At 71.4% G+C, this 57,462-nt stretch carries 50 protein-coding genes and 1 pseudogene (1 of these 51 only partly in view); 23 read left to right on the top strand and 28 right to left on the bottom strand.

The window, feature by feature from the left end; translation table 11 throughout:
- On the top strand, positions 1–499 hold the 3' portion of the coding sequence (locus FVS66_RS10265) for a hypothetical protein (protein WP_149180185.1). It extends 38 nt beyond the left edge of the window; 499 of the gene's 537 nt are visible here — the last part of the coding sequence; the start codon falls outside the window, past its left edge; the stop codon is at positions 497–499.
- Between the two features lie 124 nt (positions 500–623).
- On the opposite strand, the gene FVS66_RS10260 is transcribed toward FVS66_RS10265, so the two are convergent.
- Positions 624–1,694 carry a ParA family protein gene (locus FVS66_RS10260; protein WP_222946907.1) on the bottom strand — a complete coding sequence of 357 codons (1,071 nt, stop codon included), beginning with the start codon at positions 1,692–1,694 and terminating at the stop codon, positions 624–626.
- A 272-nt stretch (positions 1,695–1,966) separates the two neighbouring features.
- Here FVS66_RS10260 and FVS66_RS10255 point away from each other — a divergent pair, with 272 nt between their 5' ends.
- On the top strand, positions 1,967–2,488 hold the full coding sequence (locus FVS66_RS10255) for a hypothetical protein (RefSeq protein ID WP_149180186.1): 522 nt from the start codon (positions 1,967–1,969) through the stop codon (positions 2,486–2,488).
- A 171-nt stretch (positions 2,489–2,659) separates the two neighbouring features.
- On the top strand, positions 2,660–3,715 hold the full coding sequence (locus tag FVS66_RS10250; RefSeq protein ID WP_149180187.1) for a hypothetical protein: 1,056 nt from the start codon (positions 2,660–2,662) through the stop codon (positions 3,713–3,715).
- Between the two features lie 171 nt (positions 3,716–3,886).
- Here the strand turns inward: FVS66_RS10250 and FVS66_RS10245 are convergent, their stop codons facing one another.
- The 3 genes from FVS66_RS10245 to FVS66_RS10235 all read right to left on the bottom strand — a co-directional run bounded on the left by FVS66_RS10245 (position 3,887) and on the right by FVS66_RS10235 (position 6,821).
- Complete coding sequence (locus tag FVS66_RS10245; RefSeq protein WP_149180188.1) at positions 3,887–4,951, bottom strand: hypothetical protein; 1,065 nt, start codon at positions 4,949–4,951, stop codon at positions 3,887–3,889.
- A 536-nt stretch (positions 4,952–5,487) separates the two neighbouring features.
- Positions 5,488–5,688: a hypothetical protein gene (locus FVS66_RS10240; RefSeq protein ID WP_149180189.1), complete on the bottom strand. Its 201-nt coding sequence runs from the start codon at positions 5,686–5,688 to the stop codon at positions 5,488–5,490.
- A 74-nt stretch (positions 5,689–5,762) separates the two neighbouring features.
- Complete coding sequence (locus tag FVS66_RS10235) at positions 5,763–6,821, bottom strand: FAD-dependent monooxygenase (protein WP_149180712.1); 1,059 nt, start codon at positions 6,819–6,821, stop codon at positions 5,763–5,765.
- Positions 6,822–6,916: 95 nt separating this feature from the next.
- Here FVS66_RS10235 and FVS66_RS10230 point away from each other — a divergent pair, with 95 nt between their 5' ends.
- The 3 genes from FVS66_RS10230 to FVS66_RS10220 all read left to right on the top strand — a co-directional run bounded on the left by FVS66_RS10230 (position 6,917) and on the right by FVS66_RS10220 (position 9,918).
- The gene (locus FVS66_RS10230; RefSeq protein WP_149180711.1) at positions 6,917–7,501 is read left to right on the top strand and encodes a TetR family transcriptional regulator; all 585 of its coding nucleotides are present in this window, start codon (positions 6,917–6,919) and stop codon (positions 7,499–7,501) included.
- A 124-nt stretch (positions 7,502–7,625) separates the two neighbouring features.
- Complete coding sequence (locus FVS66_RS10225) at positions 7,626–9,155, top strand: UDP-N-acetylglucosamine 1-carboxyvinyltransferase (protein WP_149180710.1); 1,530 nt, start codon at positions 7,626–7,628, stop codon at positions 9,153–9,155.
- A 463-nt stretch (positions 9,156–9,618) separates the two neighbouring features.
- A complete protein-coding gene (locus FVS66_RS10220) occupies positions 9,619–9,918 on the top strand; it encodes a hypothetical protein (RefSeq protein WP_149180709.1) in 300 nt (99 codons plus the stop codon).
- A 366-nt stretch (positions 9,919–10,284) separates the two neighbouring features.
- Here FVS66_RS10220 and FVS66_RS10215 read toward each other — a convergent pair whose 3' ends face one another.
- Positions 10,285–10,857, bottom strand: coding sequence for an HD domain-containing protein (locus FVS66_RS10215; protein WP_149180708.1), 573 nt, complete (start codon positions 10,855–10,857; stop codon positions 10,285–10,287).
- 16 nt (positions 10,858–10,873) lie between these two features.
- Entirely contained in the window at positions 10,874–11,872 is a 999-nt protein-coding gene (locus FVS66_RS10210; protein WP_262386910.1) for an XRE family transcriptional regulator, read from the bottom strand.
- Between the two features lie 328 nt (positions 11,873–12,200).
- Between FVS66_RS10210 and FVS66_RS34910 the strand changes: the two genes are divergently transcribed.
- The 11 genes from FVS66_RS34910 (at position 12,201) to FVS66_RS10160 (ending at position 20,205) form a co-directional block, all read left to right on the top strand.
- A complete protein-coding gene (locus FVS66_RS34910; protein WP_187645461.1) occupies positions 12,201–12,368 on the top strand; it encodes a hypothetical protein in 168 nt (55 codons plus the stop codon).
- Complete coding sequence (locus tag FVS66_RS10205; RefSeq protein ID WP_262386909.1) at positions 12,365–12,643, top strand: hypothetical protein; 279 nt, start codon at positions 12,365–12,367, stop codon at positions 12,641–12,643. The genes FVS66_RS34910 and FVS66_RS10205 overlap by 4 nt, the downstream gene beginning before the upstream one ends.
- An 85-nt stretch (positions 12,644–12,728) precedes the next feature.
- On the top strand, positions 12,729–13,547 hold the full coding sequence (locus FVS66_RS10200) for a 2-keto-4-pentenoate hydratase (protein WP_149180706.1): 819 nt from the start codon (positions 12,729–12,731) through the stop codon (positions 13,545–13,547).
- A 33-nt stretch (positions 13,548–13,580) separates the two neighbouring features.
- On the top strand, positions 13,581–14,459 hold the full coding sequence (locus FVS66_RS10195; RefSeq protein ID WP_149180705.1) for an acetylating acetaldehyde dehydrogenase: 879 nt from the start codon (positions 13,581–13,583) through the stop codon (positions 14,457–14,459).
- Positions 14,456–15,484, top strand: coding sequence for a 4-hydroxy-2-oxovalerate aldolase (dmpG, locus tag FVS66_RS10190; RefSeq protein WP_149180704.1), 1,029 nt, complete (start codon positions 14,456–14,458; stop codon positions 15,482–15,484). The genes FVS66_RS10195 and dmpG overlap by 4 nt, the downstream gene beginning before the upstream one ends.
- A gap of 5 nt (positions 15,485–15,489) precedes the next feature.
- Positions 15,490–16,338: a CoA ester lyase gene (locus FVS66_RS10185; RefSeq protein ID WP_262386911.1), complete on the top strand. Its 849-nt coding sequence runs from the start codon at positions 15,490–15,492 to the stop codon at positions 16,336–16,338.
- Positions 16,335–16,865, top strand: coding sequence for a MaoC family dehydratase (locus FVS66_RS10180; RefSeq protein ID WP_149180702.1), 531 nt, complete (start codon positions 16,335–16,337; stop codon positions 16,863–16,865). Before FVS66_RS10185 ends, FVS66_RS10180 begins: the two co-directional genes overlap by 4 nt.
- A 13-nt stretch (positions 16,866–16,878) precedes the next feature.
- Positions 16,879–18,057 carry a GNAT family N-acetyltransferase gene (gene eis, locus FVS66_RS10175; protein ID WP_149180701.1) on the top strand — a complete coding sequence of 393 codons (1,179 nt, stop codon included), beginning with the start codon at positions 16,879–16,881 and terminating at the stop codon, positions 18,055–18,057.
- Positions 18,058–18,135: 78 nt separating this feature from the next.
- The gene (locus FVS66_RS10170) at positions 18,136–19,023 is read left to right on the top strand and encodes an aminoglycoside phosphotransferase family protein (protein ID WP_149180700.1); all 888 of its coding nucleotides are present in this window, start codon (positions 18,136–18,138) and stop codon (positions 19,021–19,023) included.
- Between the two features lie 10 nt (positions 19,024–19,033).
- Positions 19,034–19,723: a PIG-L family deacetylase gene (locus FVS66_RS10165; RefSeq protein ID WP_149180699.1), complete on the top strand. Its 690-nt coding sequence runs from the start codon at positions 19,034–19,036 to the stop codon at positions 19,721–19,723.
- Positions 19,720–20,205 carry an NUDIX hydrolase gene (locus tag FVS66_RS10160; RefSeq protein ID WP_149180698.1) on the top strand — a complete coding sequence of 162 codons (486 nt, stop codon included), beginning with the start codon at positions 19,720–19,722 and terminating at the stop codon, positions 20,203–20,205. Before FVS66_RS10165 ends, FVS66_RS10160 begins: the two co-directional genes overlap by 4 nt.
- 50 nt (positions 20,206–20,255) lie before the next feature.
- On the opposite strand, the gene FVS66_RS10155 is transcribed toward FVS66_RS10160, so the two are convergent.
- The 13 genes from FVS66_RS10155 to FVS66_RS10090 all read right to left on the bottom strand — a co-directional run bounded on the left by FVS66_RS10155 (position 20,256) and on the right by FVS66_RS10090 (position 33,759).
- Positions 20,256–20,675, bottom strand: a complete 420-nt coding sequence (locus tag FVS66_RS10155; protein WP_149180697.1) for a hypothetical protein — start codon at positions 20,673–20,675, stop codon at positions 20,256–20,258.
- A gap of 457 nt (positions 20,676–21,132) precedes the next feature.
- A complete protein-coding gene (locus tag FVS66_RS10145) occupies positions 21,133–21,471 on the bottom strand; it encodes a MerR family transcriptional regulator (RefSeq protein WP_149180696.1) in 339 nt (112 codons plus the stop codon).
- 621 nt (positions 21,472–22,092) lie between these two features.
- Entirely contained in the window at positions 22,093–22,401 is a 309-nt protein-coding gene (locus tag FVS66_RS10140) for an SCO5918 family protein (protein ID WP_149180695.1), read from the bottom strand.
- A gap of 6 nt (positions 22,402–22,407) precedes the next feature.
- The gene (locus FVS66_RS10135; protein WP_262386908.1) at positions 22,408–22,767 is read right to left on the bottom strand and encodes a CBS domain-containing protein; all 360 of its coding nucleotides are present in this window, start codon (positions 22,765–22,767) and stop codon (positions 22,408–22,410) included.
- Positions 22,768–22,827: 60 nt separating this feature from the next.
- Complete coding sequence (locus FVS66_RS10130; RefSeq protein ID WP_149180694.1) at positions 22,828–24,303, bottom strand: DEAD/DEAH box helicase; 1,476 nt, start codon at positions 24,301–24,303, stop codon at positions 22,828–22,830.
- Positions 24,304–24,626: 323 nt separating this feature from the next.
- Positions 24,627–24,830: a cold-shock protein gene (locus FVS66_RS10125; protein ID WP_005310809.1), complete on the bottom strand. Its 204-nt coding sequence runs from the start codon at positions 24,828–24,830 to the stop codon at positions 24,627–24,629.
- A gap of 316 nt (positions 24,831–25,146) precedes the next feature.
- On the bottom strand, positions 25,147–25,818 hold the full coding sequence (locus tag FVS66_RS10120) for a GntR family transcriptional regulator (RefSeq protein WP_149180693.1): 672 nt from the start codon (positions 25,816–25,818) through the stop codon (positions 25,147–25,149).
- A gap of 48 nt (positions 25,819–25,866) precedes the next feature.
- Complete coding sequence (locus tag FVS66_RS10115) at positions 25,867–26,868, bottom strand: proline racemase family protein (RefSeq protein WP_149180692.1); 1,002 nt, start codon at positions 26,866–26,868, stop codon at positions 25,867–25,869.
- Between the two features lie 23 nt (positions 26,869–26,891).
- Positions 26,892–27,797 (bottom strand): dihydrodipicolinate synthase family protein, encoded by a 906-nt coding sequence (locus tag FVS66_RS10110; protein WP_149180691.1) that lies wholly within the window; start codon positions 27,795–27,797, stop codon positions 26,892–26,894.
- Entirely contained in the window at positions 27,794–29,434 is a 1,641-nt protein-coding gene (locus FVS66_RS10105; protein ID WP_149180690.1) for an NAD(P)/FAD-dependent oxidoreductase, read from the bottom strand. The genes FVS66_RS10110 and FVS66_RS10105 overlap by 4 nt, the downstream gene beginning before the upstream one ends.
- Positions 29,418–29,741 carry a (2Fe-2S)-binding protein gene (locus FVS66_RS10100; protein WP_149180689.1) on the bottom strand — a complete coding sequence of 108 codons (324 nt, stop codon included), beginning with the start codon at positions 29,739–29,741 and terminating at the stop codon, positions 29,418–29,420. Before FVS66_RS10100 ends, FVS66_RS10105 begins: the two co-directional genes overlap by 17 nt.
- A gap of 352 nt (positions 29,742–30,093) precedes the next feature.
- Positions 30,094–31,287, bottom strand: a complete 1,194-nt coding sequence (locus tag FVS66_RS10095) for an FAD-dependent oxidoreductase (protein ID WP_262386907.1) — start codon at positions 31,285–31,287, stop codon at positions 30,094–30,096.
- A gap of 54 nt (positions 31,288–31,341) precedes the next feature.
- Positions 31,342–33,759, bottom strand: a complete 2,418-nt coding sequence (locus FVS66_RS10090) for a collagenase (protein ID WP_262386906.1) — start codon at positions 33,757–33,759, stop codon at positions 31,342–31,344.
- Between the two features lie 206 nt (positions 33,760–33,965).
- Between FVS66_RS10090 and FVS66_RS10085 the strand changes: the two genes are divergently transcribed.
- The 4 genes from FVS66_RS10085 (at position 33,966) to FVS66_RS10075 (ending at position 41,540) form a co-directional block, all read left to right on the top strand.
- A complete protein-coding gene (locus FVS66_RS10085; RefSeq protein ID WP_149180688.1) occupies positions 33,966–35,354 on the top strand; it encodes an aminopeptidase P family protein in 1,389 nt (462 codons plus the stop codon).
- 89 nt (positions 35,355–35,443) lie between these two features.
- Positions 35,444–39,352 (top strand): caspase family protein, encoded by a 3,909-nt coding sequence (locus tag FVS66_RS10080; protein WP_262386905.1) that lies wholly within the window; start codon positions 35,444–35,446, stop codon positions 39,350–39,352.
- Positions 39,277–40,698 (top strand): hypothetical protein, encoded by a 1,422-nt coding sequence (locus tag FVS66_RS35825; RefSeq protein WP_262386904.1) that lies wholly within the window; start codon positions 39,277–39,279, stop codon positions 40,696–40,698. The genes FVS66_RS10080 and FVS66_RS35825 overlap by 76 nt, the downstream gene beginning before the upstream one ends.
- Positions 40,695–41,540, top strand: coding sequence for a hypothetical protein (locus tag FVS66_RS10075; protein WP_149180687.1), 846 nt, complete (start codon positions 40,695–40,697; stop codon positions 41,538–41,540). The genes FVS66_RS35825 and FVS66_RS10075 overlap by 4 nt, the downstream gene beginning before the upstream one ends.
- Here the strand turns inward: FVS66_RS10075 and FVS66_RS10070 are convergent.
- The gene (locus FVS66_RS10070; protein ID WP_149180686.1) at positions 41,532–41,930 is read right to left on the bottom strand and encodes a RidA family protein; all 399 of its coding nucleotides are present in this window, start codon (positions 41,928–41,930) and stop codon (positions 41,532–41,534) included. The genes FVS66_RS10075 and FVS66_RS10070 overlap by 9 nt on opposite strands.
- Positions 41,927–43,063, bottom strand: coding sequence for an acyl-CoA dehydrogenase family protein (locus tag FVS66_RS10065; protein WP_149180685.1), 1,137 nt, complete (start codon positions 43,061–43,063; stop codon positions 41,927–41,929). Before FVS66_RS10065 ends, FVS66_RS10070 begins: the two co-directional genes overlap by 4 nt.
- Positions 43,064–43,152: 89 nt before the next feature.
- Between FVS66_RS10065 and FVS66_RS10060 the strand changes: the two genes are divergently transcribed.
- Together FVS66_RS10060 and FVS66_RS10055 are read left to right on the top strand one after the other, a co-directional pair.
- The gene (locus FVS66_RS10060) at positions 43,153–44,763 is read left to right on the top strand and encodes an AMP-binding protein (RefSeq protein ID WP_149180684.1); all 1,611 of its coding nucleotides are present in this window, start codon (positions 43,153–43,155) and stop codon (positions 44,761–44,763) included.
- A 9-nt stretch (positions 44,764–44,772) separates the two neighbouring features.
- Positions 44,773–45,615, top strand: a complete 843-nt coding sequence (locus FVS66_RS10055; protein WP_149180683.1) for a PaaX family transcriptional regulator C-terminal domain-containing protein — start codon at positions 44,773–44,775, stop codon at positions 45,613–45,615.
- Positions 45,616–45,657: 42 nt separating this feature from the next.
- Here the strand turns inward: FVS66_RS10055 and FVS66_RS10050 are convergent, their stop codons facing one another.
- The 7 genes and pseudogenes from FVS66_RS10050 to FVS66_RS34905 form a co-directional block, all read right to left on the bottom strand.
- The gene (locus FVS66_RS10050) at positions 45,658–47,970 is read right to left on the bottom strand and encodes a bifunctional salicylyl-CoA 5-hydroxylase/oxidoreductase (protein WP_149180682.1); all 2,313 of its coding nucleotides are present in this window, start codon (positions 47,968–47,970) and stop codon (positions 45,658–45,660) included.
- 2 nt (positions 47,971–47,972) lie between these two features.
- Complete coding sequence (locus FVS66_RS10045) at positions 47,973–48,800, bottom strand: enoyl-CoA hydratase family protein (RefSeq protein WP_149180681.1); 828 nt, start codon at positions 48,798–48,800, stop codon at positions 47,973–47,975.
- A 99-nt stretch (positions 48,801–48,899) separates the two neighbouring features.
- Positions 48,900–49,919 carry an ornithine carbamoyltransferase gene (gene argF, locus FVS66_RS10040; RefSeq protein ID WP_149180680.1) on the bottom strand — a complete coding sequence of 340 codons (1,020 nt, stop codon included), beginning with the start codon at positions 49,917–49,919 and terminating at the stop codon, positions 48,900–48,902.
- Between the two features lie 136 nt (positions 49,920–50,055).
- Positions 50,056–51,288, bottom strand: a complete 1,233-nt coding sequence (locus FVS66_RS10035; RefSeq protein WP_149180679.1) for an arginine deiminase — start codon at positions 51,286–51,288, stop codon at positions 50,056–50,058.
- A 50-nt stretch (positions 51,289–51,338) separates the two neighbouring features.
- On the bottom strand, positions 51,339–54,044 hold the full coding sequence (locus FVS66_RS10030) for a hypothetical protein (protein ID WP_149180678.1): 2,706 nt from the start codon (positions 54,042–54,044) through the stop codon (positions 51,339–51,341).
- Positions 54,044–56,152, bottom strand: coding sequence for a hypothetical protein (locus FVS66_RS10025; RefSeq protein WP_262386903.1), 2,109 nt, complete (start codon positions 56,150–56,152; stop codon positions 54,044–54,046). Before FVS66_RS10025 ends, FVS66_RS10030 begins: the two co-directional genes overlap by 1 nt.
- Positions 56,149–57,462, bottom strand: a pseudogene (locus FVS66_RS34905) (hypothetical protein); the annotation flags it as partial. The pseudogene FVS66_RS34905 and the gene FVS66_RS10025, both read right to left, overlap by 4 nt.

The following is a 57,462-nucleotide window of genomic DNA, read 5'->3' as shown; positions in this document are numbered from 1 at the left end:
CGAATACCTCTGCGGACCGCCCTACTGGTTCGGGAAGCCGATTCTCGATCGTCTCGCTGCGGTTTCTGGCCGGAGCCCCGATTCCCTGGACCGCGCTCTTGCCGATGCCAGCTCACGTCGGGGACGCTTCAAACCAACAGCACGCTATGCGAGGAGGTTCCCTTTCCATGGCCGCCGCGACCTCCGATACCGCATAGCCCGTGACGCCTACAGGGGTGTGCCGATGCGGCTGCTCACACAGCGCCATGGCGTGCAGAGATGGGTCGTCCACCGGGCGCTGGACACGGCTCAGCCGCTCCTGCCAGGGACGCGTCGAGGCGCCGACCCGATCAGCAGCGAAATCTCCGACCTCCTCGAAGGCATGATCGCCGCCGGCCTCAACACGAGACAGATGTGGGCCGAACTCCTGGACAACCACGAATACTCGATCTCCTACGGCGCACTCGCCTATCACCTCCGGCGTACCCGGTCATGGCAGCAGCGCCTCAGACAGGCTTGAGGCATGCCCACATGTTGAGGTGTCGCATATTCGCGGGACGAAAGCGGTTTGCACCCGAGAATCCGTCCAGGCTGCAAAGGGGGCCCTGGCAGATAGCACCAGGGCCCCGCATCACTCACCAGGCTTAGAGTGCGGCCACAAGCTTTCTGGCGTCGACAACGCAGTTCTCCAGGTAGTCTGCTTTCACCTGAACACGATGCCCCATGATGTCCAGTTTGCCGGGCCTCTGCGCGTAGAGCGGGCATCCACGCGCCTGAGCGACCACGCCTGCGGTCTGGAAGTCGCGGATCTCCACGACGCCGTCCTCGATATTGTCGAAGGTGAACATCTCGGGGGTAGACGCCATGAGCGCGACGACGTCCCGGTCAATGGAGTGCAGCACCGCAGCGTACGCGGAAGCGGCCCCCATGTACTGAGTGAGCCGGTTCTTAGCAATCACATGCACTTGCGGAAGATCCCGCCCCGCCTCGCGAAGCCGAGTCGCGAAGGCGTACTGAGTATAGATGTCCGACGGGAGCTTGAGACCGTACACCAGAGAGAAGGCATTCTGAATTGCACGACGCGATGAGTCATCCGCCATCACCGGCAAGATAAGTCTGTCGGAAGATGAAAGCGCCACCTGCGTGTACATCGAGAACGAGGGGTTCGTGTCGATGAACACGGTGTCGTAGTCATCTGAGACCGTTTCGAGGAGGTCACGAATCCAGTCGATGATTCGCAGCCACGAGTTCGTGGTCGGGATCGACGTGTTTGCCAGCGCTGACATCGCAGTTGCCTGCATCTCCAGCAACGGGTCACCGGCAATGAGGTCAATATTCTCTGGAATCGCCTGGTTGTACTGACTGGGCTTCGAGATATAGTCAGCCGCCACGATGGTCGGTGGGGCAAAGGGGGAAGACAGGCGCAACTCGAAGTAGCCGCCGATCGTGCGACGCACCGGCTCCCCCTGTCGCGCAAGCAGCACTTCGCTACCTCGAAAGGCGAGCCCCCCATACAGCAGCTCGGAGAGGTTCGCCTGCGGGCAAACATCCAGCACGAGGATACGTTTATCGGGATTCTTGTGAGCGTAATGCGACAAGGTCTGGAAACATAGACTCGTCTTGCCAGTGCCGCCCTTATTGTTCCAGAAGGCGTAAGTGATCATCGACACCCCATCCGCGCCTGAGTTGGACAATGAAGCCATCGTAGCGTCCATTTTGGACATTGTCAAGGTTGGGCTGGACGTGGACTTGCTCGCCGCACTGCACGCAGCCGACGGCTACGACCATGACCACCCACCGATGACTGTGCGTGTACGGCGGGGGGCAACGGAGCAACCACCGCGGATCCCTGCGCCAGCGCGCCGGCCACAGCCGCCAGTGCGCGAAGACGACCGCCCTGACCCCAGAGGGCTGGCCCGGAAGATCCGCGTGGGGCGTTGCGAAAATGGGAGTGACCGAGGGTGGCCGAGCGTCCACTATGAGAGGCATGGCGACGGACTACGAGAACCCCATACGTCATCTCCCCAACGAGGATCCGACTGTCTACGCGGCCTACGGTCTGGCCATGTTCACCGCCGCCACTGTGGAACGCGGGCTGATCAACGCGCTCGCGCACCACCGAATCGGCCTCGCTCGGCAGGAGAAGCGCGTGCTGGGTACTGACCCGTGGAACAAGGCGGCCAGCTCCAGCTTTCAGAATCTCGTCGCCAAGGTGACTCCGCTGTGCGGCAGCGACCCCGAGCTGCCCGCCGACCTCACCAACGCGGTCAAGCGCCGCAACTACCTCGCCCACAGCTTCTGGTATGACAAGGCCCCCGAGATGATGGCCGACGGACCTCGGGGGCGCCTGATCGCAGAACTCGCCGACGACATCGACACCTTCTACATTCTCAACGACCGCGTCGCCGTCGCAGTCGTCACCCCCGGCATGGAAGCCCTCGGTGCCAGCATCGAAGCCTCCGAGGCCCTGTACGAGAAGCTGCTGAGGGACGCCCAGCAGGCCGATTGAACCCAGACCCCCGGGCGCTATGGGAGCGTCCTGAGCCCTGCGCTGCGACGGCGGCCTTGGTACTGGTGGGCTCGCGTATTCAACTGTCGCCAGTTCCCCGAGGAGTCCAGCCTGCTGGTGACCGTGCGTGATCCCCGGAGGCGTGGTGTTCTCGCGCCGTACGATGGATGGGTGACAATCGAGGTGTACGCCGACCGGTTCCTGCAGAGCGCTTTCGACGCCATGGGCGACGACCCGGAACAGATCCTCCATGCAGGAAGGATCGTGGGAGCCGCCAGGTTGGACGCGGCCGACGAGCAGGCCGTGGTCTCCCATCTCGTAGTGCGTGGTTGGGCGAGGCGTGCGGTCAACCAGGCCAACGGCCGTTCTCCCCTCATCCGCTTGACCTGGGCCGGCGTGGCCAAGGCCCGTGAGTTGCGGGCCCACTCGGAGCCACGAGCCGAACGCGAGGCACATCTGAACAACGTGCTGCCTCACTGGGCGTATAACAACTCCCCGTCGGGGGGCTCGGCGGACCTGCAGAAGTTCGCCGCGGCCAAGGAGTGGTGGTTCTGCGGCACCGAGGTCACATGGCACGAAGTAGACGCCGCCGTCGCCTATCTGGAAGCCAAGGGCCTTCTTATGGCCGACCGCGCCCCCCGGCCCCAACGCATTACGCTGACCGCCGACGGCATCGACTTCGTGCACTCCAAGCAGACTCTGTGGTTTTTCCTGACTACCCGTCAGCAGCGGCCCGTCTCAAACGGCACCATCATCGTCGACAGTAATGTCGTGTATGGGCCGGTGCACGACAGCAGCCTGGCCGCCAGAGGAAGCAACGCCCAGACGGTGCGAGGGAACGTGACCGACCACAGTCAGCACCACCCGCAGGCCCCCCAGGCCAACATCAGCGTCGGTGACATCGGGGCGGGCGCTGCCGTAAGTTTCGGCAGCGGCCCCGCCTCCGCAGCGTCCCGGGGCGGCAGAGCCATTGCTGGAAGCCACAACCGGCAGAACACCGGCCTGGAAGACGCCGACCTGATCTCGATTCTCAACCGGCTCCGGCAGGATCTGGGCGAGTATCCCGGAGGGAACGCGCTCATAGACGAACTCCAGGCCCAGGCAGCGTCCGAAGAGGACACACCGGAACTGCGCAGCTCCATGTGGAGGCTCCGCATCGAACCGTTCGCCACCCGGTTCGGAATCGTGGGTTCGCTCGCCTCGATCGTGTCTCTGCTCCTCGGATAGCTCCAGTCGGCTACTGGTGAGCTCTCGTATTCAGCTATCGCCAGTTCCTCGTGGAGTCCAGCCTGCTGGTGATCGTGCGTGATCCCCAGGGGCGCATCGGCTCCATGTCCCGCCGGTCTCGTTGCGGAGCCGGGTGGTGGTCTTGTCGGTGGTTCCTGGCCCGGGCCCGGGTCACCACCTCTGGGGCTGCAGAAATCCGCCGAAGGACCGACGCCACTCGTTGGTGGCGTCGCGCCTCTTGAGTACTTCCTCGACGACCGGGCCCGCCTCTCTGTCGAATGCGCCGTCCCGGAGCACCACGCGGTGACAGACCATGCCGCTGCTGTCCTCCTCGAAGTCCTTCCACTTCCCGCTGTCGTACCGCTTGGAGGGCCGGTGTACGTCGAGGAGCTGGAAGGCTTCGAGTGGCTTGTGCGTCTCGTAGGTGTCGCGGCCGAGGCCGTAGAAGCCGTGGCGCACGTTGCTCAGCACGTACCCGACGGTCATTGGGGCTCTGCCCTCGGGAGTCACGTGCATGGCGTCAAACTTCATGACGTCGAACCACATCAGCAGGGCCGCGATCTCGCTATTGGTGAGCACGTGGACCCAGCCGTTGGTAAAGAACCCGATGGGGATCTCAAGGAAGCTCTCGTCATCGGCCGGCACGGTGTACGGGATGCTCGCGGCGCCGGTGTCCTTGCTCTTTCCGTTCTCGCACAGGAGCAGAACGCCACGGCGGACCTGCCCCTTAATCCCGGTTGCCGACTTGAGCAGCCCCATCTCCTCAAGTGCCTTCATCGCTTGGGCGATCTGCCTGACCTTGTTCGTGCGGACCGAGGACGCCTGTACGCCGGGCCCGGCGTACTTGGCGACGGTCGCCACCAAGCCTTCCCAGGAATCGGTCTTCTGGGCGTCCGGCTCGATCGGGTACGGCTGAGGCCACTCCTTGCCGACCGCCGCCTCGCACTGCGCCGCGAACAGCATCAGGAGGTACAGCTTCAGGGTGAGCCCTTTCGGCGTGATCATCTGTGCGGAGAGCGGGCGCTCGGCCCGAGGCAGCGGCTTCCTCTCGGTCTCGACCGTCCCGCCGAACTTCTCCAGCCTCACGAAGGACCGCCGCACGCGCACAACCTGCGGCTTCTTGCCTCGCGCGTGGATCTCGCGGGCCTTCTTGATCGCATCGGGGAGCTCGCCCCCCATCAAAGCCTGTAGCTGGTCCTTGCGGATCTCGACCTTGCCATCCCGCTCCTGCGCCACAGCTGTCCTCAAAAAGTCTGACGGTTTCACCGCTACCGTTTGATCCGTATGGCTTCGCTATCCAGTTTCAATGTCATCTTCGACTTTAACTGTCGACTCGACGCCATGCGGATCAATCCGTCGACCAGTGTACCTCAGGCCCTGTCAAGTCCGCCGCACCATGGATCTCACGAGCTGGAACCCCAGCCGTTGAGGTCCCACAGGACCAGGGCAGAGAGCCGGCAAGCAGAACTGCCCTGGTACCTGTACGCACAGGAAAGAGGTATTCCTCCTGACTACCACCGACGGTACCCCAGTAGATCCGACAGAGCGCCAGCCCCTCGTCTCCGTGAGCAGGAGGCGCCCCGAGGGAGCACTCGCCTGGTGCCAGTTCGGGTTCTCCGTTCTCTGCGTTGGTTCCGGGGTCGCCCTTTGCTTCACTGGCTTCCCCTTCGTCGGCGGCCCGCTCATCACCGCCGGTACGTGCCTTCACGTCAAGGTCGAGATCAACCCTCGCTGACACCAGCAGTTGATCTTGAAGTAAGAGGACCCCGGCATCACCGGGGTCCTCTGCCGTTGTAGCGGGCGGCGGCGCCGCTGGTCAGGTTCGCTCGCGGCAGGAAGAGTTCGAGGAGGCGTTCCTTCTGGCGGGCACCGAGGCCCTGGACGCGGCGGAGCGCCTGGGAGTAGCCAGGGACGTCGCTGAAGGGGATGTGGTTCGCCTTCAGACGCTCGGGGGCTGCTGGCAGCCGTCTCACCCAATCCAGCCCTCGCAGGTCAACGCGACACCGCCGGCTAACTTCGCTGAGACGGGACACCTCAGGCGCGCCGCCTACGACGACGGCAACAGGCCGACCAAGGTGTTCCGCATCCGCGTGTGACGGGTGCTCATCACGCGGTGCAGGGTGCGGGAGCCGAGTGCGATGCGCTGCGCGGGACGGCGACGTTCGGCGTCGTACGCCCGGAGGGCCGCGGGCAGGGCGGACGGGCCGCGTGCGGCGACGGCCCGGGCGAGGGCCTCCGCGTCCTGGAGGGCGGTGCAGGCGCCCTGGCCGAGGTTCGGGGTCATGGCGTGGGCCGCGTCGCCGACGAGGGCGATACGGCCGTCATGGACGAAGGACGGCAGGGCCGGGGCGAGGTGGCGCATGTCGTAGCGGATCCACGTCGCCGGATCGGTCTCCGCCAGGAGGCGAGGGATCGGGTCGTGCCAGCCGGTGAAGCAGGCACGGAGGGCGTCGGGCGTCTCGGCGACCCGGCGCCCGGGGACCGTTGCGTACCAGTTGGTGCGTCCGGGCTCGATGGGCGTCAGCCCGAAGAAGCGGCCGTCGCCCCAGGTCTCGCCGTACACGCCGTCCACCTCGAAGCCGGCCACGCCGATCCAGGCGACGGTACCGATGGACCGGGGGCCGCTGCCGGCACCGAACCGGGCCGTGCGTACGGCGCTGCCGATGCCGTCGGCGCCCACGACCAGGTCGTACGACCGCTCCAGCTCGGCCACGTCGGTGACGGGGCGGCCGAGGCGCAGCGGCACGTCCCCCAGGCGTCCCACCTCGGCGAGCAGTGCGTCCAGCAGGTGGGGGCGGGAGATGAGGCGCACGGGGCGGCCGGTCCGTCGTTCGACGCGCTCCAGCGGGAGGCTCGCCAGGACGCGCCCGTCCGGCGTACGGACGCGGGCGCCCCGGTACGACAGGGCCTTACGGCGGAACGCCTCCCCGACACCCAGATGGTCGAGCGCGGACTGCGCGGCCGGATGGATGCCGAAGGCGGTGCCGTACCGCTCCAGCTCCGTCCGGCGTTCGAGCACCGAGACCTGCCAGCCCGCGCGCCGCAGGCCGATCGCCGTCGCCAGTCCGCCGACGCCCGCGCCGACCACCACTGCCGTGCCTGTCATGTGGAGCCCCTCTTCCTCTCTACCACACCTGTGGTACCACAGGTGGGGTAGCCTCGCCAAGGTCATCATGGGGACCTCCGGAGAGGGGAGAGTGCGTGAATCCCGATCGGCGCGACCGGCTGCGCGACGCCGCCATGGAGGTCCTGGCGGAGGCGGGCGGGCGCGGGCTGACGCATCGCGCGGTGGACGCCGCCGCCGGAATGCCGTCGGACACCACCAAGAACTACTTCCCGAGCCGGGACGCCCTGCTGCGCGGAGTGGCCGAGCGCTGCGTGGAGCGGTACCGCGAGGTCGCGGTACGGCTCGCGGCCGCGGGGCCCGGCCCGACGGACCGCGAGGGGCTGATCGCCCTGCTGCGGGGGCTGCTGGAGGACATCGCCGACGGACCGGGACACACCCGGCTGCTGGCGTACCTGGAACTCCAAGCGGAGGCCGCGCGCAGATCGTGGCTGGCGGAGATCCTGGACCCCGTCGCCGCCTCGGACTTCGCCGCGTTCGAGTCGTTGCAGCGGGGCGCCGGACTGCCGGTGACCCGTCAGCACGCGGCCGTGGTGACCCTGGTACTGCACGGCGCCATCCCGCACCTTCTGACAAGGGGACGCAGAACTCGGAGCGCTTCCGGTTTGGGGGATCTCGACCGTTTCGTAAGAAATGTGCTAGATGTGGTGTACCCAGGGTAAAATAAGGCAAGCTGACTGCCTGTCGGCCGGAAACGGCCAGAACTGCCGTACGGCCGACGGGACATCACCCGAACAGCCCACCCCAGCGCGAATTGCATCTCATATCTGAGATAGCCTGCGGCACATGGCAGACGACTACCTCGTACGCATCGGCAGGCTCATCCGTGACGCCCGCCAGCACCGCGGCTGGACACAGACGCAGCTCGCCGAGGCGCTGGCCACCAGCCAGAGCGCCGTCAACCGCATCGAACGCGGGAACCAGAACATCAGCCTTGAGATGATCGCCCGCATCGGTGAGGCGCTCGACAGCGAGATCGTGTCGCTCGGTTACGCCGGGCCCATGCATCTCCGCGTGGTCGGCGGTCGCCGGCTCTCCGGCTCCATCGACGTCAAGACGAGCAAGAACGCGTGCGTGGCCCTGCTGTGCGGCTCGCTGCTGAACAAGGGCCGCACCGTCCTGCGCCGCGTCGCCCGCATCGAAGAGGTCTACCGGCTGCTCGAGGTCCTCAGCTCCATCGGCGTACGCACCCGCTGGATCAACGACGGCACCGATCTGGAGATCGCGCCGCCCGCCGAGCTCGACATGGAGGCCATCGACGCGGACGCGGCTCGCCGTACCCGCTCGATCATCATGTTCCTCGGGCCGCTGCTGCACCGCATGCGGTCCTTCAAGCTGCCGTACGCCGGCGGCTGCGACCTCGGTACGCGCACCATCGAACCGCACATGATCGCCCTGCGCCGGTTCGGCCTGGACATCACCGCGACCGAGGGCCTCTACCACGCCGAGGTCGACCCGGACGTCTCGCCCAGCCGCCCGATCGTGCTGACCGAGCGCGGCGACACCGTCACCGAGAACGCCCTGCTGGCCGCCGCCCGCCACAACGGCGTCACCGTCATCCGCAACGCGTCCTCCAACTACATGGTCCAGGACCTCTGCTTCTTCCTGGAGGCCCTCGGCGTACGCGTGGAGGGCATCGGCACGACGACGCTCACCGTCCACGGTGTCCCGCACATCGACGTGGACGTCGACTACTCACCCTCCGAGGACCCGGTCGAGGCGATGAGCCTGCTGGCCGCCGCCGTGGTCACCGAGTCGGAACTGACGATCCGTCGCGTACCGATCGAGTTCCTGGAGATCGAGCTCGCGGTGCTGGAGGAGATGGGCCTCGACCACGACCGCACCACCGAGTACTACGCCGACAACGGCCGCACCCGGCTGGTGGACCTGACCGTGCGCCCCTCCAAACTGGAGGCGCCCATCGACAAGATCCACCCCATGCCGTTCCCCGGCCTGAACATCGACAACGTCCCGTTCTTCGCCGCCATCGCCGCGTCCGCCCAGGGCCAGAGCCTCATTCACGACTGGGTCTACGACAACCGCGCCATCTACCTCACAGACCTCAACCGCCTCGGCGGCCGCCTCCAGCTCCTCGACCCGCACCGCGTCCTCGTCGAGGGCCCGACCCGCTGGCGCGCCGCCGAAATGATGTGCCCCCCGGCCCTCCGCCCCGCCGTGGTGGTCCTCCTGGCCATGATGGCCGCCGAGGGCACCTCGGTCCTGCGCAATGTCTACGTCATCAACCGCGGCTACGAGGACCTCGCGGAGCGCCTCAACTCCGTGGGCGCGCAGATCGAGATCTTCCGGGACATCTAGGGAGGCGGACAAAGTGGGGTCAAACAGGACAAGTCTCCGGGGGCCCAAAATCGAGCTGTGACCTACGGAAACACCTTCCAATATCTGTCGACACCTTCCGGCATCTCCCAGCGCCCTGTGCAGGGACCGTGCAAGGTCAGCCGAATTCACTGACGAAGTGTCAGACATGAAGGCGCTGGAACGAGGCCCCGAAACCCTCACTCAGGGTGACGGGGCCTCAGTCTTTTCTTCCCGGTTTGACTGTGAAAGCCCAAGCCATAGGTATCGCGAAAGTCCTGACGGAGTGTTTGACGTAGCTGAGATGCAGGCATACGGTCCCGTTCCGTAGCCACGCGCGGTTGCCACCGGTACGGCTGTCGCTCTGGCGACCGAGGCCACTTTGGGTCGGTGGGAGTGGGCAAAGGCGAAGGTGCGCGAGCTTATGCACCGGGGAACAGTCGCCGAGCAGAACCATGCCGTAGCCGTGTTCGACGACCAGGGCGCTACGGCGGAGGAGCTCGCGGCCCGCGTGACCCCGTTCCTGCGGGCACACCTCGACGCCTACCCGATGGCTGTCAACGAGTTCAAGACCCTCGCTGTCGGGGGAACCACCATCTTCAACCAGAGCAACACTGGGACCGGGGTGTTCATCGGCGGCGACAACCACGGCGGTCTGACCATCAACCACGGGACTTCTCTTCGTCCTGCTCTTCGTCGGGTGCGTCGCGGCGTTCCTCGCACGGGCCGCGCAGGGCTTCGAACTGTGGGCCGGTCGCTGTGCTGACCTCGCGGTCGACACCCGTGTGCGCCTCCTCGCGTATCTGTCCGCAGGCTTGACTCAGGCCATGGCATCGGCAGCCTTGGTGACAGCGACGATGGCCGCCTTCTTCGCCTTGCTCTTCGGGTGGGGAGAGTTCGGCAGAAGCGTTCAAGAAAGGGCACACATCGCCCGTGACAACGCGGCCATGCACGCCACTCGGGCACGGGCGGCACTGCAGGGACGGTGAAAGGCACCAGCCCCTGCGCTGCCTGGGGTGTTCGCGCTGTGCACCTCGTCAAGGCCCCCAAGCCAGCGCCGCATGATCTGAACTCGACGAAGCCCCCACCGAGCCGGATCGCTCCGAAGCGGAGGCTTCGTCGTTTCTCGCGGTCAGCCGAGGAAAGTCTGACGCCACTCCAGCGGCGACATCGTGAGCGCCGCCTCGGCCAGTTCTCGGGCGGACGCCGTCTTGAGGCTGCTCAACGACGTGTCGATCCAGTCCTGCACCAGCATGTTTCCCTGCGCCCGGTACTCCATCGCCTGCACCAAGCACTCCAGCTTGTCCGCGTCCTTGGCCACGATCGCTTCAGGGCTGTCGTTGGCCTCGTATTCCTCGACCACGCGCTGAACTCCAGCCTTCACCGCCGGGTGCGCGCGGGCGACCTGGTCGGCGGTGACGGTCTCGTTGGACGCGGCCTTGATGTAGCGGCGGCCGATATGAGGGATGTCCCCGATCCGGGTCTCCTGGGTGTCGTGGAAGAGGCACATCAGCGCGACCTTCGCCGGGTCCACGCCTTCCATCATCGCGAGGACGGCGCCGATGATCCCGACGCGGAACGAGTGGTCGGCGATCGACTCGGGGTTGTTGTTGCCGGTGAACCACCAGCCGGTCCTCTTGGCCTGCTTCATCACGCCCATCTCGAAGATGAAGCCGGCCGTGCCCTTCGCCGTTTCGTCCGCCATGTGCTGACCTCCGCTCTCAGGTGCGATCACGCAAAACGTAGTGCACGACGTTGAGTTCGCGGCGGGACCTTTCCGAGATCCCACCGCCGTCCAGCACCCGCTCAGAACGTTCCTCAAGCTCCGCCGCCAACCCCTTCGCCGCTGCCGGGAGCCATGGGTGCGCGGTCAGCAGAGCCCAGAGGGTGTGGGCGTACAGGTCGACATACCCGGGGGCGTAGTGGAACCCACCCACCAGGCCCCGCAGCAGCGTGACCGGGTCCCAGGCGGTCAGTTCACGGTCCCGCATGAACCGGTCGTCGGACTGTGGCAGTCGTACGCCGCCGAGCCAGTAGGCCCAGTAGTTCAGGTTCGCGGCCTCGGCGGTGTCGTCGTCGGCCAGGGAACGCTCGATGAAGTCCAGAAGCGGTTGGGGATCCCCCAGCCGGGCCAACGCGGTCGCCGTCGAACGCGCCTCCGCCCAGTGCTCCGACCACCCCCGTCGGGCCAGCACCCCGCGCCGTGCGTGCAGGGCTTGCGCCGTCCAGGACGCCGCCGCGGGTCCCCGGTCGTATGAGGCTAGATAGAGCGCCTGGCGGTGCAGCAGAGCCCCGCCTGCCGGGCGTCGCGCGGCTTCGGCGGTCTCCCGCAGGTGCTCGAAGAACTGCGCCCGCTCTCCCGTGCCGAGCTGGGGAGCAAGAGCCGAAGGCCCCCGCCTGGGTGCCGGAACCCGGCCTGCGAGAGCTGGGGGTGCCAGCCCCGTCAAGGCCCACGCCAGCATGTGCGCGGTGTCCCTCGTGTGCACCCACGACGCCAGCGGGTGCAGGTCCAGCTCCTCCGGTGCGTCGAGCGCGGCCCCGATGATCTGGTCCGCGTCCATTGCCGGGTCGAGTAAGCCCACCACTCGCGGATCCGCGCCGAGCAGCCCCAGCCGGCGCCGCAGACTGAGCAGCGCGCCCGCCTTCATGTTGGCCAGTGGGCGGCGCCCCGACTCCCAGCCCTGCAAGGTGCCCAGGTCCACGTCCAGGGCCTCCGCCATCGCCGCCTGCGTGCGGGGGATGCTTTCCCGCGCCAACCGCAGCACGAACCCCGCAACCGATCCTCTTGCCGCACGTCCCCGTGCGGGCGGTCTCGCCGCCATGTCCTGCTCCCCGAGTGCGCGTTGCCCCCAACCCGTACTGCCAGTCAGTCCTACCGCGCTCACAGCGACCGTACGTTCAAGACGCGGAAACCGACAGCACCCGGAAGGGTTCAGCCTGTTGACGCAGCCGCTCGGAGATTGAGGACTCCGGGCGGCCCCCGAGGCAGCGGGCCGCGTTGCGTCCCGAACCGCGGCCCGCTGCTGCCCACACGAGAGGAGCGACCGCGTGACCGCCTCCGAACTGCCCCGTAGGGCCCCCGGCGCGAGCGGCCGGACGTACACGCCGATGGAACCCCAGCCGGGTGCGCCGATCCGGGACCTGCGTCTGCGGGCGGCCGACAGCTGGGAGAAGTTCATGCGCCGCGCCGAGAGCCGGCCGGAGGCGGGGACGTGAACCCCGTCGATCCGGACGGGTACGAGCAGCACCCGCTCCTGAACCGAATCGTCCGAGACATCGCCTCGCGTGGTGAGGGCGTCCTCGTCGCCGTGACGCACGAGCTCCACAGCAACGGCACCGTACGGATCGCTCACATCCGTCCCAAGGGCGGAATCGAGTGGACGACGGCCGCGGACAACATCCAGCTCCTGTTACCCGGTTACGCCCCCGGCCCGGCTGGCGCCAGCACCTCGCCGTCCTCGCGTTCGTCGTCGTCGCCACGTTCGCCGTAGTCGCGCTGGCCATCGCCGGCACGCCCAGTTTCTGAAACGCCCCCAGCCGCAGTCTTCCGCCACAGTCAGCGAAGGAGAAGCACGGATGGCCAAGCTGCTGCTGAACTCCCACGTGTCCCACGGCGAGAAGCGACCGCCCCTCGCCGCCCTGGCCGGGGAGCTGGCGGATGCGACCCGCAGCCGTACTCCCGTACTGCCGCTGGCCGGCCGCTTCCCGGGTCTGACTCTCGAAGACGCGTACCGCATTCAGCAGCTCAACGTGGGGCACCGGGTCCTGGCGGGCGGCCGAGTAGTCGGCCACAAGATCGGGCTGACCTCACTCGCCATGCAGCAGCAGATGAGCATCCACGAGCCCGACTCCGGATTCGTCCTCGACGACATGATCTCGCCCAGCGGAAGCCGATTGAGCGTGGCGGACTTCATGGCACCCCGGATCGAGACGGAGATCGCCTTCCGTATCGGCCGCGACCTGGACGCCCCCGCGGACCTGAGCACTGTCCGCGCCGCCGTGGCGAACGTGTTCCTCGCGTTCGAAGTCCTCGACACCTGCTTTACCGACTGGAACATCACGCTGGTGGACAGCATCGCCGACAACGCCGCGTGCGCCCGTGTGATCACCGGCACCCCGGTCCCCATCAACGACGTCGGGGATGTCTCCGCAGAGCGGATCACGGTGAGCGTCAACGGCAAGACCGTGGCGACCGGTGAAGGACGCGACATCCTCGGTGACCCGTTCAAGGCGCTGATGTGGCTGACATACCGCCTCCCTGCCCTCAAGACCACGCTGCGCGCGGGCGACATCGTCCTGGCCGGTTCCGTGCACGCCAGCATCCCGCTCACCGCCGACATGGACATCCGGGCCACGTCGACCCGGCTCCCCGCCATCCGTATGCACGCCGTCTGAGTCCTGCCCGCTTCCATGAAGAGTGGAGTACACGTGCTGAACACGGCCGTCCTCGGTACCGGTCTTCTCGCCCTCGACCTGGTCGAGCGCATCCAGAACTCCCCGCACCTGCACTGCGGTCTCGTCGTCGGCCGCACCTCCGACAGCACCGGCCTGAGCAAGGCCGCCGACATGGGCTGCGCCACCGCGGCGGGCAGCATCGCCACCCTTACCGACTCGGAGGAGACGTTCGACATCGTCTTCGACGTCACCAACGCCTTCGCACACCCCGAGCACTCGGCCCGGCTCGCCGGCACCGGAGCGACGGTCATCAACCTGACCCCCGCCAACACCGGGGCGCTGATCGTTCCGGCCGTCAACGGCGACCAGGCCGCCGCGCACCAGCACATCAGCCTCGCCTCGTGCGGCGGCCAGACCTCGATCCCCATCCTCCACGCCATCGCCCAGCGCTACGCGACCCTCCACGTGGAGATGGTGGCCACGGCCGCCACCAAGAGCGTCGGCCGGGCCAGCCGCCTCAACCTCGACGAGTACGTCGAGACGACCCAGTCCGCGATCCAGCAGTTCACCCAGGCGGACACCGCCAAGACCATGCTGAACATCAGCCCCGTCTCGCCGCCGCCACGGTTTCGCAGCGCGATGACGCTCCTGGCCCCGGGCGCCGAGGCGGAGCCGGTCCGCAAGATCGTGGATTCCGCGGCCGAGACCATGCGGTCCTTCGTCCCCGGCTTCCACGTGGCCTCGTGCACCGTCGCCGACGACACGATCCGCGTGGCCGTGGAGGTCACCGCCACCCGCACCAACATGCCGGTGCACGCGGGGAATCTCGAAGTGATCAGCGCCGCCGCCATCCACGCCGCCGAACAGCACGCCCTGACCCGGACCTCGGCAGTGAAGGAGAACGCACGATGACCTCCACCCCTCAGGGCCACCTGATCGTCCACGATCCGACCCTGCGCGACGGCCAGCACGCCGTGCGCCACCAGCTCGGCCGCGACCAGATCCGTGCCTACGCCACCGCCGCCAACGCGGCCCGCGTCCCCGTCGTCGAGATCGGCCACGGCAACGGACTCGGCGCGTCCTCGTTCCAGGTGGGGCACAGCAAGATCAGCGACGACGAAATGCTGTCCACCGCCCGCGAGGCCCTCACGCACAGCAAGATGGCCGTCCTGATGGCGCCCGCCTGGGGAACCTCCGCCGACGTCCGCAACGCCGTCGTACGCCACGGCGCGGACGTGGCCCGTATCGCGGTGCACTGCACCGAGGCCACCGCCGCCGAACGCCATCTCGGAGTGATCCGAGAAATCGGCGCCGAAGCACAGGCCGTGCTCATGATGAGCCACATGGCCGACCCCGGGCAGCTCGCCGAGCAGTGCGCGCTCCTGGTCGGTTCCGGGGCTCAGGCTGTCGGCATCATGGACAGCGCCGGTTTCTACCTGCCCGAGGACGTCACCGCCCGCATCGGCTCCATCGCCTCCGCCGTGGAGGTGCCCGTGATCTTCCACGGGCACAACAACCTCGGCATGGCCGTGGCCAACTCCGTCGCCGCCGCCAAGGCCGGTGCCCGCGTCATCGACGCGTGCGCCCGGGGGTTCGGCGCGGGCGCGGGCAACACCCAACTGGAAGTCCTCGTGCCCGTGCTGGAACGCTACGGCCACGCCACCGGGATCGACGTCCGACGCCTGGCCGACGCCGCCGACCTCGCCGGACAGACCCTCATGCCCGCGCCGCCGTCGATCGACTCCACCAGCCTTGCGTCCGGGCTCGCCGGCGTCTTCTCCGGGTTCAAGAAGCCCGTCCTGGAGGCCGCAGCACGCGAAGGCGTCCACCCCTGGGACCTGTTCCAGGAACTCGGCCGCCGTCAGGTGATCGCCGGGCAGGAAGACGTGATCCCGGAGGCCGCCCGCAGCCTCGCGTCGCGGGGAGCGGACCGGTGACCGCCATGACGGCCCCGGCCGGGGTCTGGTTCATCACCCCCGGCCACGCGCCCGAGCGCTTCCCGACCGCGTACCAGTGCGGCGCGGACGTCGCACTCGTGGATCTGGAGGACTCCGTTCCCTCTGTGGTCAAGCCGTCCGCCCGTGCCGCCGCCCGCAGCTTCTTCGCCGCCTCCGCCGTGACCGACTGCACGCTCGGTGTCAGGATCAGCTCTCCCGCCGCCCTCGACGGCGTTCACGACCTCGCCGCCATCGCGACCTTCCCTGTGAAGCCGCAGATCGTCTCGATCCCCAAGGTGGAATCGCCGCGCGACTTCGAGATCGTCGCCGGTGTCCTCGACACCCCCGACTACACCCCCTTGCTGTACGCACTGATCGAGACCCCGCGCGCCGTGGAGGCGCTGCCGTCGATCGTGCGGGCCGATCGCATCGCCGGGGTCCTGTTCGGGACGGCCGACTACGCGACGGCCACCGGAAGCGCCATGGAGTGGGAGCCGATGCTGCACGCTCGGTCCGCGCTCGTCACCAGCGCCGCCGCCGCAGGCATCCCGGCCATCGACTCCCCGTTCTTCGGCCTGGACGACCTTGACGGGCTGCGTCGTGAAGCCGAACAGGTCAAGTCCCTCGGCTTCGCAGGGAAGAGCTGCGTGCACCCCCGGCAGCTCTCCACGGTGACTGAGGTATTCCGTCCGACGGACGAGGAGATCGCCGCCGCCCGCGCCATCGTCGAGGCCGCCGAGACCGCCGGCGGACGTATCGTCCGTGTCGGCCACCAGATGATCGGTCCCCCCATGGTCGCCGCCGCCCGCTCACTCCTCACCCGTGCCGACACGCCACACCAGGTGCACGCATGAGCCGCGGCGGCCCCCAGGGGTACCGGCGGATCGCCGAAGGCCGCTACCGCGAAGTCGTCGGCCTCGGGTTCGACGAGCTGACCGTGGGGCTGGTCATCGAGCACCGCCCCGGACGCACCCTCACCGAGGCCGACAACGTTCTGATGACGACGCTCGGCGGGAACGACGCTCCCCTCCACACCGACACCCACTACAGCAGCCTCACCGAGTGGGGCCGCCCCCTGGTGTGCAGCAGCATCACCCTCCACATCGTCGGCGGAATGACCGTACGCAGCACCAGCGGCCTCACCCTGGCGAACCTCGGCTTCGAGGAGATCCGCTTCACCCACCCGGTCTTCGTCGGCGACACCCTCTATGCGGAGACCGAGGTCACCGGCCGCCGGATATCCAGGAGCCGGCCCGAGACAGGGATCGTCACCTGCCGCACGACCGGCCGCAACCAGGACGACGAAGTCGTCATGACGTTCAGCAGGAGCTTCCTCGTCCCACTCGACAGCGCCACGGTCCGAGACCGCACCAACTACTAGAAGCGGACGTCACATGCTCAATCCGACCCTGTTCACCAAGGTCGCCGACGACGACCACTGGCAGCAGTACGACCGCCTCGCGACCCGGAGCTACGGCCACCCCGTGGACGACATCACCCTCCTGCGCCCCCACGCGGACATCCGCGTCGCGGTCCGGGACGGTCACGTCGTAGCCGGCGGTCTCGGCCTCCTCCTGCCGCAGTTCTTCGGCGGGGCCCCAGTGCCGTCCGCGCTCCTCGGCGCCGGATGCGTCGCCCCGGAGGAACGCGGAGCTCACCTCTCCATCCGCATGATCTCCGAACGCCTGCGCCCGCTGCGCGACCAGGGAGCCGTGATCTCCACGCTCTGGACCGCATCCAGCGGCTACGCCCGTCGCCTCGGCTGGGAGGCCCCCACCCAGGTGTACTCGTGGACCGTCCCCACCGACGAACTGAAACAACGCTTCACCGAGACCGGATTCGAGATCACCCATGGCACAAACGCGAAGGTCCGCCTGCTCCAGAACGACCTGGCCGCCTGGTGGAACGGGACGTGGCGGCGACCGGAGTGGTGGGTGGACTGGCAGCAGGGCAAGCACCCCGGCCTCGCCACCTATCAGTTCAACCGGCCGGGGCAGGAGCCCACCGGCGTCCTTTCCGTGGCCAACGAGCCTCACCCCATCGAGGGACGTCAGGTCGTCGTGCACGACTTCTGGGCGGTGGACCAGGACACGGCCGCCGCCATGTTCGCCTTCCTCGGCCGGCACAACAGCCGCATTCCCACCGTCGCCTTCCAGCGGACCGGCCTGCCGCCCGCACCACTGCTGCTGCACCGCCTGAACCACCCCGGCTCCCTGACCGCGCGGTCCTGGCACCCGTGGATGCTCCGCATCCTGGATCTGCGTCAAGCGGTGCGACTGCGCGGTTGGCCCGAGGAAGTCAACCTCACCCTCCCGATCGAAATCGTCACCGAGGGTGGCGAGGCCACCGAGGGCTACACGCTCCGGGTCACCGACGGGAAGGGCGATCTGGAACCCACTACCTGCGCGGGACAGATCACACTGACCAGAGGCCAGTTCGCCGTCTGGTACGCCGGCGGCTACCGCAGCACGGCCGCCGCCACCCTGGCCGGAGTAGCCGCGCCTCCGCGCACCGTCGGCCAGCTCCTGGCCGCAACCACCGACCGTGAACCGTGGCTCGCTGACCACTTCTGACCCGTATGCCCCGAGGCGCCAGTACCCTTCACGCCTACGGGCTCCCGCTGCTTGCACGCAATTCGGAGAAACCATCATATGACGCAGCACACCCCCATCCCGCCCGACTTGCGCCAATGGATCGCCGAGAACCTGCCGGACTGGGACACGGACACGGCCGAGGACGTCTCCTGGGACCGCGGAGACTCCCGAGTCTGGCGGGTGCCCACGGCCGAGGCCGAGGTCTTCGTGAAGCTCAGCCCGAGCCCGAAGGACTACGAGCGCGAGGTCGCCGGCTACGCGTACGCGGCGCGTGCCCTCGCCCCGCACGAGGCGCCCCGCCTCCTCGCCGCAGATCCCGGCATGCAGGCGATCATGACCTCGCTCCAGCCGGGCCGCGTCGTACGCGGGCTGTCCCTCGGCAGGGAGGAGGAGCTGCGGGTGCACGAACGGGCGGGAATCCTGCTCAGGCGCTGGCACGACTCCTCCACTCCCGCCTCGAAGCAGGACCGCGACATCATCCGCGCCTCCATGGCCGACCAGGCGAGCGAAGCCGCCGCCTGCCTGGAGACCACCGCCGGACACCTCGATGACAAGCAGCGCGCTCTGATTCAGTGCGTTGCCCACGAGCTGCCGCAGCTCGCCGAGAACCTGCCCGTCGTGTACCGGCACGGCGATTACGCCACCCGCAACTGGCTGTGGGACCCCCACCACGGCTACGGCGTGATCGACTTCGAGATGTCCGCCCACGGCGTCGCCGTCGAAGAGTTCGTATGGCTGTGCGGAGCGGTATGGGCGCCCCGCCCGGACCTCAAGGCCGCATACTTCACCGGCTACGGCCGCGCGTTGTCGGACAGCGAGGAGAGGGCGCTTCGCCTCCTCACCGCGAGGCTCGGCGTCTCCTACCTCGCCACCGGCCTCTCCAAGCAGAACCCGGTGCTCGTCGAACGCGGTCACCTCGTCCTCAGCCGCCTGACGCACGAATAGCAGGGGCCCGATGACGACTGTCCTCATCGTTGTGGCACATCCCGACGACGCCGAGATAGCCATGGGGATGCGCATCTACGAGTACGCGAGGCAAGGAGCACGAGTCTGGGTGCACTGCCTCACCACCGGTGCCCCCGGACCGGACGGCACTGCGGAGCGCAGGGACGAGTGCCTGGCCGCCGGCGCGATCCTGGGTGTGAAGCACTACAGCTTCTCGAACATCCCCGACACCCGGTTCGTCGAGAATCGTGGCGAGATCAACAGCGACCTCTTCAAGCTCTTCGACGAGACCCGCCCGGACGTCGTCTACACGCACTTCCCCGACGACCAGCACCTCGATCACCGCGTCACCGCGCAGGAGGTCACGACGGTCGCCCTGCGCGCGGCCAACAATCTGATCTACTTCCGCTCCCCCTACAGCATCGGGTTCGAGCCCACCAAGATCTTCGTGGGCACCCGGGAACTCCTCAACATCAAAGCAAGGGCTCTGAGGTGCTTCGCCTCGCAGCAACAACTCGACATGGACGTCTTCCGCAAGCTCGCCGAAGTCGTGTACCGGCAGCACGTACACCACCGCGTGGTCGATCGCTTCCCGCCGGGGATGGACTCCGCCGAGCTCTTCCGCACAGCGAGAGATATCGAGTTCGCAGGCCGGACAGAACCGTTTCAACGACGCCTCGCAGTGAAAGGTCCCGCATGAGCTCAACCTGGCTCCCGCCAGAGCAGTACGTCAAGACGATCGCCAACGCGACCTCGTACGCGGGCTTCTACTTCACCGACACCGCGGGCCGCCCCATCCAGCTCCGCTCTGCCCTCAGCGCGGAGACCTGGCAGTGGCCCGGCGGGAACATGGACCCGGGCGAGACCCCGTGGGAGTGCGCGGTACGCGAGTGCAGCGAGGAGACCGGCATCGCCTTCGACGGCGAGAAGAAGCTCCTCACGTTCCACTTCATCAGCCAGGGAGCGAACTGGCCACTCAACAAGTTCGGCGTCATCTTCGACGGCGGCCGGCTCACCGACGAGCAGATCAACGCCATCGTCCTCGACCCGAACGAGCACACCGAGCTGAGGGTGCACACTCTGGAGGAGTGGAAGGGGATCATGTCGCCGTACAGCTTCGCCCGGCTCAAGGCGACAGACGACGCCCGGCGTACCGGGACCATCGCCTACCTGGAGAGCTGACGGCCACGCCCATGCCCCCTCCCGTCAGGAGCAGGGGGCACGGTCACGGCCTACTCCAGCCACCACGGCGCCCACCCGCATTCGGCCTCAGGCAATTCCGGCTCCGTCAGCGTCAACCGCTTCGCGGGGTGGTTGATCACGCTCATGGGCGTCCGCACGCTGAAGGGCGCCGGGCCCGCCCGGTCGGGCCGCTCCTCGTCCTCAGTCGTCTCACGGCCCCGGAGCCGGTCCAGGACGCTCTCCTTCTCCAGCTCGTACGCAGCCTTGCCCCTGCGTGTCGTCCACGCTTCGAAGGGGGCCTCGTCCGCCCAATACACGGGCCTTCCCGTCGTGGGGTCCCGGACCGGCACAGGGGTAATCATCCATGCGGGCGGCTCCAGGCTGTACGGAGCCGTCGGCGACGGCGACGCAGGCTCGGCCAGGATCGCCTCCGCGTACTCCCTCCGCGCCGAGGTCCCGAGCACGGGCACGTACCGCAGCGCCCGCCGCGCCACCGCCGCCTACCCATGGCCGTCGCCCTTCCTCACGATCCGGACGAGTACGGGGTAGTTGACCCTCGCGGACCGTCTCGGACACGCCGATCCGGCGTTTACTCTCCATAAGTACGTTCACCGCGTGACAGGGGCGGGCGCCAAGGTCCGCCAGGCGGTCCGCAGCATGTACGGGAAGGCAGCCTGATGTGCAGACGTGGCCGCTCGTGCAGAATTTGTGCAACATGATCTTGAGTGACGACTGTTCTCGCAGGTCAGACGCCACTCTGCACAGTACCGCGACATCTGACAGGCGAATGCCGCCGCACTCTGTCTGGCCTGCGGGAATGCGGGCCAGGCGAGATGCGGCGGCATCGGTGGGACTTCTCTGGGACCGGGGTCTCATCCGGTGTCGCTTCCGGATGTCATGGGCAGGCGGGGAGCGGGGCCGAGCGGCTCAGTCGGAGCTCTCGTCCGGCCGGCCCTGGGTTCGGCGGAATTCGGCGTTGATGCGCCGCGCCTCCTCGAGCTGGTCCTCCAGGATGATGATGCGGCAAGCGGCCTCGACGGGGGTGCCCTGGTCGACGAGTTCACGCGCACGGGCGGCGATCCGAAGCTGGTAACGGGAGTACCGCCGGTGACCGCCCTCGGAGCGCAGCGGGGTGATCAGCCGAGCCTCTCCGATCGCGCGGAGAAAGCCCGGCGTGGTGCCCAGCATCTCGGCTGCCCGTCCCATCGTGTAGGCGGGGTAGTCCTCGTCGTCGAGCCGGCCACCGAGCGCACCATCCGCTGCCATCTGCACCTCTTCCTCAGAACAACGCGTCGAGGGGCCCTGGTGCCATACGGCACCGGGGCCCCGAAGGAAATTGAACACCATCTGTCGGCCCTAGTGCTGCGCCGACCTTCTGTGTCCGCGGCCTCGCCCCGAAGTGGGGCGGGAACGCGGGGATCGCGGATGTATGACCGGGGACCACCTTCCATTCCGGGGCCTTGCGGTACCCGGGTGGAACCTTCCCGACCCGGGCGATCCTGATGGCGTCTACTCCTCCGTTTCCTGTCACTGAAGTACTGCTCTTGGCGGCGGCCCCTGAAATCCGCGGGCCACCCGGTGCGGCCGTCAGCCCCGTCGCCGCCCTTCAGGCGAATCCCGGCTTCGAAGCTCCACCGCCGCACCGAACCACTGGTATCGCTCCCGGTAGTTCGTCTCTACCGGGCTATTCCTTGACTCCGGCTATGACAGAAACCATAACGACACCACTGGCGAGTGTCTACCTTGGCGAGCATAGATTTTTGGTTGCCCCAGGCAAAGGTAACGTGAGATCAGCAGCGGCAGAAGCCACGAAGCGATGAGGGCCCGACCGGTGCGCCGGTCGGGCCCTCATCGCTGGTCTGGTGCCGGTTCGCCCCGGCCCGTCGGTCAGCCCGACAGGGGACTGCCCAGCGACGCGGAAGCCTTCTGGAACGGAGTGAGGACCTGCGCGGGTGCGGCTTGGGCGAGAGTTCGGCAGGTGAAGCCGAGCTTGCTCATCGCCCGAATGACTTCGCCGGCGCTGAAGTCACGGCGGTCCTGTCGGGTGATGATCGCGCCCACTTGCTTGGCGGGGTACTGGCGGCGGCCGATGATCACGGAGTCACCGGTGACCTCCTCGGGCTTGACGCCCTTCATCGATTCCAGGACGCCGCTCTTGGTCAGGTCGAAGGGGAAGCGAGCGATGACGCAGCGCATGAGACCTCACAGGGGAAGAGAGAGGAGAAGGGGAGGGGAGTCCGCAGGGGTGCGGGGGTTCAGGGGGTGCGGCGTTTCAGAGGGGAGACCGCTTCCGCCGACGACATCGCGAAGCCGCACCCGGTCCGTGCACGCGGAGCTGTCGCGTACGGCGACGAGCTGCGCCAGGGTGACGAGTCCGGTGCACTGGTCGTCCGCGTCGCAGACGAGCAGGTGACCGGCGCGAGCGCCGGCCATGACGGACAGCGCCACCTCTACGGTCATATCGCCCCAGACCTTCGGTCCGGCGGACGCCGGGGCATCGACCACCGTCCCGTTCCCGCAGCCCGTGTTCTCCGGGCGGGGCTGCATCTGAACCAGTGCCAAAATGTGCCTCCTGCAACGATGGGTCGGAGTCCTGATCACGAAGGTTCCGGGCCGCCGCGTCTAGGAAAGGGCGCCACCGAGGGATCGGCGCGCTGTCCGGGAGGAGCCGCTGCGCCGGGGACGGGGGGTGGCCTTGCGCCTGGGACGTTCAGTGGCCGGTGCCGTGATGACGACCGGCGTACCGGAGGGGGCCTGCGCCCCGGTGATGCGGCTCAGTTCGGCCTCGCCTGCCCTGACCCGGGTAGTCCGCGGGTGGATCCCGGCGATCGACAGGAGGCGGACCATGTCGCGGCGCTGGTTGGGCGTGACCAGGGTGACGACACTGCCGGACTCGCCGGCGCGCGCGGTACGGCCGCCGCGGTGCAGGTAGTCCTTGGGGTCGGTCGGCGGGTCGACGTTGACGACGAGGTCGAGGTCGTCGACGTGAATGCCGCGGGCGGCGACGTTCGTGGCGACGAGCACGGTGACATGCCCGGTCTTGAACTGCGCCAGCGTGCGGGTGCGCTGCGGCTGGGATTTGCCGCCGTGCAGCGCGGCGGCCCGTACACCGCTGCTGAGCAGGTCCCTGGTCAGCCGGTCCACCGCGTGCTTGGTGTCCAGGAACATGATCACGCGACCGTCGCGGGCGGCGATGTGCGTCGTGGTGGCGTGCTTGTCAGTGCTGGCGACGTGCAGCACGTGGTGCTCCATCGTCGTGACGGCGGCTGCCGACGGGTCGACGGAGTGTACGACCGGATCGCTCAGGTAGCGGCGGACCAGCAGATCGACGTTGCGGTCGAGGGTGGCGGAGAACAGCATCCGCTGACCGTCCGGGCCGACTTGGTCGAGGAGGGCGGTGACCTGGGGCATGAAGCCCATGTCGGCCATCTGGTCGGCCTCGTCGAGGACGGTGATGGCGACCTGGTCCAGCCTGCATTCGCCGCGCTCGATGAGGTCCTTCAGCCGTCCGGGAGTGGCGACGACGACTTCGGCGCCGCCGCGCAGCGCACCGGCCTGTCGGCCGATCGACATCCCTCCGACGACGGTGGCGAGCCGGAGCTTGACCGCGCGGGCGTACGGGGTGAGGGCGTCGGTGACCTGCTGGGCCAGCTCACGGGTGGGCACGAGGACCAGGGCGAGTGGTCGGCGGGGCTCGGCACGCTGTCCTGCGGTGCCGGCCAGCAGAGCCAGGCCGAAGGCGAGGGTCTTGCCCGATCCGGTGCGCCCGCGGCCGAGTACGTCGCGGCCCGCGAGACTGTTCGGCAGTGTCGCCCCCTGGATGGGGAACGGCACGGTCACGCCCTCGGCGCCCAGTGCCGCGAGCAGTTGCTCGGGCATGTCGAGGTCGGCGAACGCCTCGACGGCCGGCAGGGCGGGGGTCTCGGTGACGGGCAGCGCGAACTCACCTTGCACCACCGGGCGTCGGCGGCCGCGGCCACCCGAGCGGCCCGCCCCACTGGAGCGGCCGGGGGCCGACGGGAGGGAACGGCTGCCCCGGCCTGAGACACCGCCGACACGGGTGCGGGAAAATCGGTCGTTGGCGCGTGTGCGGTTCATATGGAACCTTCCTCGATGCGGCGCGTATCAAGGAATTACCGCAGCAAACGAGCAGCACGGACAATCGCGAGAACGAGCCAGACGGAAACCGAAAACGAAAGCGAACCCGACGGATCAGCGGCAGGTCATCGCGATGGGCGCTCGATGCGGGCACCGAGGCCGGAGCCAGGAGCTGTGGACATCCGCCACCCGATGAGACGGCGCTTCCGGATGACATCGCCACGGTGGTAATACGACCGCGGCGTCGGGCCTGCGCCCGGAACCGATACGAGCCGGGGCCCGCACCCCAAGGTGCGGGCCCCGGCTCGTATCACGCGTCAGCGTCAGGCGGGAACGATGTTCTCGGCCGTCGGGCCCTTCTGGCCCTGCGCGATGTCGAAGTTCACCTTCTGGCCTTCCAGCAGCTCACGGAAGCCCTGGGCGGCGATGTTCGAGTAGTGGGCGAACACATCGGGGCCGCCACCGTCCTGCTCGATGAAGCCGAAACCCTTTTCCGCGTTGAACCACTTCACGACGCCAGATGCCATGTCAAATCTCCTTCGGGGCAGTACCCGGAATCCGCACCGTGCGGGCTCCGTGTCGCCGCAATGATTAGCCCGTCCGGAAAATGACCGGAAATACATAAGTGCTCACAACGACAGAACCAGCCGTCGGGGCACTTGGATTTTGGGAACCAAAACTGCAACTGAGACCAACAGTAGCACGGCGAGATCGGCCGCGTACGGCGAACAATTCCCCGCGGCCTGTTGTGCAAGATACCCTCACGCTGCTTTACAGTAATTTCTCACTTCGCGGCCGCAGATATTCGACGGCGCGCCGCCCCGGGAGCCGACGACGACCGGATCAGCCCTCGTCGGCCGCCCAGAGCGAGCGGACATGGCCCAGGTGGCGGGCCATGCACGCCTCCGCCCCCGCCACGTCGCCCGCGAGCATCAGGTCGAGCAGCTCATGGTGCTCCTGGGCGGAGGCGACCAGCATGCCGCGTTCGTCCAGGGCCGTGAGGCCGTACAGGCGGGAGCGTTTACGCAGGTCGCCGACCGTCTCGACCAGGCGGTCGTTGCCGTGCAGGGCCAGCAGCGAGAGGTGGAAGCGGCGGTCGGCGTCCAGGTAGCCGATGAGGTCGTGACCGCGGGCCGTGGTGACGATCTCCTCGGCGACCGGCCGCAGCGCCTCCAACTGCTCCCGGCTCGCCGATCCGGTGATGGCGCCGACCGTCGGCACCTCGATCAGCGCGCGCAGCTCCGTGTACTGGTCGAGGTCCCGCTCGCTGACCTCGGTCACCCTGAAGCCCTTGTTGCGTACCGGCTCGACCAGGCCCTCGCGGGCCAGGTCGAGCATCGCCTCCCGTACGGGGGTGGCGGAGATACCGAAGTCCGCGGCCAGGGCGGGGGCCGAGTAGACCCAGCCCGGCTGGAGCTCACCGGAGATCAGGGCGGCGCGCAGGGCGTGGGCGACCTGGTCGCGCAGGCGTTCCTGCGCGGTGATGAGGTTGGGCTGTTTCAAATGGCCACCCATGGGCCTACCTCCGGGGCTGCGGTACTGCGCACGGACTTCGCGGGCACCTCAGAGTAGGAAACCGGCGGGGAAGGGATCGTCCGGGTCCAGGAAGTACTGGGCCGTGCCGGTGATCCAGGCGCGTCCGGTGACGTTGGGCACGACGGCCGGGAGGCCGGCGACCGTGGTCTCGCCGACGAGCCGTCCCGTGAAGCGGGTGCCGACGAAGGACTCGTTGACGAAGTCCTGGTGGAGCGGGAGTTCACCGCGCGCGTGGAGCTGCGCCATGCGCGCGGACGTGCCGGTGCCGCACGGCGAGCGGTCGAACCAGCCCGGGTGGATGGCCATCGAGTGCCGGGAGTGCGTGGCGTCCGAGCCGGGAGCGGCCAGGTAGACGTGCTTGAGGCCGCCGATCTCCGGGTTCTCCGGGTGGACCGGCCGGTCGGTGGCGTTGACCGCCTCCATGACGGCGAGGCCGGCCGCCAGCAGGTCGTCCTTGCGGGCGCGGTCGAAGGGCAGGCCCAGCGCGTCCAGCGGTACGAAGGCGTAGAAGTTGCCGCCGTACGCGAGGTCGTAGGTGACCGTGCCGTGGCCCGGGACCTCGACCTTGCGGTCCAGGGCCACGCTGAACGCCGGGACGTTGGTGAGAGTGACCGCCTTCGCCGCGCCGTCCTCCACCCGTACGTCCACCGACACCAGGCCCGCCGGGGTGTCCAGGCGGACGGTGGTGACCGGCTCGGTGACCTCCACCATGCCCGTCTCCACCAGGACGGTGGCGACGCCGATCGTGCCGTGGCCGCACATGGGCAGCGCGCCGGACACCTCGATGTACAGCACGCCGAAGTCGGCGTCCGGGCGGGTGGGGGGCTGGAGGATGGCGCCGCTCATTGCGGAGTGGCCACGCGGTTCGTACATCAGCAGGGTGCGGATGTGGTCGAGTTCGCCGATGAGGTGGCGGCGGCGTTCGGCCATGGTGGCGCCGGGGACGACGCCGACACCGCCGGTGATCACCCGGGTGGGCATGCCCTCGGTGTGCGAGTCGACGGCGTGGTAGACGTGTCGGGTGCGCATCGGCAAGAACCTCCGGAGGTCGGTCAGTCCAGGCCCTCGGCCAGGGCCTTCTCGGTGGCGGCGCGCACGGCGGCCGCCTGGGCCTCGGTGAGGGGCGAGCGCGGTGGGCGGGTCGGGCCGCCCGGGCGGCCCGCGATGTCCATGGACAGTTTGATGGCCTGGACGAACTCCGTCTTCGAATCCCAGCGCAGCAGTGGGTGAAGCGCCCGGTACAGCGGCAGCGCCAGGTCGAGGTCCTGGGCGACGGCCGCCCGGTAGAGGGCGGCGCAGGCGCCGGGCAGGGCGTTGGGGTAGCCCGCGATCCAGCCGACCGCGCCGGCGAGGGCGAGTTCGACGAGCACGTCGTCGGCGCCGACGAGCAGGTCGAGGTCCGGGGCGAGTTCGGCCAGCTCGTAGGCGCGGCGGACGTCGCCGCTGAACTCCTTGACGGCCACGATGTGCCCGTCCGCGTGCAGCCGGGCCAGCAGCTCGGGCGTCAGGTCGACCTTGGTGTCGTACGGGTTGTTGTACGCGACGACCGGGACGCCGGCCTTGGCGACCTCGGCGTAGTGGGCGCGTACGGTCGGCTCGTCGGCGCGGTACGCGTTGGGCGGCAGCAGCAGGACGGAACCGCAGCCCGCCTCGCCGGCCTGCTCGGCCCAGCGGCGGGACTCGGCGCTGCCGTACGCCGCTACACCCGGCATGACGCGCGCACCGTCGCCCGCCGCATCGACGGCGACGCGTACGACGCGGGCGCGCTCGTCGTCGGTGAGTGTCTGGTACTCGCCCAGGGAGCCGTTGGGCACGACGCCGTCGCAGCCGTCGGCGATGAGCCGGGCGACGTGCTCGGCGTAGGCGTCGTAGTCGACGGACAGATCGTCGCGAAGGGGCAGCGCGGTGGCGACCATGATGCCGTGCCAGGGACGGGGTCGGGTGTCTGCGGCGGTCATGCGGTGTCTCCTCGGGTGGGTGCGGGGCGGACGGGTGGGTGCGGGGCGGGGGGTGCGTCGGAGGGGGGTGCGTCGGAGGCGGGCGGGGCAGGCGCGGGCGGGTCCGGCGCCGGTGGATCGGCTGCCGGTGGATCGGCTGCCGGTGGATCGGCTGCCGGTGGATCGGCTGCCGGTGGATCGGCTGCCGGTGGATCGGCTGCCGGTGGATCGGCTGCCGGTGGGTCGGGTGCCGGTGGGGGCGGGGCGGGCAGGTCGGTCAGATGGGTCAGGGGTACGGGGCAGGAGAGGGGGCGGCGGTCCGGGGCGGGGGTGGCGCCGGCGAGGCGGGCCACGGCCTGGCCGCAGACACGGCCCTGGCACCAGCCCATTCCGGCGCGGGTGAGCAGCTTGACGGTGCGGGCGTCGTGGGCGCCCAGTTCGGAGACTGCCTCCCGGATCCGGTCGGCGGTGACCTCCTCACAGCGGCACACCTCGGTGGCGTCGTCCAGCCAGTCGGCCCAGCCGGGCCCGGGCCGGTGCGCGGCTGCCATCGCGTCGGCGAACGCCCGTAGCCGGGCGCGGCGGCGGTCGAGGGCGGCGGTGCGGCGCGGGTCGCGGGGGGTGCCGTGCAGTGCGTGGGCGATGGCCTGGGCGGCGATCTCGCCCTCCGTGAGCGCGAGTTCGGCGCCGCCGACGCCACCGGCCTCCCCCGCGGCCCAGACACCGGGCACGGAGGTGGCCTGGTCGGTGTCGAGGGCGAGGGCGGGTGTGTCGTCCGGGGTGCTGCGGGTGGCGCAGCCGAGGGCGGTGGCGAGTTCCAGCTGGGGGACCAGGCCGTGGCCGACCGCGAGCGCGTCGCACGGGATACGGCGCGCGGTGCCCGGGACCGGCCGCCAGTCGCGGTCGACGCGCTGGACGGTGACCGCTTCGACGCGGGTCGTGCCGTGGGCGGCGGTGACGGCGTGCCGGGTGAGCAGGCGGGTGTGGTGGCGGAGGAGGGCGCCGCCGTGGAGCGCGCCTTCGGTGAGTTTGGCGGGGTTGCGGAGGAGGACGGGGAGTTCGCGGGCGTATGCCGTGTAGTCGGCGGCCTCCACGACGGCGGGTACGCGCGCCCCGGCGGCGGCGAGCGATCCGGCGACGGCGAGCAGCAGGGGGCCGCTGCCCGCGACGAGGACGCGCCGGCCCGGCAGGACGAGGCCCGACTTGAGCATGGCCTGCGCGCCGCCCGCCCCGACGACGCCGGGGAGTGTCCAGCCGGGGAAGGGGAGCTGGCGTTCGTACGCGCCGGTGGCGAGGAGGACGGTGCGGGCGTGGACGGTGGCGGCGGTCTCGTCGGGGCCGGCCACGGCGTGCAGCCGCCAGTGGCCGGTCTCCTGTACGACCGTCCAGACATGGTGGGCGGGCAGGTATGTGACACGGCCGGTGGCGCGGTGGGCGTCCAGGCGGCGGGCCCGGGTGGCGAAGTGGCGCCAGCCGTGGTGCAGGGCCTGCGGGCGGGCCGCGCGCAGGCCCGGTGCCGGATGGCGGTAGAACTGCCCGCCCGGGCGTTCCCCGGCGTCCAGCAGGGTGACGCTCAGCCCGAGGTCGGCGGCCGTGACGGCGGCGGCGAGCCCGGCGGGGCCCGCGCCGACGACGGCTACGTCAGCGGGTTCCGTCATGGCCGGTGCCCTCCTGGGTGGTGACGCTGTCGCCGGGGCGTACGGGGATGAGGCAGGCGCGTCGGTTCGGGCGGCCGTTGACCGTGGCGAGGCAGTCGTAGCAGGTGCCGATGCCGCAGAACGCGCCTCGTGGTGCGCCGCCGTCGCGGGTCGTGCGCCAGGACATGACCCCGGCGGCCCAGAGGGCGGCGGCGAGGGTCTGGCCGGGGTGCGCGGGGAGGGGGCGGCCGTCGAAGGTGAAGGTGTACGGGGCGGTGGGCTCGGCTCGTACGAGGCCGAGCGGAGTGTCGCGTGGCGCGCGGCTCATGCGGGGCTCCTCGTGGGGGCGGCGACGGAACGCGGGGCGGTGGCGAACTGGACGGGGAGCGCCGCGCCGGTCTCATGTGCCCATGCTGGAAGGCACGGCCACACCGAACCGGCGACGGCGCGGCCCGGAAGGCGGCGCGAGGGCCCGACTCGCAACGAGCCGGAAGGAGCACCGCCGGCGCCGCCGGCACCGCCGGCACCACCGCGCGGCGGATCGGCGAGGGCAGCGCCCACGGCGGATGGCGGGTCGGCGGTGCCGCGGGCCGCCACGGGGGCGGCGGACCGTGCCCGCCGGGCGTCGTCCTGTGGCGGGGGTACGGGGAGCGACGGGCGGCCACGGTGGCCGCGGAGGTTCATGCGGCGTCCCCCTGGGGGAAGCGGTCCGGGCGGAACGCGGTCAGGGGCAGGGAGGGACGCTCGCCGCGCAGGGCGGCGGTGACGAGGACGGCCGTCGCGGGGGCCAGGCCGATGCCCGCGCCCTCGTGGCCGCAGGCGTGGTGGAGGCCGGGGACCCGGGGGTCGGGGCCGATGGCCGGAAGGTGGTCGGGGAGGTACGGGCGGAAGCCGCAGTAGGTGCGGATGGCGTGGGCGTCCGCCAGGACGGGGAACAGGGCCGTGGCCTGGCTCGCCAGGCGGCGGAGTGCCTCCGTCGACAACGTGCGGTCGAAGCCGACCCGTTCGCGCGTCGAACCGATGAGGACCGGGCCCGCCGGGGTGCCTTCGACGACGGCCGAGGACTGGAGGTCCGCCGCGCCGCTCGCCACGTCCGCGATGTAGTCCGCGGCGTAGACCTTGTGGCGGATGAGCCCCGGCGGGAGCGGTTCCGTGACCAGGACGAAGCCTCGGCGGGGCAGTACCGGCAGGTGGGTGCCGGCCAGCGCCGCGAGGCCGGCCGCCCATGTGCCCGTGGCGTTGACGACGGCCGGGGCGTGGAGGTCGCCTTTCGGGGTGCGTACGCCGCGTACGGCGCCCGCGGAGTCGGTCAGGACGGCGGTTACCTCCTCGCCGAGCCGTACCACCGCGCCCGTGCGGCGCGCGGCGCGCAGCAGTGCGGCGGCGGCGCGGGCGGGCTGGACCTGGGCGTCCTGCGGGTAGTGGACGCCGCCCGCGAGGCCGGGGGCGAGGTGCGGCTCCAGGTCGTGGAGTCCGGTGGCGGGGATCTCGTACGCCTCGACGCCCGCCCTTCGCTGGCCCTCGGTGAAGCCGCGGAGTGCGGTGAGGGCGGTCTCGTCGGGTGCGATGACGAGACCGCCCTTGAGCTCGTACTCGATGGCGTCCTCCGGTGGGAGGGCCTCGGCGAGTTCGCGCCACAGCCCCGTGGACAGCAGTGCGAGGTCGAGCTCGGGCCCCGCCTCCTTGTCGGAGACGAGGAGATTGCCTTCGCCGGCTCCCGTGGTGCCGCCGGCGACCGGGCCGCGGTCGACGACGGCGACGGAGAGGCCGGAGCGGGCCGCGTAGTACGCGCACGCCGCTCCGACGACTCCGGCGCCGACGATCACGGCGTCGGCGGTGAGGTGTGAGGACGGTCCTGAGTGTCTCGTGGGCACGTCAGTAATATTTCACATACTACTGACGCCTCACAAGACCCCGGAATCCGCGACTCACCTGCGCAGCGGGCCCTCACATGTGTAGTCGGACGTCCCGCCGGTCCGGTCGGCCCAGATCGCCACCTCGCCGAACACGCAGTTCATGTCGGCCAGGTTGGGCGACGCGGGTGCCGCCCGGTCGAGGAGGAAGTAGTCGACGGTCTCGGACATGTCCTTGAACACCTGGTCGGCGCTGCCCGCGTCGCCGAGGCGGGCGGTGACGCGGCCGGTGCAGACGAAGCGGGGCATCCCGGGGTCGCCGTTGCCCGCACAGCTCGGGGTGGCGGACGTCGCGGCGGCGAAGGCGGCACGTACGGCGTCGGCCGTGGTCTCGCGCAGCCCGTCGTTCGGGGTGTACGAGGTGTCGGGGACGAACAGGTCGGCGACGCGCTCGATCTGCCGGTCGAGGAAGGTGTCGTAGCCGCTCTGGATCGCCGCGTCACGGCTCAGCCGGTCACGCCACGCGTCGAACGCGGCCGGGTCGTCGGCGCGCAGGTGCCGGTACATCTCCTTCAGGAGGGCGGGGCGCTCGGTCCACAGGTACTCGAAGAACGTGCCGGCGTAGCTGTAGAAGCGGAAGCCGTCACCGGCGTACGTGGCGTGCAGGATCTGGTCGACGGTCATGCGCGGGCCGCCGCCGGCCGTGTCCCGGATGACGCTCTCGACGAGGGACTTGCGGACGGCGATGCCGTCGTCGCGGGTGGCGCCGTCGAAGAACTCGGCGGTGCCCTCGTCCATGGCCGTGGTCCGGTCGTCCTGGTACCAGGGGCCCTCGCCGAAGTAGCCCGGCACGGCCCACCGGCCGTTCAGGTAGTGGACGTACTCGTGGCGGAACAGCTCTTCCAGCGTCAGCCGCGAGTCCTGCGGGACGCGCCGCTGGTACGTGTAGAAGGTCGCGCCGCGCTCGATGTAGATGCCGCCGTTGTCGGTGCCCATGCCGGTGAGGAGGGGGTGGTAGTTCTCGTAGTCGGCGCGGGAGGCGTACAGCACGATGTTGAGGGTGCTGTTGGTGTCGCCGGTGAGCGGCGTCTCGGTGCCGACGACGCGGTGGAACTGGGCCTTGACCTGCTTGCTCGCGTAGTACAGCTGGTCGACGGTGGCGCGGTCGAGGCCGGTGCGGACCTTGATGGTGCCGTTGTCGTACGTGTACGTGTGCGGGAACAGCAGCCGCTCGATGTCGTCCTTGCAGACGCCGTACGGCTTGCACGCCTCGTAGTGGTTGAGCCAGGAGGCGAGCTTCGCCCACGGGGCGCTGCCCCGGCCCCAGGCGGCCGTCACCGGGTCGAGGAGGGCGCCGATGTCGGTGACGATCCGGTTCCGGAGGGAGCCGATCTCGCCGAAGCGGGCGTACTCGGAGAGCGCGTCACGCACGGTCCACTCGTTGGGCGAGCCCTTGAGGTGGGTACGGTCCGCGAACGCGCGGAAGGCGGCACGGTACGCGTCGTTGCGGGCGACGAGGGTACGGAAGGCCCGGTCGTCGTTGCCGGAGTAGAGGCCGAGGTAGTTGACGGAGAGCGCGGCCAGGACGGCGCCGCCCCAGGAGGAGTCGCCGTACGTCTCGGGGTGGTACCGGTCCATGGTGGCCAGGACCTTGCGGATCAGGTCGAGCTGGGAGTGGCGCAGGCCCGGGGCGCTGCCGGTGTAGAGGGCCTCGCGGAGGGTCTCGGCGTTGGTCCGGGTCACGTCGAAGGTGCGGCGCGCGGTCCCGAAGTAGTAGATGGCGCGCCGCATGGTCTCGGCGGTCGGGGCGTCGGTGACGTCGATCTCGTCGCGTGAGTGGTCGTGGTACACGACGGCGTGGAGGTAGGTGAACATCTCCAGCAGGTGGCTGGAGTTGCGGCCGTCGTGCTGCCCGGCCAGGCCGGTTATCCGCCGGGAGACGGCCTGCACATGGGCGTCGGACATGACGGGCGCGAGGCGCGCGTCCCAGGTCCAGATGAGGCCGCGGAGGCAGCCGTCCGCGGTGACGGCGGGGTCGGCGAGGAAGTCGGCGAACGGCTCCGGGGCGAGGCGGGTGACGCTGTCGAGGGTGCAGGAGGTGGCCGCGGTGCCGGTGCGCGGGGCTGCCGGGACGGCGCCGCCGTCGGTCGTGGTGCGGCCGGGGGCGCTGTCGTCGGTCGGCTGCCGGCCGGGGGTGCGGCCCCCCGCCGGGTGGTCGCCGGGGGCGTCGGCCGCGGGAGTCACGGGGGCGGGGGCCTTGCCGAGGTGGAGCACCTCGTCGTGCGGGTCGCGGCCCTCGGGACCCTGCGGGCTCTGGGCCGCCGCGACGGGAGCGGGGGGAGCGGGGGAAGTCCCGCCCTCGTACGCCTGGGCGGTGGGTACGGCCGGTCCGCCGGCCGTGCCGAGCAGCGCCGCGGTGACAGCGGCGGCGAGGAGGGCGGTTCGCAGGGGTCTGCGCCCGGAGGGGGCGGACAGACGTGGTTTCGGGAACACCTTTGCGGCTCCTGTGGGTGTGTGGGAGGTGATGGGGGGTGCGTCCGCGCCCCCTCTTCAGGCGCGAACGTCCTTGCCGCAGCGGCGGGTTGCCCATGTGCTTGAGGCGTGCATGCCACTGCAATGTGAGCTGTAACATAGTAATGTGAAATTGCACTGACAACCCCTCTGCTGTCCTCTGTTCCCGCGAATCCTCGGGAGGCCCGATGTCCGACCGTCACCACCGCCCCCGGACCGGCAGTCACGACCTGTCCGTCTCCACCGAGTTGGCCCGTTTCATGAGCGAGGACTGGGCGCCGTCACCCCTGCCGCTCGACGCGCGCGTGACCGCCCGGGCCGTCACCCCGGCCCGCCGCGCGCGGCTGTCGGCCCGCTTCCCCGGCGAGCGACTCGTCATCCCGGCCGGGGAGTTGCGGGTCCGCTCCAACGACTGCGACCACCGCTTCCGCCCGTACAGCGCCTACGCGTGGCTGACCGGCCTGACCGGCGAGGACCAGCCGGGCCACCTCCTGGTGATGGAACCGTCCGGCACGCACGACCACGAGGCGGTGCTGTACGTACGGCCCCGCTCTCCCCGCACGGGAGACTCCGGTCGGTCCGGCGACGCCTTCTACCGGGACCGCCGCTACGGCGAGTTCTGGGTGGGCCGCCGCCCCGACCTCGCCGAGGCCGAGCGCCTCACGGGCATCCGCTGCGCCGACCTCGACGACCTCGGGGGCTCCCCGCCGCCCGGCCGGGAGCCGTCCACGGACCCCGAGCTGGCGGCGGCGCTCTCCGAACTGCGCCTGGTCAAGGACTCCTGGGAGGTGGAACAGCTCCAACTGGCCGTCGACCACACGACGGCCGGCTTCGAGGACGTCGTACGGGCACTCCCCCGCGCCCTCGCCCACCCGCGCGGCGAGCGCTGGATCGAGGGCGTCTTCGCGCTGCGCGCCCGCGCCGAGGGCAACGGCACCGGCTACGAGACGATCGCCGCGTCCGGCGCGCACGCGTGCGTACTGCACTGGACCCGCAACAACGGCGCCCTGGACCCCTCCCACCTGCTCCTCCTCGACGCCGGCGTGGAGACGGACACCCTCTACACCGCCGACATCACCCGTACACTCCCGCTGTCGGGCCGCTTCACCCCCGTCCAGCGCCGGGTGTACGAACTGGTCCTCGCCGCCCAGGAGGCGGGCATCGCCGCCCTGCGCCCCGGCGCCCGGTTCCGCGACTTCCACCGCGCCGCCATGCGGGTCATCGCCGAGGGCCTCGCCGAGTGGGGCGTCCTCAAGGATGCGGAGGGCGACCTGCACCGCCGCTACACCCTCTGCAACAGCGGTCACATGCTGGGCCTCGACGTCCACGACTGCGCCCAGGCCCGTGCGGACACCTATCTGGACGGCGTCCTGGAGGAGGGCCAGGTGCTCACCGTGGAACCGGGCCTGTACCTCCAGCCCGACGACCTCACCCTCCCGCCCGAACTCCGCGGCATCGGCGTCCGCATCGAGGACGACCTCGTCGTCACCGCCGCCGGCGCCCACCTGATGTCCTCGGCGCTGCCGCGCACGCCGGACGCCGTCGAGGAGTGGATGGGCAGCCTGCTGGACGCGTGACGACGGCCCGAGATCGCGGACTCGGCGGACAAGGTCCCCACCTGCCGCTACAGTCGTGGCGAGCTGTTGGGACGGCGGTGGGGCGGCAGGTGGGGCGGCGATTCTTCATAGCGCTGGGCAGCGGTCGTTACGCGCACCTGCCCGACGAAGAGCAACTCCACCATGTGCCCGGCGACGTAAGGGCGATGACGGAGCTGTTCACCGCCTTCGGCTACCAGGCGGTGCTGCCGGGCCTCGGCGAGTACGACGGCGCGGAACAGATCCGGCAGAAGCTGCGCCACTGGTCGGCGGACGCCGGGCTCACCGCCGACGACGTGGTCGTCCTGTACTTCGCCGGTCACGGCCTCGTCCAGGAACGTGACCGGCACTACCTCCTGTGCTGGGACACCCAGGAGGAGGACCCCGCCACCACGGCCCTGGCCACCGAAGACCTGGTACGCATCCTGTGCCGGGGGGAGTTACGGCACCTCCTGCTCGTCCTCGACACCTGCGCGGGCGGCGCCGGCGGCGCGGAGGCGGCCGCCGTCGCCCTGCAGTCGCTCGCGTACCGGCACGCCGGTTCCGGCCCGTCGGGCGGACTGTGGTTCCTGGCGTCCGCCCGGCGCAAGGACGTCGCCGAGGACGGGGCGTTCGTGACGGCGCTCCGCACGGCGGTGGAGGTGACCACCGGCCGTACCGGGCAGCGGCAGCAGTACCTCGACCTGACCGAGCTGGTGAAGGCGGTCAACGAACTCTTCGAGGCCGGGGCGAGGGAGCAGCGCGCCGAACTCGCCAGCGGTCTGGTCACCGGTCTGGCCCCGTTTCTGCCGAACTCCGGCTACCGCGAGGAACTCCCGCCGCTCGGCACGGACCTGGAGGTCCAGCGGCGAGTGGCCGCACGTGACCTCACTGAGCACTTCGGGCCCCGGTCGCGCGGGGTGGAGTTCGAGTCCGAACAGGGCCTGTACTTCAGCGGCCGCGTGCGGGTACTCACCGAACTCGTCGAGTGGCTGACGGCGGACGAGGGCGACGGCCGCGGCCGGGTCGTCACGGGCAGCCCCGGATGCGGCAAGTCGGCGGTCCTGGGACGGATCGTGGCCCTGTCCGACGGGATGTACCGCGAGCGCTTCGACCTGGCCGGGGTCGACCCGGCGACCGTGGTGCCCGAGGGATGCGTGACCGCGGCCGTGCACGCCCGGCACAAGCGGCTGGAAGAGATCGTCGAACGCGTCGCCACCGCCCTGGGCACGGAGGTGGACGGCACGGCGGCTCTCCTCCAGGAGCTGACGCGGCGCGGCCGCCAGGGACCGCCGGTCGTCATCGTCGTGGACGCGGTGGACGAGGCGGGCTCCGACACCGCCGCCGACGCGGGCGGCCACGGCGAACCGCGACGCATCACCCGCGAGTTGCTCCGCCCCATGTCGGAGATCCACGGCGTACGGCTCCTCATCGGCACCCGGCACGAACTGGTCGCCCCGCTCGGCCCCACCTTCACCTGCCTGGACCTGGACCAGCCCCGCTACCGCGCGGGACAGGACGACGTCACCGGGTACGTCACCCGGGTCCTGCTCGCCACCGAGGAACCGGAGGTCCCGACCCCCTACCGCGGCCGCCCCGAGCTCGCGGAGACCGTCGCCCGCGCCGTGGCCACCAGGGCGGCCGGCGTCTACCTCTACGCCCGCACCACCGCCCGTACGCTCCGCTCCGACCGGGCCCCCGTGGACATCTGCCGTCCCGGCTGGGAGGAGGAACTGCCCAGCGAGGTCGGGGAGGCGTTCGACGACTACCTCGCCCGGTTCGGGCCGGACGAGCCACGTGTACGGCGCATGCTGCTCGCCCTCGCGTTCTCCGAGGGCAAGGGCCTCCCCCGCGGGCGGATCTGGACCCGGCTCAGCTCGGTGTTGTCGGGCACCGACTGCACCGAGGAGGACGTGTCCTGGGCGCTGGACGTCGCGGAGGCGTACATCGCCGAGGTCATCGACGACGACCGCCGCTCGGTCTACCGCCTCTACCACAAGGCGCTGGCGGAGCATCTGCGCAGAACGGCGGACCGGCCGTCCGTGGAGATCCAGAAGTCCGTGGTCGACGCCCTGGTGTCCGTCGTTCCCGCGCCGGACGGCAGACGCGACTGGTTCGCGGCGCCGCCGTACGTACGCCAGCACCTCGCCACGCACGCGGGCGCGGCGGACATGCTCGCCGGGTTCGTACTGGATCCGGGCTTCCTGCTGGCCTGCGAACCGCTCGGGCTGCTGAGCGCGTTCGCGTCGGTCGACGGGGACGCGCCGCGGCGGGTGCGCACGGCGTACGAGCAGGTGGCGCACCGGCTCACACCCGACCGCCCGCTCGGGAGCAGGGCCGCCGACCTCCAGCTCTCGGCACGCCGCTGCGAGGCCGGCGGACTCGCGGACCGCATCGAGCGGCTGGGGGTGACGCTGCCGTGGACCGCCCGGTGGGCGTGGTGGTCCGCCAGCGGCGCCCACCGGCTGCTCAGCGGCCACACCAAGGCGGTCCGCTGTGTCGCCATCGGGGATCTGGACGGACGGCCCATCGCGGTGACCGGCGGAGCGGACGGCTCCGCACGCGTCTGGGACCTGACGACGCAGCGGCAGATCGGTGAACCCCTGGCCGTGGGCATCTCCGTGACCGCGGTCGCGATCGGCGAACTGGGCGACTACACCGTCGCGCTCACCGGCGGGGAGGACGGCACGGTACGGGTCTGGGACCTGTCGGCGGGCCAGCAGTACGGCCCGCCGCTGACCGGCCACACGAACAGCGTCGAGGCCATCGAGGTGGGCGCGATCGACGGCCGCCCGGTCGTCCTGACCGCCAGCCAGGACGGTACGGCACGGCTGTGGGACCTGGTCGGCAGACGTCAGCTCGGCTGCGACCTGGCCGTGCACCGGCGCACCGTGCGGGACGCGGCCCTCGGTGAGCTCGACGGGCGGCCGGTGGCCGTGACGGGCGGCGAGGACAAGGCCGTGTATGTCTGGGACCTGAGCGAGGTGCTGGACGGCGGGGACGCCCGGATCGACGGCAGCCCGCTGGTGGGCCCGTCGGGGTCCGTGTCGGCGGTGTGTCTGGGGAAGGTCGAGGACCGCACGGTCGCGCTCGTCGGCGACGAGTCGGGCATGCTCGGGCTGTGGGACCTGGCGGAGCGCCGGCAGCTCGGCGAATCCGTCAGCGCCCACCGGCACTTCCTCCGCAGCGGCGTCGCCTCGGCCGCGATCGGCGAGTTCAACGGGCGGACCGTCGCGCTGACGGCCGGCGTGTACGAGGCGCGGCTGTGGGATCTGCGTACGCTCCGGCAGCTGGGCCATCCGCTGCGCGGCCATGTGGATGACTTCACTGCCGCCGCGCTGACCGACCGGGGTGACGCGTCGCTCGCGGTGACCGTGAGCGACGACCGGACCGCCCGTATCTGGGATCTGTCGGCCGACCAGCCCGCGACCGGCCACACGGGCCGGGTGTATGCCGTGGACCGGTGCGAGGTGGAGGGCCGTCCCCTGGCCGTCACCGGAGGCGAGGACGGTACGGCACGGCTGTGGGACCTCTGCACCCGCGGCCAGTTCGGCTCGCCCCTGGAGGGGCACCGGGGCCACGTCCTGGCGGCGGCCGTCGAGGTCGTCGGCGGGCGCCCCGTCGTCGCGACCGGCGGTGACGACACCACCGTCCGGATCTGGGACGTCGCCCGCTCGGCGCCGGTCGGGGCGCCGCTGACCGGGCACACCAACGCGGTGCGCTGCCTGGCACTGGACTCGCTGGGCGGCGACCGGTCGTGGTCAGCGGGGGTGAGGACGGCACCGTCCGGATCTGGCGCGTCGCGTCGGGGGAACCGGTGGCGCCCCCGCTGTCGGGTCATGTCGGCGGTGTCCGCCACCTGGCGCTCCGCACCACGGCCCGGGGTCTGGAGATCGCCATCGCCACGTCGCTGGACCACGCGTATGTGTGGTCAGTGTCCGGGGCGGGTGCGGACCTGGCCGCGGCGACGCAGGTGGGGCACTTCGACGTCGAGGACCTGACGCCCGCCACCCGGGCGGTGGGCGTGGCGTTCCACGGGGGCAGGCCGGTCGTGCTGACCAGCCGGGAGGGCAACGGCGTGTATGTGCACGACATCGTCACGCACACGGCGGTCGGCGACGTCCTCCTCGGCCACACCGGCTTCGTGCTGAACGCCGCTCTGGTCCGTACGCGGGGAACCACCCTGGTGACGTCCATCGGCGCCGACAACTCGGCCCACGTGTGGGACCTGGAGAGCGGCGAGTCGCTGGGCGACCCGCTGACCGGCCTGGCGTACAACGGGACGCTGCCCTACTGTCCGGCGCCCGCCGTGGGGCGCGTGGACGGGCGTCTCGTGGCCGTGAGCGCGTTCTCCCGTGAGGTCAGGGTCTGGGATCTCACCACCATGAGCCCGCTCGGGGAGCCGCTCTGCGGCGGCGGCAACAGCCTCGTGTCCGCGGAGATCATCACGGCCGGGGCCGATGCGCCGGTCGTCGTCACGGGCGACCTCGACGGGACCGTGCGCTTCCACGATCTGGCAGACGGGCGCCAGATACGCCCGCACATCACCGCGTCCCGTCTCTTCGTGGACGTGGCCGCCGCGCGTGTGGGCGGCCGCATCCACCTGGTGCGGAGCGACTGGCAGGAGACCGACATCTGGAGTCTGGGGACCCGGCCCCGCCTGCTGGGCCGCGCCGGAACGTCCCGGCGGGCCTGTCTGGGCGCTGTCGACGGCCGGGCGTTCGCGGTCTCGTCCGCCAGGGACCACACCCTGCACGCCTGGGAGTTGTCCACCCAGGCACCGCTGGGTCCGCCCATGACCGGCCACACGTCGGACGTGATGGCGCTGAGGGCCGGCGACGCCGACGGTGTGCCGCTCGTCGCCAGCGCTTCGATGGACGGGACGGTCCGTCTGTGGGACGTGCGGACGGGCCACCCCGTGGGGAAGCCGCTCGACGGCCACGGCATGGGCGCGCTCTGTGTGGACTTCGCCCGGCTCGACGACATGCCCGTCGTGGTGTCCGGCGCGGGCGACGGACGGCTCCGGTTCTGGCGTCTGTACGACCGGTCGCCCATGGACGGCGTCGAGTTGGAGCGTTTTCCCTCCCCCGTACGGGCGGTACGCGTGGCCGACATCGACGGCGAACCGGTGCTGGTGGCCGCCGACAGCTTCGGCCTGATGCGCGTGTGGGACATGAGGTCCCCCGCGTGGACGGCCGAGCTCGACGTGGGCAGCGGCATCACCGGCCTCTCGATCGGCGGCGGGCAGGTCTGTGTGGCCACGCAGATGGGAGCCGTGGCGCTCGGCGTCAACGGCGTCGCGAGGCCCGTCGAACCGCGGTCGGAGAGGGAGGGTGATGTGCCGTGAGCCGTGTCGTGCTGGTGCATGGGATCGGGCAGCAGTTCAAGGGGGCGAAGACCCTGCTCGCCGACTGGCTGCCGGGCCTGTGCGACGGGGTCGGCCTGTACGGCGGCCGGCTGGAGTCCGGCGAGGTGTCCATGGCGTTCTACGGCGACCTGTTCCGCCCTCCGGGCCACCGCGGGCTCGGTGTTCCCGAGCTCGACGCCACGGATGTCGAGGAAGGCCTCGAACGGGATCTCCTGATGGGCTGGTGGGAGTCCGCCGCCGTGCAGGAGGACCACGTCGCCGGGCCCGACGCGGTGACGCGGCTGCGCACACCGCACGTCGTCCAGCGGGCCCTCAACGCCCTGAGCCACTCCGCCTTCTTCGCCGGGATGAGCGAACGGGTCATGATCTCCAGCGCCCGGCAGGTCAGGCGGTACTTCACCGAGCCCGGACTGCGGGCCCGGATCCAGGAACGCCTGGTGAAGGCCGTGACGGAGGAGACACGGGTGATCGTCGCCCACTCGCTGGGGTCCGTCGTGGCCTACGAGACGCTGTGCGCCCGCCCCTCCTGGCCGGACCTACGACTGGTCACGCTCGGCTCTCCGCTGGCCGTACCCCGGCTGATCCTCGACCGGCTCGTGCCCGAGCCGACGGGGGGATTCGGGCGGTGGCCCGCCCCGGTGACGCACTGGACCAACATCGCCGACCGGGGTGACGCCGTCGCCCTGGTCAAGGAGCTGGCCCCGGTGTTCGGCCGGCGGGTGGCCGATGTGCTGGTGCACAACGGGGCCAGGGCGCACGACGTACGGCCCTATCTCACGGCCGCGGAGACGGGGCGGGCCGTGGCGGCGGCCCTACGGTAGGACGGCGAAGCCGTCGAGTTCGACCAGGGCCTGGTCGTCCCAGAGGCGGGTGGTGCCGATCAGGGCCATCGCCGGGTAATCGCGGCCGGCCAGGCGGCGCCAGATGCGGCCCAGTTCGGGGGCGTGGGTGCGGTAGTCGGCCACGTCGGTGGCGTAGACGGTGACGCGGGCCAGGGCGGCGGGGGTGCCGCCGGCGGCTTCGAGGGCGGTGAGGAGATTGGTCAGGGCCCGTTCGAACTGGGCCGGGAGGGTGTCCCCCAGCACCTTGCCGTCGCCGTCCAGGGCCGTCTGGCCCGCGAGGAAGACGAGACGGGTGCCGGTGGCGGTGACCGCGTGGGAGAAGCCCGTGGGCGGGGACAGCTCGGGCGGGTTGACGCGGTGCAGGGTCATGGCGTGGGCTCCTCCTGCCGGGTGGCGTACAGCTCCTTTGCGATGATCGCGCGTTGGACCTCGGTCGCGCCCTCGTAGAGGCGGGGGGCGCGGACCTCCCGGTAGAGGTGTTCCAGCAGGTGGCCCCGGTGCAGGGCGCGGGCGCCGTGGAGCTGGACGGCCGCGTCGACCACGTACTGGGCGGTCTCGGTGGCCAGGAGTTTCGCCATCGCCGCGCGGGTGCGGACATCGGGGGCGCCCGCGTCGTGGGCCGCTGCCGCCGCGTACACCAGGAGGCGGGCCGCCTCCGTACGCGTGGCCATCTCCGCGACCTGGTGGGAGACCGTCTGGAGGTCTTTCAGGACGCCGCCGAAGGCCGCGCGTGCGGCCGTGTGGGCGAGGGTGGCGTCCAGGGCGGCCTGGGCCATGCCGACGGCGAACGCGCCGACACTGGGACGGAAGAGGTTCAGGGTGTGCATGGCCACCCGGAAGCCTCCGTGCACTTCGCCCAGCACGTCGTCCCTCGTGACCGGTACCCCGTCGAAGGTCAGTGCTCCGATCGGGTGCGGCGAGAGCATCTCCAGCGCCTCGCCCGTCAGTCCCGGGCGGTCGGCGGGCACCAGGAACGCGGTGACTCCGCGGGCGCCGGCGCCCTCCTTCGTACGGGCGAAGACCGTGTAGAAGTCGGCCTCCGGGGCGTTCGAGATCCAGCGCTTCTCGCCCGTCAGATGCCAGGTGCCGTCGCCGCCGGGCGCCGCGGTCAGCGACAGTGCCGCCGCGTCCGAGCCCGCGTCCGGCTCGCTCAGTGCGAAGGCCGCGACCGTACGGCCCGCCGTCACCCCGGGCAGGACACGGGCCCGTTGGTCCGGTGTGCCGAAGGCGGCTGCCGGGTGGGCGCCCAGGCCCTGGAGGGCGAGTGCGGTCTCCGCCTCCGTGCAGGTGTGGGCGAGGGACTCGCGCATCAGGCACAGGTCCAGCGCACCCGAGTCGAACATCCGGGCGGTGAGGCCCAGTTCGCCGAGCGCGGCGACCAGCGGGCGGTTCACGCGGCCCGGCTCCGCCTTCTCCGCCAGGGGGCGCAGGCGTTCGGCGGCCAGTTCGCGCAGCTCCGCACACCAGGCGGTCTGTGACGGTTCGAGGGAGAATACCGGCATTGGGCCCCCATCTATCGCGGACCGTTGACTGTCGTCACCTTCACGATACGCTCGTGGAGCGAGCCCACCACTGACAAGGGGGCGCACCCATGGATCTGACGCCTTCGGCGCACCTGGACACCTTCCCCCGCGACCATCTGCCGCCCCGTGAGCAGTGGCCGGACCTCCTCTTCGGCCCGCCCGGGCCGCGGTACCCCGAACGGGTCAACTGCGGCGTGGAGCTGCTGGACCGCACGATCGAGCGGTTCGGCGAGGGCCGGCCCGCCTTCCGGGACGGCTCGGGCGCGGTGTGGAGCTACGGCGAGCTGCGCGAGCGCGTGGACCGGATCGCCCGCACCCTCACCTCCGACCTGGGCGTCGTGCCCGGCAACCGGGTGCTGCTGCGCGGCCCCACCACGCCCTGGCTGGCGGCCTGCTGGCTCGCGGTGATGAAGGCCGGCGCCGTGGCGGTGACGGTGCTGGCGCAGCAGCGGCCGCGGGAGCTGGCCGTGATGTGCGAGATGGCGGCCGTCGGTCACGCGCTGTGCGACATCCGGTCGGTCGACGACCTGGTGAAGGCGGAGGTGCCGGGGCTGCGCGTCACGGCGTACGGGGGTGACGCGTCCGACGACCTGCTGCGGCTCGCGGCGCGACGGCCGCCGGACCCGTACGAGGGGGTGGACACGGCCGCCGACGATGTCGCGCTCATCGCCTTCACGTCCGGGACGACCGGGCGGCCCAAGGGGTGCATGCACTTCCACCGGGATGTGCTGGCCGTCGCGGACACGTTCTCGGCGCAGGTGCTGAAGCCGGAACCGGACGACCTGTTCGGGGGATCGCCGCCGCTCGGGTTCACATTCGGGCTCGGCGGGCTGGTCGTCTTCCCGCTGCGCGCGGGCGCGTCCACGCTGCTGCTTGAGCAGGCGGGCCCGAAGCACTTGCTCCCGGCTGTCGCCGAGCACCGCGTATCGGTGCTGTTCACGGCGCCGACCGCGTACCGGGCGATGCTGGACGACGTCGACGCGTACGACACCTCCTCGCTGCGGCTGTGCGTGTCGGCGGGCGAGAACCTGCCGGAGGCGACCTGGCACGCCTGGCGCGAGCGGACCGGGCTGCGGCTGATCAACGGCATCGGCGCGACCGAACTGCTGCACATCTTCATCTCGGCCGCCGGGGACGCCTTCAGGCCCGGCACGACCGGGGTGCCCGTGCCGGGGTGGCACGCCCGCGTGGTGGACGCCGCGGGGCGGCCGGTCCCGGACGGCGAGGAGGGGCTGCTGGCGGTGCGCGGCCCGGTCGGATGCCGCTATCTGGCCGACGAGCGGCAGCGGGAGTACGTCCGCGACGGCTGGAACCTCACCGGCGACACGTATGTCCGCGAGCCCGACGGCTGTCTGCGGTACGTCGCGCGCGCCGACGACATGATCATCTCCGCCGGGTACAACATCGCGGGCCCGCAGGTCGAGGAGGCGCTGCTGGCCCACCCCGACGTACTGGAGGCGGCGGTCGTGGGCCGGGCGGACGAACTGCGCGGCCAGGTGGTCGTGGCGTACACGGTCCTGCGGGACGGGCTGCCGCGCGACGAGGACACGGCCGAGGCACTGCGCGCATTCGTACGGTCGCGGCTCGTGCCGTACAAGTGCCCGCGCGATATCGTGTTCCTCGACGCCCTGCCGCGTACGGCGACGGGGAAGCTGCAGCGGTTCAAGCTGCGTGCCTAAAGTGATCGCGTGGCCGAGCAGCACACTCCGCGTTCCCTGATCGTCTCCCTGTACGGCGCGTACGGGAGGACGCCCGACAACGCCCCCATGCCGGTGGCCGAGCTGATCCGGCTCATGGGTGCGCTGGGCGTCGACGCCCCGTCCGTACGGTCGTCGGTGTCCCGCCTGAAACGGCGCGGCCTGCTGGTGCCGGAGCGCACCGCCGACGGGGCGGCCGGGTACGCCCTGTCGGCGGACGCCCGCCAGCTCCTGGACGACGGAGACCGCCGCATCTACGCGCGCGAAGAGCCCCGGCCGGGCGACGGCTGGGTGCTGGCGGTGTTCTCCGTCCCGGAGGCGGAGCGCCACAAGCGTCATCTGCTGCGCTCCCGCCTCGCCCGGCTGGGCTTCGGCTCGGCGGCCCCCGGCGTGTGGATCGCCCCGGCGGCCCTCCACGAGGAGACCCGCCACACCCTCCGGCGACTCCACCTGGACCCGTACGTCGACCTGTTCCGCGGCGAGCACCTGGGCTTCACCGCGACGGCGGAGGCGGTGGCCCGCTGGTGGGACCTGGCCGCCATCGCCAAGCAGCACGAGGAGTTCCTGGACCGCCACGAGCCGGTACTGCGCCGCTGGCACTGGCAGAAGTCCCCGGGCCCGCCGGAGGAGGCGTACCGCGACTACCTGCTCGCCCTCGACTCCTGGCGCCGCCTCCCGTACGCCGACCCGGGCCTGCCGGAGGAGCTCCTTCCGGCGGGCTGGCCGGGCCGCAGGGCGGCGGAGGTCTTCGGCGAGCTGCACACCCGGCTGCGGGACGCGGGGGCGGAGTTCGTGCGGCCGTACGGGGCAGCGGGGCGTCGCGACGGGGCGTGACAACCGTCCGGCCGGGCGCCGCGGGCCGTGTCGCCGGCTGCCTCACGGGCCCCTGAGCGTCAGCCGGGGCTTCGGGGCGTCCGTGCGGCCCGTAGGGGGTTTGCGGCTGCCCGCCCGGTACGGGGACGGCCAGGGGGCGGCCGGACCCGTGTAGGACTGGTCGGCGGCGGCGTGGAGGGTCCAGTGGGGGTCGTACAGGTGGGGGCGGGCCAGGGCGCAGAGGTCGGCGCGGCCCGCCAGGAGGAGGCTGTTGACGTCGTCCCAGGACGAGATCGCGCCTACGGCGATGACGGGGACGCCGAGGGCGTTGCGGATGCGGTCGGCGTACGGAGTCTGGTAGGAGCGGCCGTACTCGGGTTGTTCGTCGGCGACGACCTGGCCGGTGGAGATGTCGAGGGCGTCGGCGCCGTGCGCGGTGAAGGCGCGGGCGATCTCGACGGCGTCGTCGGCGGTGGTGCCGCCCGGGGCCCAGTCGGTGGCGGACACACGGACGGTCATGGGGCGGTCGTCGGGCCACACCTCGCGGACCGCGTCGAAGACCTCCAGGGGGTAGCGGAGCCGGTTCTGCAGGGGGCCGCCGTACGCGTCGGTGCGGTGGTTCGTGAGCGGGGAGAGGAAGCCGGAGAGCAGGTAGCCGTGGGCACAGTGGAGTTCCAGGAGGTCGAAGTCCGCCTCCGCGGCGTGGCGGGCCGCCCTGACGAACTGCTCGCGGACGGCACGCAGACCGGCTCGGTCCAGGGTGTGCGGGGTCTGGTTGACACCCGGGCGGTACGGCAGCGGGGACGCGGCGACCACGGGCCAGTTGCCCTCGTCCAGTGGCTGGTCCATGCCCTCCCACATGAGCTTGGTGGAGCCCTTGCGGCCGGAGTGGCCCAGTTGGACACCGATCGCCGTCGAGGGTGACCGGGTGTGGGTGAACTCCGTGATGCGGCGCCACGCCGCGGCCTGCTCCCGGGTGTAGAGGCCCGCGCAGCCCGGGGTGATGCGGCCCTCCGGGCTGACGCAGACCATCTCGGTCATGACCAGTCCGGCGCCGCCCAGCGCCCGGGCTCCCAGGTGGACGAGGTGGAAGTCGCCGGGGACGCCGTCGACGGCCGAGTACATGTCCATGGGTGAGACCACGACCCGGTTGCGCAGGGTCAGCCCGCGCAGCCGGAACGGCGTGAACATGGGCGGTGTGCCCGGCGGGCAGCCGAAGTCGCGTTCCACCGCGCCGGTGAAGCCCGGGTCGCGGAGCCGCAGGTTGTCGTGGGTGACGCGGCGGCTGCGCGTGAGGAGGTTGAACGCGAACCGGCGGGGCGGCTGGTCGACGTACCCGGCGAGCTCCTCGAACCAGCGGAGGCTCGCCGCCGCCGCCCGCTGCGTGGACTCGACGACCGGGCGGCGCTCGGTCTCGTACGCCTGGAGGGCCCGGTCGAGGCTCGGCTGCTCCTCGACGCAGGCGGCCAGGGCGAGCGCGTCCTCGACGGCGAGCTTCGTGCCGGAGCCGATGGAGAAGTGCGCGGTGTGCGCGGCGTCGCCGAGGAGGACGATGTTGCCGTGCGACCAGCGGTCGTTGACGACCGTGCGGAAGGTCGTCCAGGTGGAGTTGTTCGAGCGGAGGGGACGGCCGCGGAGCGCCTCCGAGAAGATCTTGGCGCAGCGGGCGACGGACTCGTCCGTGCTGAGCTCGTCGAAGCCCGCGGCCCGCCAGACCTCTTCCCGGGTCTCGACGATGACGGTCGACGCGCCGGAATGACTCCGCGGCCGAAGGTCGGGCGACGGGCGGGCGTAGGGGTAGCCGTGGAGCTGCAGCACGCCGTGCTCGGTCTCGGCGATGTCGAAGCGGAACGCGTCGAAGGCGAAGTCGGCGGCGAGCCAGATGTAGCGGCAGCGGTGTGCGGTGAGGCGCGGACGGAACACGTCCGCGTGGGCGTCGCGGGTGCGGCTGTGGATGCCGTCGGCGGCGATGACCAGGTCGTACGCCATGGCCAGCTCGGCGGCCGGCGGGGCCTCGGCGCGGAAGCGGAGCCGTACGCCCAGCTCGGTGCAGCGGGCGTGCAGGATCTCCAGGAGCCGGTGGCGGCCGAGCGCGGCGAAGCCGTGGCCGCCGGAGGTCAGGAGCCGGCCGCGGTGGACGATGTCGATGTCGTCCCAGCGGACGAACTCCCGCCGGAGGGCCCGGTACACGTCCGGGTCGGCGTGCTCGATACCGCCGAGGGTCTCGTCGGACAGGACGACACCGAAGCCGAACGTGTCGTCGGGGGCGTCGCGCTCCCAGACGGTGACGTCCCGCTCGGGGTCGAGGCGCTTGAGGAGGGCCGCGGCGTACAGGCCGCCGGGGCCGCCCCCGATGACCGCCACACGCAGGGCCATGGTCACCGCCCCCGCCACTTGGGGGGCCGCTTCTCGGTGAACGCGGCGTGGAACTCGGCGTAGTCGTCGCCGTTCATCAGGAGGGCCTGCGTGGCCGCGTCGAGTTCGACGGACGCCGCGAGGGGCATGTCGAGCTCGGCGGTGAGCAGCGCCTTCGTCTGCGCGTACGCGAGGGCCGGACCGTCGGCGAGACGGCGGGCCAGCTCGGCGGCGCGGGTGCCGGCCCGGCCCTCGTCGGTGAGTTCGCTGATCAGGCCGATCCGTTCGGCCTCGGGCGCGCGGACCGGTTCGCCGAGCATGAGGAGCCGGGTGGCGTGGCCGAGCCCGACGACGCGGGGGAGGAGGTAGGCGGCGCCCATGTCGCCGCCGGACAGGCCCACCTTGGTGAAGAGGAACGCGAAACGGGCGGACGGGTCGGCGATCCGGAAGTCCGCGGCGAGTGCCAGCACCGCCCCGGCGCCCGCGGCGACACCGTGCACCGCGGCGATCACGGGGAAGGGGCACTCGCGCACCGCCCGGACGACCTGGCCGGTCATCCGGTTGAAGTCGAGAAGCTGCGCGGTGTCCATGGCGAGGGTGGCGCCGATGATGTCGTCGACGTCGCCGCCCGAGCAGAAGCCCCGGCCCTCGCCGCCGAGGACGAGGGCCCGGACAGAGCGGTCGCGGGACAGCTGGGCGAGGAGGTCGCGGAGGTCGGCGTAGGCGCCGAAGGTGAGTGCGTTGAGCTTCGCGGGGCGGTCGAGGGTGACGGTGGCGACACCGTCGTCGACCGTCAGCCTCAGATGCCGCCACTCCTCGGTGCGGGGCACGGAACCGGTGAACGGGCTCATGCGGTGCGGCCTCCCTCGACGTCGTCGTCGTGCTGCTTGCCGCTTCTCTGCTTCTCTGCCTCTCTCCCTGTCGACGCTATCACTCCTGCGTGACTGTCGTCACGACTGCGCGATATCCGGCCCCGCGAGTGTCGCCACCATGACGGCCTTGATGGTGTGCAGCCGGTTCTCGGCCTGGTCGAAGACGACGGAGTGCGCGGACTCGAAGACCTCGTCGGTCACCTCCAGCTCGGCCAGGCCGTACCGCTCGTGGACCTCGCGGCCGACGGCCGTGCCCAGGTCGTGGAAGGCGGGCAGGCAGTGCAGAAACTTGACCTGCGGGTTTCCGGTCGCACGGAGGACGTCCATGGTGACCGCGTACGGGGCGAGAGCGGCGATCCGCTCGGCCCACACCTCCTTGGACTCACCCATGGAGACCCACACGTCGGTGGCCACGAAGTCGGCTCCCTGGACGCCCTCGGCGACGTCCTCGGTGAGCGTGACGCGGGCGCCGCTCGCCTCGGCGGCTTTCCGGGCCTGGGCGAGAACGCCCTCGTCGGGCCAGTACGCCTTGGGGGCGACGACCCGGATGTCCATGCCCAGGAGGGCGCCGGTGACGAGGTAGGAGTTGCCCATGTTGTAGCGGGCGTCACCCAGGTAGGCGAAGGCGACCCGGTCGAGGGGCTTGTCGGTGTGCTCGGTGACCGTGAGCACGTCGGCGAGCATCTGCGTGGGATGCCAGTCGTCGGTCAGCCCGTTGTAGACGGGGACGCCGGCGTGTGCCGCGAGCTCCTCCACGGCCGGCTGACTGTCGCCGCGGTACTCGATGGCGTCGAACATGCGACCGAGGACGCGCGCGGTGTCCTTGACGGACTCCTTGTGGCCGATCTGGGAGCCGCTCGGGTCGAGGTACGTGGTGGAGGCGCCCTGGTCGGCGGCGGCGACCTCGAAGGCGCAGCGGGTGCGGGTGGAGGTCTTCTCGAAGATGAGCGCGATGTTCCTGCCGCGCAGCCGCCGGACCTCGGCACCCGCCTTCTTGGCCGCCTTGAGCTCCGCGGCCAGGTCGACGAGGCCGCGGAACTCTTCGGCGGTGAAGTCCAGCTCCTTGAGGAAGTGGCGGCCGGTGAGGTCGGTGGCCATGGGGGGCTCCTGGGGTCTGCGGACGGGGCTATGGAAGTCTATACGACATTAGGCATTCTTATACAGACTGGTGGTGCCCCGTCCCGGGCAGCTCGGCAGTTCGGCGGCGCGTCGGCTCCTCGGCTCGCGTCGCTCGTCAGACCCCGTCCCGTTCGATGGGACAGCTCATGCAGCGCGGGCCGCCGCGGCCCCGGCCCAGTTCGCTGCCGGGGATCTCGATCACCTCGATGCCCTCTCGGCGCAGATGGGTGTTGGTGGTGACGTTGCGCTCGTACGCGATGACGACACCGGGCTCGACCGCGAGGACGTTGCAGCCGTCGTCCCACTGCTCGCGCTCCGCCGCGTGCACGTCCTGGATGGCCGTCAGCACGCGGATGGAGGGCAGCCCCAGCGCCTCCGCTATGGCGCGGTGCATGTGCTCCGGCGGATGATCGGTGACCTTCAGGACCTGGCCGCGCTCGCCGGGTTCGATCGTGTACGAGCGGAGCATGCCGAGGCCCGCGTACTTGGTGAACGTGTCGCCCGCGACCATCGTCATGACCGTGTCCAGGTGCATCAGCGCCCGGCTCTTCGGCATGTCCAGGGCGATGATGGTGTGCGCCGAGCCGGCGGCGAACAGCCCGCGCGCGAGCATCTCGACGGCCTGCGGGGTCGTGCGCTCGCTCATACCGATGAGCACCGCGCCGTTGCCGAGGACCAGGACGTCGCCGCCCTCGATGGTGGACGGGTAGTCCTCCAGACCCTCCGACCAGTGGTGGAAGGCGCCGGCCTCGGGGCCCGTGAAGAGCGGGTGGTGCTTGTAGATCGCCTCGAAGTGGACCGTCTCACGCTGACGCGCGGGCCAGCGCATGGCGTTGATCGACACGCCGTCGTAGATCCAGGTGGAGGTGTCGCGGGTGAAGAGGTGGTTCGGGAGGGGCGGGAGAAGGAAGTCGTCCAGGTCCATGACGTGGAAGCGGACCGAGGTCGGCTCGGGGTGGCCGGCCAGGTACTCCCGCTTGGTGACGCCACCGACCAGGGCCTCCACGAGGCCGGGGGTGTCCATCGCCTCGAAGACGGAGCGGAGGTGGTCCGTGGCGAGGGGGCCGTACTCCTTCTCGTCGAAGACCCGGTCGAGGACGAGCTTGCGCGCGGATGGCAGGTCGAGTGCCTCGCGCAGCAGGTCGCCGAAGAGGTACACCTCGACACCGCGGTCGTTGAGGACGTCGGCGAAGCCGTCGTGCTCCTGGCGGGCGCGGCGTACCCAGAGGACGTCGTCGAAGAGCAGCTCCTCCTTGTTGGTCGGGGTGAGGCGCTTCAGCTCCAGGTCGGGGCGGTGCAGGATGACGCGGCGCAGCCGCCCGGTCTCGGAATCGACATGGAATCCCATTCCCCCATCCTGGCCGAGCCGAGCGCCCGACGCACCGTCATGGTCACTTTCTAGGACCCCAGCAGCAGCACGAGGACGGTGACGAGCAGGGCGACGATGATGCCGACAAGGACGCCCATGACGATGTACGGCCTGATGTCGTCGGCTGCCCGTGAGCGCGCCGCCGCCCTGCCGGGCGGGTCGGCACCCTCCGGGCGGGGGGCCTCACCCGGCGGGCGGGGGGTGGCCCGGCCGGGCGGCCGGTGCCCGGTGGGCCGGTGGCCGGCGGGCGGGACGGGGGGCGGGACGGCGGTCCGGGGCTCGGTGCCGGGCCGGGGCGGCTGCCCGAGGGCTCCTCCGGGCCGCTCGTCCGGCTGCCGGGGCGGCCGCCCGGGCCCGGGCTCGTCGCGGGGGCGGCGCGGGTCCGCCGACCGGTCGGGGTCCCCTTGGCGCCGTGGTTCGCCGGACGCGTCGGTGGCCGCCATCCGGTGCCGGCCACCGGCCTTGGGCGCGGGCTCGCCGTCCCACGAGCGGCCGGGTCCGTCAGGCGGGTCGGCACCCCGCGACCCGCCTGGCGAACGGTCCGGCGACATCGGCTGGTCGCCACCGCGCTGGTCCATGTCCGACGGGCCCTGGCGGACGCCCGACCGGAGCGCGGACGGGCCGTCCACCGCCGGGACGACGCCGTCGGGCCCTGCTCCGGAGACGGCCGGTCCAGCGCCCCGGGAACGGCCGTCCCCCGCCCCGCCGGGGTCACCCCGCCCATGCCCTGAATCCGGTGGGCGGCCGTCCCGCGAACCCTCCGAGGGCGTCCGGCGCTCGGCGGCACCCTGCCAACCGGGGCCACCCAGCCGGTCCACGTGCGGGCTGCCCCGTCCCCCGCCCGGCCCGGGCGGGGGACGGTCGTCCCCGGTGCGGGCGGCGCCGCCACCGGCGCTCTGGGCAGGGCCGTCCCAGGTACCGCCCCGGGGCGGCGTCCGGGGCGCCGTCCGGGGTGACTGCGGGTCGGGGGCCCGGCCACCGTCGAGGCCGGTCGTGGGGCCTGAGGGGTGTCCGTCCCAGGAGCGGTCCGGACGGCGGGCGTCCCCCGGCCCTCCGGGCGCGCCCGGCGGGGCGGCGTTCGGAGGGCCGGAGCGCGGTCGGCCCTCCCCCTCGTACGTCTGCTGTGGCGGGGGCGCGGGGCGGCTGTCCGGGGCGTCGTCGGAGCGGGGCCCGCGATCGCGGGAATGGGCGCCGCGGCGGGCCCGGGTGGCCTTGAGGAGAGCCTGCCAGGTGGCTTCCGGGAGGCCGGGGGCGGGACTGTCGGTGATCTGGCGGACGGCGGCACGGGCAGCGCGGTGCGGGGCCGTGACCAGACGAGGAAGCAGATACGTCACACGGGCGGCCAGCTCCGGGTCGTCCAGCACCGGGCGTACCGCCCAGCGGTAGACCGACGCGGCGTTCGCGGCGCGCACGTCGTCGCCGGGGTGGCCGTGACCCGCCCGGTCGGTGACGTACAGCTCCTGGTCCAGCAGTACGGCGCCCAGCGCCGTGCGCTGTTCACGGCCCCAGGAGGGCCACCGCTCGGCCACCTCGGTCATCAGCAGCGTGAGCGCCTCGTATCCGGCGCCCATGCCCAGAGCCCCCAGCAGTTCGTCGTCCGGGGCGGCGGACACCGCCTCGCCCGCGTGCGCCCCGAACGGGTCCTGGACGGCCGCCAGCAGGTCCCCGCGCCCGGGCCTGCGGCGCGGCCCGGGGCCGGCGCCGCCCAGCCATCTGGGCATCCGCGGCCGGTCCCGGTCCTCCGACGGTGCGGGCCACTCCGGGGCGGCCACCGGGACCGGAGGCCGTGGCCGGGGCCGAGGGGAGGGCGGGCTGGGCGGTAGCGGAGGCGGGGCGGCGTCCTGGTCCGGCGGCCCGAGGGCCGACAGCGCCGCCTCCGCCAGGGCCAGCAGCGACATCGGGCCGCCCCGACTCGCGCGGTGCCGGGCCGCCACGCGCTGGAGGGCCGCCCCCACCTCGTACTCCTCCCGCAGCTGGTGGCGGACCAGCCGGTCCGCGACGGCCTCGGCGCGGTCGCCGCACCGCTCGGCGGGGTCCGTACGGCGCCGGGCGCTGTGCCCGGACGCCTCACCGGTCCAGCGGCTGACGAACACGAAACGCAGCTGCTCGGTCTCGGCGGTGTCGTGCGTGGCGAAAGTCCACCGCCGGCCGACCTGGCCGCCGAAGATGCCGTGCAGGCCCCACAACACCCGGCAGGCGGCCGTGCCCGACGGGTCGAGCAGCGTGAACCCCGCCTTCGGGTCGCGCAGGAACTCCGCGACCGCGCCGGTCAGTTCGCGGCGCACCTGCGCGAGCCCACCGGTCAGGAGCCGCTGCCCGTCGTCGGCCGCGGGCAGCAGCGCGGCCTCGTCGACCTTCGGCAGGGTGCCCCGTACCTCCGCGAGCGGCAGCCCGCCGCCGTCCCAGGACCAGGTGTGCAGGCCCAGGCAGGTCGCGGGGTCGAGCACGGCCGACGGGCCCATCAGGGCATGACAGACCGTGCTCGCACGCACGCCCGCGTCGCGCCACGGCGCCCGGTGCACGAGCATCACCGTGTCGCCGCTCTCCAGGCGCAGCAGGGCCGGCGCGGTCGCCTCACCGGTGGCCCGGAGGAGCGCGCCCGTCCTGCGGAACACGGCGTCGGCCCGCTCCGGGGGGCACGAGCAGGCGACCGGACCGAAGCCGGTGGTGCCCGAGAGATTGTCGGTGTCCCAGCGGAAGACGATCTGGTCCACCAGCCTGGCCTGAGGGGACATCAGATCCCTACCTCTCCGTGGTCCACTCCGGGCAGGAGCCCGCACATCGCGAAGATCGACAGCAGTGGCGCCAGCACCCTGCGGGGCCGCACGCCGTGCGGGAACCGGTCGTCCCGCGCCTGCCCGCCGGTCGCCGCGACGAAGTGCAGCGTGCAGCGGGCGCAGTCGTCGAAGGGCCTGAGCCACGCGGGCGTCGCGTGCCGGGCCACGAACGCGTGGACGTCCCGGCTCTCGTCGTGCACCTCGTCGGCCCGGTACGCCGGGGGCAGGGCGCGGCCGAGCCACTGGTCGACGGCCGGTTCCACCCGTACGAGGTCGCTCTTGTTGACGGCGACCGCGGCCGGTGCGGCGATGTAGGGGCCGCCGTTGCGCGGGATCCGGTTGAGGACGGTCGTGAACGCCTCGTCGCCCAGGTCCCGCCGCCGCAGCCCGTTCAGCGCGCGCACCGGGTCCAGAGAGGCCAGCCGCAGCGCCCGCAGCGGGTCCAGGACGAAGATGAACGCGTCGACGCCCATCAGGAACCTGGTCACGTCCCCGTCGTGGGCCAGGTCCTCGCCCGCCAGGTCGAAGAAGACGACGGGCCGGGTGGCGCCGCGGCCGGTGACGAGCAGCCCGTCGGCGAACCGGGCGAACGTCTGCTGCCCGGTCCTGCCGAGTTCCCTGCCCTGCTGGAGGCTCTGCACCCGCTCGCGCAGGAACGTGCGGTGGGTGTCCGGGTTCAGCGGCAGGCACTTGAGCCCGTACGGTTCGAGGCCGCCCTGCTCGACCTCGCCGAGCATCGCGGCGAGGAGATGGGTCTTGCCCACGCCGGAGCTGCCGACGAGGGCGATGGACAGCGGCCTGCCGTTGAGGAGGTAGGGGACGGGCAGCTCGTGCAGATTGTCCTCGTCGGCGTACGGGCACAGCTGGAAGGCCGTGCGCAGTGCGTCGTGGAGGTGCGCCGGCCGGTGTTCGCGGCTCAGGTCGAGGGGGATGCGGTCGCCCTTGGGGTCGATGGTCACGAGCCGCGTCGGGTCGTACGCGACGGGCAGCAGGCAGTGGGGGCAGAGGCGTTCCGCCGTGGCCGCCTCCGGCCCCGGCGGCAGCGACGCCGCGCGTGCGGGTGGGACGGGTGAGGCGGGCGGTGCGGAAGGGCGGGCCGGCGTACGGCGGTTGAACCACCGGGAGCGGGCGGCCGGCATATATTCCTGGGGCCGCGGGTGCACCGGCCGGTCGAGGCCGAGCTGGGCGCGTTTGCGGGCCAGCTGCGCGTCGTAGTCGGCGCGGCCGCGGCTCAGCGGGTCGGGGCCGCGGACGGACACGGCGAGCGGGTCGGTGACGTTCAGCAGGCGCATCAGCTCGGTGGGGGCCGGGCGCCCGGCGGCCCGCGGGGCGAAGGCGCCGCTGTCGGCGAGCGCCGCGAGGCCGCGGAAGTCGGCCAGGTCCGCGGGCGGGCCCATGCCCCGGTCGGGGCGGCCGGCGAGCAGGGAGTACATGAGCTGGGCGACCGACCACAGGTCGTCGCGCGGGTCGGCGTCCCCGGTGCCCTCACGCTGCTCGGGCGACGCCCACGGGGCCACGCCGAACCCCTCGCGCGGCTCACCGGCCCGCAGCGCCGCGTACGGCTCGGCGAGGCGTACGTGCCTGCCGTCCCAGCGGACGGTGTCCGGGCCGATGGCGCGGTGCACGAGCCCGGCCGCCTCCAGGAGCCGTACGGCCAGGGTGAGCTGGGCTGCGACCTGCTGCTGGTCCTCGACGCCGAGGGCGCCGGAGTGCGCGGCGAGGGGCTCGCCGTCGGAGATCCGGTAGAGGATGAACGGCTCGGGCGCCTCCAGGTCGTAGCCGACGATCCGGGTGAAGACCTCGCCGAACCGCTCGTGCCCGTAGCGGCGTTCCAGCGCGACGGCCGCCGCGGCCTCCCGCTCCAGGGCGCTGTGCGCCTGCGGGTCGCCCGGGGCGATGCGGTACTGGAGGACGGTCCAGTCGAGGCCGAGTGTGGCGGTGCGGGCGAGCCGGCCGGGGCGTCCCGGCGCGTCGCGGTCGGGGCCGAACCGGGCGGCGAAGCGCACCAGGTTGCCCTTGTGGGTGAGGAACGACAGTTCGTCGTCGCCGTGCGCGGGGTAGGTCATGACGGCTCCCCCGCGTCGCCCGGTGCGTCCTCGCGGACCGTGCGGACGGCGTCGCCGCGCAGCGGTACGAGGCCGAGCACGCCGGCGTGGCGGCCCGCGGGCGTCCACACCGTGTCCTCCGCGAACTCGGGATACTCGGCGTACTTGACGTACTTGGCGTACTCGGCGCGCGGTTCGGCGGCCGTCCTGTGGTCGTCGTGCTCGTCCGCGCCGCGCCGGAAGGCCTCCGGCACGAACCGGACGTGCCGCACGGCCAGCGGGTCGGCGGACAGCAGCCGCCGGTGCTGCGGCCCGCAGAGCGGCACCGTCGGCTCGGTGTCGCCGCCCGGGGCGAGCAGTTCGGCGACCCGGTCCGGGGCGACACCGGTCAGCCGGGCGGCGTCGGGACGCCGTACGGGATGCGGGGCGTGCGGGGGCGGTGAGGTCGCCGCGTCCCGCAGGAGGCGGCCGTGCACCTCGTCCAGCAGGTCGCGCATCGCCCCGTCGAGCGGGGCGCGGCCCGCGCGTGCCGGGTCGCGTTCGATCCGCGCCCAGCAGGGGGTGAGGATGCGACGCGTCCCGGATGCGAGGTCGGCGACGAGGGTGTCGACCAGGTCGGGTCCGCCGTCGCCGCGCTCCCGCTCCAGCCACGGCGGGTCCTCGATGTGGCCGGGCGGCTGCCACGGCGGCCACTCCTCGTCGGCGGTCTCGTACTCCGTGCCGTGGGCGGTGCCGTGGGCCGTGCCGTGGGCAGCCTCGTACGGCGTGCCGTCGGCCGGGGTGCCGGCCGTCCAGTCGCCCCGGCCGTCGGCGGCCCAGTCTTCCAGGTCCTCGGCGACGGCCTCCAGGGCCACAGGCGGGGCGGTCGGGTACGGGTCGGACGCGGCCGGGGCGGCGGCGTACCAGCCGTCGTCGGCCGCGCTGTCGCTCCAGGTGTCCCAGTCCCAGGTCTCGGCGGCGCCGTCATCCGGCTCGGCCGGGGCAGTGGCCGTAGCCGTGGCCGGAGCCGACCGGGCTTCCGGCGACGGCCTGGCGGGGGTGTCGCCCTCGCCGTACATGTCGGCGGTCGCGGCCAGGCCGCGCAGCAGCAGACCGGCCGCGCGGGCGCCGTCCGAGCAGTGGTGCCGGGCGTCGGCGAACAGCCAGTCGTGGACGGCGGTCTCGGCCAGCAGCCGGTCGATACCGGCGACGACGCGGGCCGCGTGGTCGGCGTCGGTGCTCCGCCACCACGCGTCGACGGCGCGGGTCCAGTCCCGTACCGCGAGGACGACGACGGCGGCGAACGCCAGGAGGGCGGCGCCCGCCCCGGCCCAGGCGGGCGGTCCCAGCAG

This window comes from Streptomyces sp. TRM49041 (assembly GCF_008271805.1).
In the GTDB taxonomy this organism is placed as follows: Bacteria; Actinomycetota; Actinomycetes; order Streptomycetales; family Streptomycetaceae; genus Streptomyces.
Note: the sequence above shows the minus strand (reverse complement) of the source record. Positions and strands in the feature narration are given on the sequence as shown.

What these genes read in the sequence shown, in the direction of transcription:
- FVS66_RS10260 (WP_222946907.1), bottom strand. Translation starts at nt 1,694, where the DNA reads ATGGACGCTACGATGGCTTCATTGTCCAACTCAGGCGCGGATGGGGTG.
- FVS66_RS10255 (WP_149180186.1), top strand. Translation starts at nt 1,967, where the DNA reads ATGGCGACGGACTACGAGAACCCCATACGTCATCTCCCCAACGAGGAT.
- FVS66_RS10235 (WP_149180712.1), bottom strand. Translation starts at nt 6,821, where the DNA reads ATGACAGGCACGGCAGTGGTGGTCGGCGCGGGCGTCGGCGGACTGGCG.
- FVS66_RS10225 (WP_149180710.1), top strand. Translation starts at nt 7,626, where the DNA reads ATGGCAGACGACTACCTCGTACGCATCGGCAGGCTCATCCGTGACGCC.
- FVS66_RS10215 (WP_149180708.1), bottom strand. Translation starts at nt 10,857, where the DNA reads ATGGCGGACGAAACGGCGAAGGGCACGGCCGGCTTCATCTTCGAGATG.
- FVS66_RS10210 (WP_262386910.1), bottom strand. Translation starts at nt 11,872, where the DNA reads ATGGCGGAGGCCCTGGACGTGGACCTGGGCACCTTGCAGGGCTGGGAG.
- FVS66_RS10200 (WP_149180706.1), top strand. Translation starts at nt 12,729, where the DNA reads ATGGCCAAGCTGCTGCTGAACTCCCACGTGTCCCACGGCGAGAAGCGA.
- dmpG (WP_149180704.1), top strand. Translation starts at nt 14,456, where the DNA reads ATGACCTCCACCCCTCAGGGCCACCTGATCGTCCACGATCCGACCCTG.
- FVS66_RS10185 (WP_262386911.1), top strand. Translation starts at nt 15,490, where the DNA reads ATGACGGCCCCGGCCGGGGTCTGGTTCATCACCCCCGGCCACGCGCCC.
- FVS66_RS10180 (WP_149180702.1), top strand. Translation starts at nt 16,335, where the DNA reads ATGAGCCGCGGCGGCCCCCAGGGGTACCGGCGGATCGCCGAAGGCCGC.
- eis (WP_149180701.1), top strand. Translation starts at nt 16,879, where the DNA reads ATGCTCAATCCGACCCTGTTCACCAAGGTCGCCGACGACGACCACTGG.
- FVS66_RS10170 (WP_149180700.1), top strand. Translation starts at nt 18,136, where the DNA reads ATGACGCAGCACACCCCCATCCCGCCCGACTTGCGCCAATGGATCGCC.
- FVS66_RS10165 (WP_149180699.1), top strand. Translation starts at nt 19,034, where the DNA reads ATGACGACTGTCCTCATCGTTGTGGCACATCCCGACGACGCCGAGATA.
- FVS66_RS10160 (WP_149180698.1), top strand. Translation starts at nt 19,720, where the DNA reads ATGAGCTCAACCTGGCTCCCGCCAGAGCAGTACGTCAAGACGATCGCC.
- FVS66_RS10145 (WP_149180696.1), bottom strand. Translation starts at nt 21,471, where the DNA reads ATGGCAGCGGATGGTGCGCTCGGTGGCCGGCTCGACGACGAGGACTAC.
- FVS66_RS10140 (WP_149180695.1), bottom strand. Translation starts at nt 22,401, where the DNA reads ATGCGCTGCGTCATCGCTCGCTTCCCCTTCGACCTGACCAAGAGCGGC.
- FVS66_RS10130 (WP_149180694.1), bottom strand. Translation starts at nt 24,303, where the DNA reads ATGAACCGCACACGCGCCAACGACCGATTTTCCCGCACCCGTGTCGGC.
- FVS66_RS10125 (WP_005310809.1), bottom strand. Translation starts at nt 24,830, where the DNA reads ATGGCATCTGGCGTCGTGAAGTGGTTCAACGCGGAAAAGGGTTTCGGC.
- FVS66_RS10120 (WP_149180693.1), bottom strand. Translation starts at nt 25,818, where the DNA reads ATGGGTGGCCATTTGAAACAGCCCAACCTCATCACCGCGCAGGAACGC.
- FVS66_RS10115 (WP_149180692.1), bottom strand. Translation starts at nt 26,868, where the DNA reads ATGCGCACCCGACACGTCTACCACGCCGTCGACTCGCACACCGAGGGC.
- FVS66_RS10110 (WP_149180691.1), bottom strand. Translation starts at nt 27,797, where the DNA reads ATGACCGCCGCAGACACCCGACCCCGTCCCTGGCACGGCATCATGGTC.
- FVS66_RS10105 (WP_149180690.1), bottom strand. Translation starts at nt 29,434, where the DNA reads ATGACGGAACCCGCTGACGTAGCCGTCGTCGGCGCGGGCCCCGCCGGG.
- FVS66_RS10100 (WP_149180689.1), bottom strand. Translation starts at nt 29,741, where the DNA reads ATGAGCCGCGCGCCACGCGACACTCCGCTCGGCCTCGTACGAGCCGAG.
- FVS66_RS10085 (WP_149180688.1), top strand. Translation starts at nt 33,966, where the DNA reads ATGTCCGACCGTCACCACCGCCCCCGGACCGGCAGTCACGACCTGTCC.
- FVS66_RS10070 (WP_149180686.1), bottom strand. Translation starts at nt 41,930, where the DNA reads ATGACCCTGCACCGCGTCAACCCGCCCGAGCTGTCCCCGCCCACGGGC.
- FVS66_RS10065 (WP_149180685.1), bottom strand. Translation starts at nt 43,063, where the DNA reads ATGCCGGTATTCTCCCTCGAACCGTCACAGACCGCCTGGTGTGCGGAG.
- FVS66_RS10060 (WP_149180684.1), top strand. Translation starts at nt 43,153, where the DNA reads ATGGATCTGACGCCTTCGGCGCACCTGGACACCTTCCCCCGCGACCAT.
- FVS66_RS10050 (WP_149180682.1), bottom strand. Translation starts at nt 47,970, where the DNA reads ATGGCCCTGCGTGTGGCGGTCATCGGGGGCGGCCCCGGCGGCCTGTAC.
- FVS66_RS10045 (WP_149180681.1), bottom strand. Translation starts at nt 48,800, where the DNA reads ATGAGCCCGTTCACCGGTTCCGTGCCCCGCACCGAGGAGTGGCGGCAT.
- argF (WP_149180680.1), bottom strand. Translation starts at nt 49,919, where the DNA reads ATGGCCACCGACCTCACCGGCCGCCACTTCCTCAAGGAGCTGGACTTC.
- FVS66_RS10035 (WP_149180679.1), bottom strand. Translation starts at nt 51,288, where the DNA reads ATGGGATTCCATGTCGATTCCGAGACCGGGCGGCTGCGCCGCGTCATC.
- FVS66_RS10030 (WP_149180678.1), bottom strand. Translation starts at nt 54,044, where the DNA reads ATGTCCCCTCAGGCCAGGCTGGTGGACCAGATCGTCTTCCGCTGGGAC.
- FVS66_RS10025 (WP_262386903.1), bottom strand. Translation starts at nt 56,152, where the DNA reads ATGACCTACCCCGCGCACGGCGACGACGAACTGTCGTTCCTCACCCAC.